The following is a 57671-nucleotide window of genomic DNA, read 5'->3' on the forward strand; positions in this document are numbered from 1 at the left end:
GCTGCGCCAGGTATTTCATCAGCGTGTACTCACCTGTTACTTTAAATCGCGGTGTGACTTTATACGCCAGATGAATATATGCATTGTGCTGATCGTAGTGACTGTTAGGCCGCCAGCTATCGCCTTTTTTATACTGGTAAAAAGTATAATAATTCAGTTTGTCGTTTGCAAGCGTACCACCGGCACTGTTAAAAGAATTGAAGAAGCCGAATGAACCAATGGTTTGCCGGGTAGTAAACCGCAGCTTTTCGTGCCTGGGTCCTTCCTTCATGACAAAATTCACGAGCCCGCCGAACTGCGGACCGTATTGCAGACTGGCAGCACCGCGCACGATCTCGATCCTGTCTACCGCTTCTGTGGATGGTGTATAATAACTTTCCGGATAACCGAGTGCATCTGCACTGATATCATAGCCATTCTGGCGAATATTGAAATTCGATGACCGGTTCGGACTAAGTCCGCGGCCACCGATGCCTAACTGCAATCCCCCATGATCGTATTCCCAGATATTCAATCCGGGTATGCGGGCGTAGATCTGCCGGGTATTATTGGTGGCCAGGTTGGCATTGATATTTTTCAGATTGATCAGTTCCGTTTTCTTGCCGGCATAGATGGCTGTTCCGGAAATATCCTGCAGTTTACCGGAGATCTGCTCTCCTTTTCTGCCGGCGACAATTACGTTCTCCAGGCTGGAAGCTTCTGCCGGAGATAAACGGATGTGCAGGGTTTCGTTAGCACCGGTAATATGAACACGGATCGTTTGTGTGGCATACCCCACATAGGAGATCTTCAATTCATATATCCCCGTATCTAATTTGGCGAACCGGAAAAAGCCATGCTCATTGGTCATTCGTTGTACACCCTGCGGCAACAACACAACCGTGGCCTGTTCTGCCGGCTCATGGCGAAAACTAACGGTTCCGCTTAGGCTGAATGAACGTTGCGCCATAGTAGTCAACATACAGACCATACCAATAAGGATACTTGACATTTTTTTCATTTCAGTTTGCTGCTTTATACGGTAATATCCAATGATAATGTTTCCAGCTGAAGGGCTCTGCTGCCAGGTTCACACTGGAATCTATGAACAGGCGCGAACCTGCGCCATTAAGGGTTACATATATTTCTCCATATACCCGCGGTTGGGTGACGCCTCTTTTCGCATAAGTGCTGGCGAGGAAGTGGGCGTACCGCAGGATCAGATCCGGCTGCGTGCTCATCATTTTCTCCTGCAAGGGGGTAAGAAATTCAGCATTGTTTACCTCGTAAAATTGTTTTCCGGCCCTATCCTTTATTTTAAAATAAGCGGCCCCTGCTTTTTCCATCAACATTACCCGCCAGGAAAAACGGTACCCCTCTTCATTCCAGAATAAACGGTCGGGATATAACAGAAAACGGCATGGGATGAAACATTGAAGGATTACATACCCCCCCATTATTGCATACAGCGCTTTTTTATAAGTAAACGCATAAGGGGTTGATAGCTCAGCTTCCACTTTTTTACCAGTGAGGAAAAACAATAACCGCTGATGGAATGAACCGGAAAAAAAGACCAGGCTGCTAACGATCATCACATAGGGAAACAAACCGATGCCGGGAAAGAAGATGGACGTAGCGAGATGAAAGATCAATACAAATCCATACCCCCACCACCTTGTTCTTTTGTTCAGTAAAAAAAATACGATCAATAAATCATACAATGCCCCGAACCACGAGAACAGGTAAGCCACCCATTCGTTGTACATGAATGCGCCTACAATGGGTAAATGGCTTTTTGCCGGCAACCAGGTTTTCATGGGTTGCGCATCGATCAGCCAGTCGGGGTTCAGCTTGGCCAGTCCGGCAAAAAAATAAACCACGCCCAACTGAAAGCGTATGAGGCCGATCGTCCACGCAGGCACCAACGACCGCCTGCGGCCTGGTTTTATCAAAACATCCAGCGAATACAGGCGGTTAGCCGGTAACCAGATCATGATGAAGGCAACCAGGCTTATAAAGTAATAATGGTTGAGGTAAGTGGTAACATCTATCAGTTCTACATAGGTGAAGCAAATGAAGAACAGCACCGAAGCCACGCGGTATAAAAATCCGGCTGCGATCATCAATGCAGTAAGGGCTATGATGGAAAATAGCAGGTACATGCCTGGCTTACCCAACGGTTGAACCCATTCGAATCCCCAGTAGGTAAAATGAAAGGTGGGCGAAACATATACCGTATCTACCCAGCCGCGCCACCAGAATCGGAGCGTACTGACAAACATGAGCAGTCCGAACGCTATCCTGAAGGTGATAAGCGGTGCTATAGAGACTGGTTTCTCCCAGGCCTGCCTGTTAATCGCCATCATTGTCCATAAATGTAATTTGAACACCTGTAGCCGATGCCAGATCTGTTTTTATCAATGTGAGCAGCTTCTGGATCTCTTTATATGCTTCCTCTACTTTCGCAGGCTGCGCCGTGATCGTCGTTGATAACGGATCCGGCAAAGCTTCGAGTTTGGTTATAACCAGGTCAAACTGGGCAGTTAGCTGATTGGCCAGGTCTTCCCTGTTAAGGCTTTTGAGATAATCAGCAAATCCTTTTCCGCTTCCGTTGGCAGTAAAGATCTTTTTCAGGTTGCGCATACTTTCCTGGGCAAGGGCCGCTGCATTACCGGCAAAAAAAGCTTCTACCTTAGCAGGAAAAGCAATTCCATTCGATTGTTTGCCGAATGGCCAGCCGATCCGCGGCCCTTTCAAAACATCCAGGTCGTAAGCCATCCCATTGATCATATTTCCAATAGGGCTTCCGACATTGGTTTTTGTATTACTTACGAATTCAGTACGGTAGGCTGTCCAGTCGATATTGATCTTATCAACCAGCGTTTTTATTCGGTTAACGACATCTTTCGCATATTTAACCCGGCTGACGGTATTACTGTTGAACTTTTGTATGGCGTTCGGACCAAAGAACAGGTAATTGATCGCAGCAAAGCCCTGCGCATAAAAAGAGTTGCGCACATACTGGGTAAGATCGTAATTGCCTGAACTGATATTGTTCTCGATTGTAGTGCTGTCAATGGAGAACCCAACCAATTCGCCATTGGTGGCAAAATTATAATCGATGCCTCCGTTATAATTCAGATATACCTCCAGTCCGGCCACTACTGCCGGACCCAGGTTATAGGCTTCTACCCGCGTGTATTGCAGGTGTAATTGTTTATAACCCTCCAGCAAACCCTGCTGGTTAGCCGTATTCCTGGTCTCGAGAAATGTATTGGCGAGCGCCTGGAAATTATTCACTTTTTCCTGCAGCAAGGCATAAGCAGGAATGATCAATTGATCGGCATAATTGGTAAGCATGCCGGTTTTATCGAAGCCCTTGTCGTTTCCGTCGCCTTCGCCATCTGCTGACTTATTGCAAAAAACACCGGTTGTTAACGCCAAAACAGCCAGGGATCTCAATATTGTTCTTTTCATCTGACATAGTTGTGGGGTGTAAAAAATGAGTAAACTCCCGGCAGGTACCGGGAGTTATAGTTATCAATCAATTAATAAATTATGGTTGCAGCTGGCCATAAGCAGAAGTCAGTATCTGTTGGGCCTGTTTCAATTTGGTGAAGCTGGCATCGTTGATGAGTGCATAAGCATTTTGCGTGGGGCCCAGCAGATCAACGAGGGCTTGATAATTGGAAGCGCTCAATTTACTGTTCGAAGCCCGGTAGTTTAAAGCGATGATAAAACCTCTGCCTTCAGACAGTTCATGCAACTGATCAGATTTAACGGTCTTGCCCTGTGGACTGGTTACATAATAATAACAGGCTGCAGCCAGTGCTTTTTCTAAAAAATCTTTAATGGTAGCGGCAGCTGCATCGCGGGCCTGGTAATCTTTTGCGGCAATCGCAGCACGGCCTTTGCGGAATGCTTCGAAAACGGTGTGGCCTGCTTTGATGTATTTACCTCTTTCAGCAAAATAGCCGCCTACAGCAAGCGGCCTGTTAACATCGGTGCTTGCATAAGATCTTGATGAATCGTAATCTGTGGGAATGCCTACATATCCGAATGCCATATCCCATTCATGCTGCATAGCGGTGCCTTTGCCGGGCGTTACCGTATTGTTATCTGCATTGGCAGCGGCATCTAGATGCTGGATCACTTTTGATAATACCAGCGCCCCCATCATACCCTTGGCAACAAGCTGATTGAATTCTACACCCGAATGATTAAAAACCCGGCTCCCTTGTTTACCCGGTTTACCTTCAGAACCAGGTGTATTATAGAACTGGCTGATTTTTACCATAGAGTCGGCCAATGCCTTTATAATGGGCGCATCGGTCGTTTTTGACGCCAGGTTGAATCCTGAAGTATTTAACTGTTGTGGGGTGTTAGGCAGGTTATTTATAAATTCAGCTGTAAACGCATTGTTCGTATTGTTCCATAAATAATTTACGGTATCCTGGCTAAGCTGCCTGGTAGCGCCCCGGCCGAGGTAAAATTGAAATCCCTGCCACATATTTATGGAGGCAGTAGCTTCGGCGAATTCAACATTGTCGAAACTGTATGTAGCCGGAATAGTATAAGAAGGGGCGCCATTGTCTTTATCGCAGGAAGTAATAAATAAGGAGCATGCAATTGCAGTTAGTGTTGGTATGCTTTTCTTCATATTGTTGAGAAATTTTATGCAAAGGAACAGGACTCCGGCGGCCCGCTTTTACGAGAAAAGGAAATCGGTTTACCGGATCGGGAAATATATTACCGAAAATCACTAATTGAAAAAATGGAGATGTGTTAGGCAGGATGCCAATCTTGGGTTGCCTGCTAAAGATCATTTGCCTAAAAAGCAACTACCGAACTGCGATTTGAAAACTAAACGTTTGCTATTTCAATTTAGCGTTAATGATCCGCAATTTTGCCTGGCTTATTTCTTGTATCAATTCTCATAAAAGAGTATGAATACCAGCTTGAAAGAAATGAGCACAAAAACCATTGTGATCACGGGCGCCAGCAGCGGTGTGGGCAAGGCAATGGCCCTGGAACTCGCACAACACGGAGCAAAACTGGTGTTGGCAGCCCGTAGAAAAGAGGCATTGGATGAACTGGCAGCCGAGTGTAATCAATTGGGCGGATTGGCGCTTGCTGTGCCTGGCGACATGCGTTCATTAGACGCTATTCACCAGTTAGCATCGCAGGCTTTTCAGTTCGGCGGCTCCATTGACGTGTGGATCAATAATGCGGGCGTACTGGCAGCCGGCGCTTTGGAGGAGATCCCCGCAGAAGTGAACGAAAGTGTAATAAGAACGAATTTATTGGGCTATATCCATAGCGCTCATACAGTGCTCCCCTATTTTAAAGAGCAAGGTTATGGTATTTTGATCAACAATATATCCGTGGGTGGTTGGTTCCCTACGCCGTATGGCGCTGCCTATACCGCCAGCAAATTTGGGCTGCGTGGATTTTCGGAATCACTGAAAGGAGAAATGCTTGCCTATCCTGATATTCATATCTGTGATCTCTATCCAGGTTTCCTGGACACACCTGGCATGCAACATGCCGCCAATTACACTGGCAAAATGCTTAAACCAGCACCACCGGTATACGATCCACGAAAAGTAGCGCGGGCCGTCGTAACGCTCATCAACAATCCCAAACCACAAACGACAGTAGGCGCATCGGCTTTATTGCTGCGCCTGGCTTTTCAGTTATTCCCTGCTCTGACCCGAACTATTACTGCCTCGGTCATCCGAACTTACCTGAAGCAGGCTTCACCGATGGAACATCAAAGCGGCAACATCCTGCAAACCGTTCCTTATGGCACCAGTGCTGATGGCGGCTGGCGCAAAGGCATGAGCCAATCCATGAATAAAAAAGCAGGTCTTGTAGCAGCCGGCGTCGCCGGCGTTATCATCGGCGCTTTATTGTTGGGAAGAAAATGACTATTTCTTTCCCCAGTTATCCTGCATCGCGTTATAGGATTTTTTTGAGACATTTGATTTGCTTTTTGGCCTCGATGTACCTTTTTTCTTGCGGGCATTGATATTATTGACAAGCGAATTTTTTACACCCAGCCTGTTCTTTTTGGCGGCTGACTTTTTAGCCCCTTTCTTTTTACCGGCCCGTTTTTTAGCAGCCACCTTTTTGGTGGCCCTTTTTGCCGGACGCCCCCTTTTCTTTGTCGCTTTCTTTGCTTTTGCCATAATATTTTATTTAAAAATGCAAAAAGGGAGCCTCAAGATGGGGCTCCCGCTTTTATAAATTCAACGATAGAATAACTACGTTATGACAAATGCTTTGCGATGACCGCAGGGTCAATGGCATGGTGTGACGACGTATAGATCACCTGCCTGTTCTTCACCAGTATGATCTGTGGCGACTGGTGCGTAACTTTCAGTTCCTCGGCAATAAGATTGGAGATGGGTCTGAAAGTGAGTAGATCGAGGTGATGAAAATCGGCTTTGTCTGCTATATGTTCAAAACCATTTTGCAACCGGTGTTTTGCATGCGCACTGATACCGCATGTAAAGCTGTCCTTAAAGATGATCTGCGGCTTTGATGCCGAATTTTCTAAAAGGGTATAGAAGTGCTCTTTCTCTGTAACGCTTTTCCAACTTTTCATGGTGTAAAATTACGAAAAAAGGCTTAAGGTACAAAGCTCAAGGCTGAAGGCTAAGCACCTAAGGATCAAGGCCTAAGGCTCAAAGCTGAAGGCTGAGGGCTTAAGGCTCAAAACCCTGACAAGTAGACGCCAGGCGGCCTTTGCAAAAACAAGCCTTCCGCCTTATGCTTTCAGCGTTTGGCATTCTTCCGCCTTTAGCGTTTAGCATTCAGCCTTACTCTATTTCCAGCTCAAAGCCGGCATTCAGCTTTAATTTACCTTCGGTTTCGCCGTCGGCACCTGCCAGTTTCCAGCCTTTCATCCTGCCTGTCTTCCCTTTAGTGAGCAGGTCGGCGATCTGTTTATCAGACAGTTTCCTGCCAAATACTTCAAACGGAACTTTGAATCCACAGACCCTGAAATTGGCGCACCCATAGGCCGTATTGCCTTTCTTCAGCAGATGCGCTTTGCATTTGGGACATAACTGCTCTTCTATCACAATGGCTTTTTTGGGCTCTTTGGTTTTAGTTTCCTTTTTAGGCTTTTCTTCTTTGTCTTTTTCTTTTTTCTCCGGCTCATCGGCAGCAACAGTGATCACTTTGTAGGTGGCCGTCTTTACCTCTACTGTAAGGTCGATCACCATCTGGATCAATTCCTGCTTGAAAGTCTCGATGGCATACTCCCCTTTTTCAATAAGGCGCAGTTTACGTTCCCAGATACCCGTTAGCTCGGGGCTTTTCAATAACTCGGTTTGAATGGTATCGATGAGGTCGATGCCGGTTTGGGTTGCATAAATATTCTTCTTACGTTTCTCTATATATTTCCGGCGGAAAAGCGTTTCAATAATATTGGCGCGGGTCGACGGCCTGCCAATACCGTTATCTTTTAGCAGTTCACGCATTTCTTCATCTTCCACCTGTTTGCCAGCCGTTTCCATAGCGCGCAACAGGGTGGCTTCTGTAAATGCTTTCGGCGGGGTTGTTTTTCCCTTGTGTATCCTTGGCGTGTGCGGACCGCTTTCACCCACCACAAATACCGGCAGGATCTTTTCTTCTTCCTCTTCTTTTTCGTCTTTTTTAGTATTCACCTCATGGGCGTATACTTCTTTCCAACCCGGTTCCAGTATTTGTTTACCGGTAACCTTAAAAGGCACCTGCCCTACTTTGCCCAACACGGTTGTATTGGCGATCTTACACTCGGGGTAGAACGCTGCAATGAACCGCCTGGCTACCAGGTCATAGATCCGTTTTTCTTCCGGCGCCAGATTCGATGGATATACACCCGTAGGAATGATGGCATGGTGATCGGTCACCTTTTTATCATCAAATACCGTCTTTAATTTGGGAATAGGGTTAGCCAGAATGGGCGCCGTCAAAGCCGCATAAGGCGTCAGATCCTGCATAATGCCTGCAATTTTGGGATACATATCTTCCGGGAGATAAGTAGTATCTACCCGCGGATAGGTAACCATTTTCTTCTCGTACAGGTTCTGGATATATTTCAATGTGTCATCTGCCGAGTAAGCATATTTTTTATTCGCTTCTACCTGTAAGGCTGTAAGGTCGAACAGGCGGGGATTGCCTTCTTTTCCTTCTTTTTTCTCGAAGGAAGTGATCTCGAAAGGATGTTCCTGCAGGTAAGCCAGTCCTTTTTCCGCTCTTTCGAGCACTTTGATGCGATCAATAGCAGCAGTGAATTCCGTTTCACGATAGATGGTCTTTAATTCCCAATATTCCTCCGCTTTAAATGCATTGATCTCTTTCTGCCGCGCCACGATCATGGCAAGCGTGGGCGTTTGCACGCGGCCAATGGAAAGTACTGTTTTCCCCTGCGCAAATTTTTTGGTGAACAGCCGGGTGGCGTTCATGCCCAGCAACCAGTCGCCAATGGCGCGGGCGCTGCCGGCTGCATACAGGTTATCATACTGACTCGATTCTTTCAGTTTTTGAAACCCTTCGCGGATGGCTTCTTCTGTAAGAGAAGAAATCCAGAGTCTTTTTACCGGGGCTGTGCATTGTGCTTTCAGCAATACCCAGCGCTGAATAAGCTCGCCTTCCTGGCCGGCGTCACCGCAGTTGATCACCTCTTCACATTGCGTCACCAGTTGCTCTATGATCCTGAATTGCTTTTGTACGCCTTCGTTCTCTATCAGTTTGATTCCAAAGCTGGGCGGGATCATGGGCAGGTCTTCAAGCCGCCAGTACTTCCATTGTTCGGTATAATCATGCGGTTCTTTCAGGGTACAGAAATGCCCGAAGGTCCAGGTAACCTGGTAGCCGTTGCCTTCCAGGTAGCCCTCCTTCCGTTCCTTGGCGCCGATAACGGCTGCAATGTCTCTGGCCACGCTGGGCTTTTCCGCAATGCAAACCTTCATAGTTGTTGAAAGAGCGCAAATGTCGGGAATTTTTGGCAGCAGTTCGCAGGCAGCTACCCGATACATTCCTTTGTTTTTTCAATGATCCGCCTCACCCAGTCATAGTTTTCTACCGCCGCTAATTTCCGCAACAGGCCCTTAGGTAAATGATCAATGCCCAGGAAAGCGCCGGCAATTTGTCCGGCCAGGGATGCATTCGTGTCAGTATCACCGCCAGATTCAATGATGCTTTTATACATTTCGCACATGCCAATGCGGGTAACCCGGGTAGCTGCGAAGATGGCAAAAGGAACGGAGTTCACGACATAGCCACTGTTTCCCAGCCGCGCTACACGTCTTATATCAGCATTGCTTTGAATGGCATTGATCTCCATTAACCGGTCACGTACGCCTGTATGGGGTAATGCAGGTATTATCAGCTCAAACAAATTGTTGTTGCCAGTCCACTCCCCTGCTATAATTGCTCTCAGGCAAAGGAATATGGCCAGCGCGCCTACATACGCTTCGTCATTGCGGTGGGTGATCCAACAGGCGGTTCTCACATGTTCTCTTGATATAATATTGAAGAATGCCAACGGTGCTATTCGCATGGCCGCGCCGTTACCGGCTGCAAATTCACCTGACCGCCCTACCTGGCTCCAATGACCACCGGCTTCGAGTTCTATAAGCGCTTTTAACGTGCTCCGGCCAGGTCCGTGTAATCGTTTTTCTTTATAATAACGCACAAATATATCTGCCAGCAGATCGGGTCGAAATTCGCGGGAAGCACAAAGCGCTTCACAGGTTGCCATGGTCAGTTGGGTATCATCGGTAAATGACCAGGCGGTGGGTGTTGGTTTGTGCTGGCCAGGATAGTAAGTAGTTGTTTCATCTGAAATCCTCAGATTCTCAAATGCACTGCCCCATGCATCGCCAATGGCCCCGCCTAACAGGCAGGCTTCAAACTGCCGGCGCAAGATGGCTGCTTTCTTCATTTCTGTTTTTGATTAATATCCTTTATAGAAGAGGCATACAAATTTAAATTAATATTATCACCGGTCAAAAGGATGCAGCAAGCGCATTTGTAAGTTTTTGTATATTCGTAACAATATGAAGCAAAATATGAAAGCATCTGTCTTATTTATTCTGACACTACTCACTATTACTGCTTACTCGCAAACCAACCTGAACAATTACAAATATGTAATTGTGCCTGAAAAGTTCGGTTTTTCGAAAGCAGACGATCAATATGGATTGAATACTTTAACGAAGCTGCTGCTGGAAGACAAAGGTTTTACCGCTGTTATAGCCAATGCCACATTGCCGCCGGAAGTTGCGGCCAACAAGTGTAATGCGCTGAATGCAGAAGTTGTAGAGAAAAAAGGCATCTTCGTTACCAACTTAACCTTGCAGCTGAAAGACTGCCAGGGCAATATCATCTTTAAAAGTAAAGAAGGAAAGAGCAGGGAGAAAGAATATCATACAGCCTATAACATGGCTTTGAGAGATGCTTTCAGTTCGCTTGACAACGTGCCTTACAAATATGATGGCACCACGTTTACGCAGCCCCAGCAACCAACGGCAGCACCGGCCGTTTCACAGACGTCGCCGGCCAATCCGGCTACTCCGACACCTGCACCGGCTACTGTCGCTGACATCACCGGCACCCTGTACGCACAGCCTACAGCCAATGGATACCAGTTAGTGGATACCACACCCAAAAAAGTATTGACCCTGCTCAAAACATCGCTGCCCGATTACTATATAGCTGAGGGCGGTCCAGCGGGTGGTCTTGTCTTTAAAAAGAATGAAGAGTGGGTCTATGAATATTATAAAGACAACCAGCTGGTTTCGCAAAAGCTGCAGATCAAATTCTGATCTTAGTTAAAACACGTTCTTACATAACAATGCCAGGCGCGCCGGTATACGGCTGCCTGGCATTGTTCTTCATAGATCAGTGCGTTATTCTACAGTTCTATATCCATGATCCTGTTCTTCTTTCTGCTTTCTTCGGCCATGAAACCCATGATATGGCTTTCGATAGACTCCTCGATGGTAGAGGTCAATAATTTGGGATTCTGTTGCGACACCGCCTGCACAAAATCACGCGCTAGCAGCCAGTCGCCCCCGCCATGACCGTTGTTCTTGTACCCTTCCACATCTTCGGCAATGGGTACAAGTTTGGTTTGTTTACCGGTCCTGAAATCGGTGACGATCAGCTCTGTCATATCACCCACCATATCGCCCATAGAACCCATTACACGGGTACGGCGCCGCTCGTAGGAGGTAAACGCTTCCATGGAAAAACTGGCAGTAACATTATCACCGAATTTTATATTCGAGATATAATGATCCGGCTGGTCGTTCTCCATGCGGTAAACGCAACGGCCATAATTAGTGGTACGCAATTTTTCCATGATGTGCTCAGCATGTTTCGCCTTGTCCTCCGGCATATCGAATACGCCTACGCGCTCTCTTTTATCGTGGTATGTTCTGATGGCAGAATACGGACAGTCACGCTCAACGGCGCATCCATCGGTGCAGCGGGCCGTGCTTCCGGCGGGCGCATTCTCCTTTCTGAACCATTTGAGATCGCCCATGGCCACTATTTGCTTAGCCGGTTTATTAATGATCCATTTTATAATGTCAAGGTCATGGCAGGATTTAGCAAGAATGATAGGCGTGGTTTGTTTTGAATTATGCCAGTTTCCTCTTACATAGGAATGAGCCATATGCCTGTGCTCAATAGGCTCCAGGTGCTGCACGCTCATCACTTCGCCAATGGCTCCCTGCGCTATAAGTTCCCTCATTTTTACAAAGTAAGGTGCGTACCGTAAAACATGGCATACGGCCACGATACGGCCTGTTTTTTTGGCCAGGGCCAGAATATTGCGGCATTCCTTTTCTGTTGGCGCAATCGGCTTTTCCAGCAGTACGTCGTAGCCCATTTCCAATGCTTTCATACAGGGCGCATAGTGCAGGTTATCGGGTGTGGTAATAATGATAGCGTCGGCAAATTTGGGCCGTTCAAAAACACGTTCCCAGGTATCGAACCGGTTGGTCTCGGCAATCTGGTGCTTTTTCGTATACCGTTCGTTGCGCACAACGTTGGGTTCTGCAACACCGACGATCTTTAACATATCAGGGAATTTAGCGGCGTAGTTACCATATACATTGCCACGGCCGCCTGCGCCGAGCGTAATCGCGGTAACGGGTTTGTCGATCCGTTTGTGTAAAGGATTTTTGGGTATTTCATAAACTACGGTGCCATCAGCCAGGCGGGCCATCGTTTCTGACCCTATTACCGTGGCGCCAATACTTAAGCCGAGCTGCTTAATGAGGTTTCTTCTGTTCATTGAATCTATTTTGATTTGTTATTGCTTCGGAACTAATAAAGATCATTCTGTTCCATCATGGGATTGGCCAGTATTTCGCGCTGCGGGATAGGCCAGCGGAAATCTCGTGCTTCATTACAGGATCTTGCTTCTACTTTCACCGGTTCATTGGTGGCAGGGTCAACAGCTCCGTATACCTGTCCATTCATCACGGTGCCCAATATACCCCAGCGGCGGATGTCATAAAAGCGTCCCCCTTCAAATGCCAGTTCCGATTGGCGTTCACGGCGCACCAGTTCGCGCAGCTTTTCCTGGGTATTATATACAGTCACATTCACTGGCGGCATGGTGGCGCGCTCGCGAATCTCGTTTAAATACTTCACTACATCGGGATGATGATGCTGCTCCAGTTCTATCAACGCTTCTACATAGTTGAGCAATATTTCCGCGTAGCGGATGATCATGTAGTCGAGTGTGCGGGTGCCCGTGCGGTCTTTGGGATCGAGGTATTTCTTCACCCAAAAACCTGTAGCCGTGGCATTTTGCGCCCCCAGCCGGTCGAGATTGGTTTGCGATGCATCAAAAGGCTTCAATACATAAGATGAAAAAGTTTGCCCCGGTAACATTACGGAAGCGAGCAGCCGCGGATCGCGGTTGTTCCTGTAATTGGGATCTCGCTGATAGATAGCAGCAGAATCCGGGCCCAGCTCCCAGATCGTTTTTCCCTGTTTGGTCTCATAGTTGTTCACTACTGCTGCTGTAGGTGAAAGAACCGTTTTTCCGCCTACACCCATCGGCGCAAAGGTGAGCCATTGCTGGCCGCTGGTGTTCTCTCTGAAGAAGATCCTTTCTTTATTCAATTCGCCGGTATACAGGAACAGATCGGCATAACTGTTCCTTGGGTTGGAAGCCGTTTTATATAATTCATACACGCCAAGGTCGATCACTTTTTTTGCAGCGTCCCTGGCCACCTCGTATTTTTTGTAGAACAAGGCAAGCCGGCTGATCAGCGACCAGCAGGCGCCGGCCGAAATTCTTTTCATGTCGGCATTCACATAAACGGCAGGCAGGTTATTAGCGCAGTCGGTCAGTTCGCTTACAATAAAATCGTACACCTCCGATTCTGTATTTCTTTCCAGGTAACTGTTTGCAGGTGTAACCGAGGTCGTTACGATGGGAATACCGCCAAAGAATAGCAGCAGCTCCATATGATAATAAGCCCGCAATGCCCTTGCTTCATACTTGTAACGGAACTTCAGCGAGTCATCCATAAAACAACGGTCCACATTTTCCAAAAAGCGGCAGGCCCGGCGGATATCTTTAAAATCATCTTCCCAGATACCGGCGCCTACGTTCCAGGTAGGGTTATGTAATCCTTTTACATAAGATTCATAATCGCCGCGGGTACTTTGCCGCGCTACAGCTTCATCGCTCAATGCAGATAAAAACATTAATTGTCTGCCTGAAGAACCGTCGGGAATGCCAACATACACTGAGTTCAATGCATTGGTAGCATCGGCGGAAGTGTTCCACCATTCTGCATCCGATATGCTGGTGGGATGATCGTGCTCCAGGTATTTTTTACAGCCGGAAAGCAGTATAGCACCGGCAACAATCGATATAATTAAAGTAAGGTGTTTCATGTTGTGGCGAATTAAAATTGAATGTTGCATCCTAAAGTGTAGGTTTTCATAATACCATATGTCCACTGGTTGCCCCGGCTTTCCGGATCGGTTAATTTAAGCCGCGTAAAAGTGAACGGATTCTGGGCATTGAAGTAAAGCCGCATAGAGTTAATGCCTGTACGCTTTATTAATGGTGATGTAAGGTCAAAGCCGAGCTGGATGAATTTTACGCGCAGGTAGGCGCCATTCTGGAACCAGAAATCTGACGATAATTTGTTATTGGCAGGCGCTGTCGACAACCGGGGAAAACGCGCATCGGTCCTTTCAGGCGTCCAGTAATTGGCTGCATAGTATGTTGTAGGTACGCCGCCATCTTTGCTAAGGTCCAATGGCAGGGCAAACATATCGAGCAATACTGCATCACTTTTGCCAGTGCCCTGTATCAGGAATTCCAGGTCTATCTTCCTGTAGGAAATCCTGAAATTGGAGAAGTAGTTTATTTGCGGAACCGGATTACCGATAACTGTTTGGTCCTTTGCATTGATCTCACCATCTTCACTCAGATCAAGGTATTTGATATCGCCGGGCGCAGCATTGGGTAAAACGGGCACCACCGCTTTGCCGGAATTATCAAAATCGGTTTCCTGTAACAAGCCATCTGTCTTATAACCATACAAACTACCTATAGGGCTGCCCAACTGATCGATGGTAGTGCCCGCTGCATTTATATACGGACCAGCCACGAGGTTCAGGATGGTATTGGTATTGTATGAAAATCCCGGGCGTACGGAGATGTTTATATTCCTTCCTGCCTTAGCATTATAATTCATTGATAGTTCCCACCCTTTGTTCTGCACCTTGCCGGCATTCACCGGCACTTCGCCTTCAAAACCACCCACGAGCGGCAACGAGGGATTCAAGATAATGTCGTTGGTTATCTTATCATAATAATCAAAAGTCATTTCCAGTTTACCATTAAACAAACCAATGTCTGCACCTGCATCCATCATATGCACTGTTTCCCAGGTGATATTTGGATTGCCATACGTAGACTCTACACCGTTTGTCGCGCTCACGAGGGTCTGGTATTTATACAAGCCAATATTCTCATTGCCTAAGTAACCGTAAGAAGCCCTTAATTTCAGGTTATTGATAAAACCAACGTCTTTAAGGAAGTTCTCATTGTGCATATTCCAGCCAACGGCCACTGAAGGGAAGTAACCGAACCTGTTATTGGGACTGAACCGGGAAGAGCCGTCTGCCCGTATGGTTCCTTCAATAAGGTATTTGTTCTGGTAAGAATAGTTCAGCTTGGCATAACCAGACATCAAAGACGAAACATCCCAATCGTTTGAATTGGTCTCTTCCTGTGAATAACCGGCCATGGCAAAGATCATGTGGTCGCCGAAACTGACGGTATAATCGGCATTAGCGCCCAGGTAATAGTAAGTACCCCGCTTGGATGACACGGCCCTTTGCATTGACCAGGTTTGCAGCAGCTGCCCGGTGTAATAATCAAAGAAGTTGTAAGTATTGCGGGTATCCCGGTTAATGTCGCTGTTTAACCGGAAACTGAATTGTCCCCGTACGTTTAAACCCGGCAGCACTCTCCATTTCGGCTGCAGGTTAATACTGGTTTGTCCACTCTCAAATTTGCGCTCCCCGCCTTTTTCGGCGTAAGCCACCGGGTTAACAATATCTACATAGCGGCCGTAAATCGTTCTTCCGTCTACTTCCGGATACTTCGGCAATATGGTTGGCGGCACCCGGTAAATATCTTCCAGCAAACGGTTACCATTTCCGCCTACTGACCGGTTAGGGGTAAGGGTGTTTCTTTTAATGGCCAGCATATCGAGATTGATGACAAAGTTCTTACTAAGCGTAACCGAAGTGTTGGCCCTGATATTGAACCGTGTAGAATTGTTTACCGGCAGCATCCCTTTCTGATACAGGTAGTTGCCTGTTAAAGCAAAGCGGGCCACGTTGTTTCCGCCACTTACTGAAAGCGTATGGCTTGTAATAGGCGCCCTTTTATCGATCACTTCATCGATCCAGTTGGTATTGGGATACCTGACGGGGTCGGTACCTGCGATCGTGTTTTCAATATCACTATCCGAAAAAGAAGGCTGTTTACCGGCATTCACCTGCGCTTCGTTGTACATGCGCATATATTCCGGGGCGTTGACCACATCGGGCAGGCTGGCGGGCGTTTGTATGCCCACATAACCATCATAGGTAACAGCCACTTTGCCGGGAATACCTCTTTTTGTGGTAACGACAATTACGCCATTGGCGGCCCTGGCGCCATAAATGGCGGCAGCGGCAGCATCTTTTAACACGGTAACGCTTTGTACGGTTACTGGATCGATGTGGTTCATGTCCATAGGAATGCCGTCTACCAGAACAAGCGGATCCGAATCACCCAAAGTACTGATCCCTCTGATCTTGATCGCGGCAGCATCCCCGCCCGGCAAACCGGAATTTTGGGTAACCTGCAGGCCGGTAACACCGCCCTGCAAACTTTGTGATAATGTAGTAATGGGTTTCCCGGTAATATTCGATGCAACATTCAATGTGGCCACCGAACTGGCTATATGTTTCTTTTTTTGTTCCGAAAGGCCTACCACCACGATCTGCTCCAGGTCGTTCACATCCTCTTTCATCGAAATGGTAAGGGCATTATCGCTTTTCGTAAGCGTGTACTCAACCGGTTTGAAACTAATTCTTGAAAAAACAAGCACATCGTATTTGTTAGCCCTGATACTAAAGTAGCCGTCTGCATCTGTGATAGTGCTTACAGTAGTTCCTTTGATAGTCACCGTAACGCCCGCCAAAGCAACGGGTGGTTCATGGGTATCGTACACCCGCCCCCGTACTGACAATAAGGTATCGCGTTGTTTGGTGGCGACAGCCTCTTCTCTGGGCGTAATAACGATCTGCCGGCCGCTGATGGTATAGGTTAAACCGGTGTCATGCAGCGCCATTTTCAATACATCTGCAACCGGTACGCTCTTTACATTAAGATCAACCGTCTTTTTCATTTGCCGGTTCAATAGCTTGTCGCGGTAAAAAATAAGATAATCCGTTTGCTTTTGTATCTCCTCAAATAATTCAGGTAATGAGGCATGCTTAAGATGGAGGTTTACCCGGGTGTTTTGAGAATAGGTTTTACCCGAAACACTCAGCATACCGATGAACAATAGAAAAACCGTAAACTTGATCTTTAAAAATAGCAGGTTGGTATGCCCCTGTTCGGGACATTTGCAGCAATTCATTTTCATACTTCAGCGGTTAGTTAATAATTGGTTGTGTCTTTTATTTTTTCAAAGCCAGTTTCTGTTCTTTTGGTAAATACATATATGGAGTGCCAAGGCACAGCAGGTTCATAATATCTTCGATGTTGCTTTGCAGGTCGAGCCTGCCGGAAAATGTTTCATCAGTATGAGCAAGCACGTTCGTATTTATGTTTGCATCGTAATACCTCGAAACGCGTTTTATAATTTGTTGCAATGACGTTTGCCTGAACAGCAGGTACCCTTTCCTCCACGAGACATATTCATCCGTATTGACACTGACAACAGTGATCCCTTCTGCACCCGGCCCAAAGCTAGCCATGTTACCAGGTATCAGCCGTTTTGTAAGCATTCCCGCATGGCCTTTAGCGCTTACACCAACACTCCCTTTCACCAGCACCACATTGCTTTGTTCGTCATCATCGTAAGCGCTTACATTAAAACTGGTGCCTAACACATTTACCGACATATTATTGGTACGCACCGTAAAAGGCCTGCCGGCATCGTGCTTTACATCGAAAAAGGCCTCACCGGTAAGCTGAACAGCCCTTTCATGGCTGCCAAAAGAAGTAGGATATTTTAAGGAAGAAGCGGTATTCAGCCACACCATGGAACCATCTGCAAGCATCACCTGCACCATTTTAATGCCCCGTGGAACTGTTAATGTGTGATAAGTAATTTCAGCGTTGCTGTGCGAAGATGTATCATAGTATGCAATGCGGCTATCGGCCAGCTTAATAACATTGATGTTATTGTTACTGATGACTGTATCTTTTCCTGCATTGCTGATCTCTATTTGTTCGCCATTGGCGAGTGTTATATATGCGCCTGTCTTTTTGGATATCGTTGTTTGTACAGGGGGTGCCGTATTCCTGACCACCTCTTTCACCGGCGCTTTTTTCTGCAGGAAAAACCAGCCGGCACCCAGTGAGAGTATAAGTATGGCAGCCGCTGCCACTCTAAAAAATAACCGCTGATAGAACCTGGTAACAGGCGGTTGAACGGATTGCATCAAACGATTGCGTAACCTGACGCTGATGGCTACAGGCAGTTCGTCCCTATTTTCCATTGCTGCAATGAATTCGGCCTGTAACAGCTGCAATACCACCCGGTTAGCGGCGTCCTGTTGAAGCAATCGCATCAGTTCTTCTACCTGCTGTGGCGTGCAGGCATTATTTAGGTAATCAGTTACAAGCTGTCTGAAGTGTTCGTTAGATCCCGGCATAAACAGTATTTGGCTGCGTTGTATATATAATATCCCCGGATGCGAATTAAGGGTGGGTGGTTGTAAAGAAAAATGAAATTATTTTTTTTGCGAGGTATGATAATCAGATCTGACTGACGAAAGCTGCAGGAATATCTGTAAGAAAAAATAACAAAAACATAAAATGGGTAGGCGTATCGCCACATTGATCAACGTGTTCTCTTATCAGTTTCATGGCTAATATCATATGTTCTTTTACCGTATTACGTGAAATGCCGAGCTCTTCAGCCACCTGTTCATAGGTCTTCCCATCTTCCCGGCAGAGCCTGAACACTTTCTGGCGCTGTGGAGGCAAACGGTTGATCGCAGCCTGTAAGATTTCCTCATATTGTTGCCATAAAACTTTCAGATCAGCGTCCGCAACCGATTGCGTAAACTGCTGCATAACCTGTAGCCGCAGGTGTTCGTCTACAGCAATCTTCTTTAACAGCTTGAAAACACTGTTGCGGCAGATCCGGTACAGATAGGCTTTGAAAGAAAGCGCAGGATCGATGCGGCTTCTGATCTCCCAGATCTTCAGAAATACGTCTTGCAGCACATCTTCGGCAATGGCAGGCGATTTAACAAAGCGAAGAACAAAATGATAAAGGGCAGGATGGTAATGATTGTACAATTCCAGGAAGGCATCACTATCCCCTTTTTGTAATCTTAGTAGTACACTTTGTTCGTAATATGTATCGGGTGTTGCAGCCACTTTCTTAAAGAGCCCAAAATAAGTAATTTGATCGAAATTCAAAGGGGCCGGCGTTTTCGTGAATATGGAGTAAATTGCACCCATATTAAGCAACTGGCTGCGATTTACATTTTGAGACAGGGTAATATTATTCAAACAAAAGATTGATTCAGAGGAGAGGAAATGAGTTTTGCAAATACTTTCAGATCGTTCAGCAGCCGCAACTACAGTCTATTTTTTTTCGGCCAGTTGATCTCACGCATCGGTACCTGGACACAACGCACCGCCGTTATCTGGGTGGTTTATACAATGACCGATTCCGTATTCATGATCGGGTTAACCACTTTTGCCGAACAGTTCCCGTCTTTTTTATTGTCGCCCGCAGGCGGTATTGCAGCCGATCGTTACAACAAACAAAAAGTAGTACTGATCTCGCAGATCGTTGCTGCCCTGCAGGCAACCGCACTGGCTATCGTTTATATCATCGGGTTTCGTGAGATATGGCTGATACTTTTGTTAAGTGTATTGCTGGGTATTGCCAATGCTTTTGAAGTGCCGGCCAGGCAATCGATGGTCAACGACCTTATTGACAACAAGGAAGACCTTCCCAATGCGATTGCCATCAATTCATCGCTCAATAACCTGTCGAGGCTGGTGGGGCCAGCCATCTCCGGTTTTTTACTGGCCGGTTATGGCGCAGGCGTTTGTTTCGCTTCCAATGCCATCAGTTTTATAGCCGTGATCGCTTCGCTGGCTATGATGAATGTTCCCAAAGAAATACGCACTACGAAGAAGAAAAAAGTTTCCGCCGACTTTACCGATGGCTTGAACTATGTAAAACAAAATCACGAAATAGGTCACACCCTGCTGGTACTAACCATGGTTTGTTTACTGGTAAATACTTATATTAACCTGATACCTGTGTACGCCAGGGAAATATTCAAAGGTGATGCAGCTACCTACGGCTATCTCAGCGCTTTTATCGGACTGGGCGCTGTGATCAGTACCTTAACCATAGCATCGCGCAAGCCAGGTCACAACCTCAAGCGCACCTTGCGCAACAACATAGTCATTCTGGGGGCAGCACTCATTTTGTTTTCCTACTCCCGGTATTTGGTCTTGAACCTGTTGCTGGGCACTTTATGCGGATTTGGCGCTATGTCGGTCATACCTATTTGCAACACCATCATTCAACTTGCTTCTACCCCTGCGATGCGTGGCCGCGCTGTCAGTTTCTTTACCATGGCCGCGTTTGGCACCATACCCATTGGAAGTCTGGTGTTAGGCTGGTTATCGAAATATGTAGACACGGAGAACCTCATACTGGCACAGGGCATTATTGCATTGCTGATCGCTGCCGGCTTTTCAAAATTCCTGTCATCAGACATGAAGCCTTACAATGCACCAACACCCGATAACCCTGTTAACGAGCACAATGAAAAATATTTACATAAGAGCAAAGACCCTGTTGCAGGGTAACCAGGAAATTATACCATCCGCTGGTTGAATTAGCTATATGGGTTAACAGCCTACGCAACCTGGATTGCTCGAAGACCTGGTGTCAGGTGTGTATTTCTAATGCTGCGGCAGGCAGCTGCATCGGGGCAAACTTTTCCCTTTCTGCCTTAAGAGGCTGGCTAATAGATTCCACGAATTGATGATCAACAGGCTCTTCACAGGCTGGCATAATTACTGTGCTTTTTGCTGTATAAAATTCAATAGTTATGTCAGGACGTGGAGACAAAAACAAACAGGGAACATCCGGAAGAGGCGCCAGCCATCAAAGCCAACAGGCATTTCCTGAAGATGTTCAGTCACCAAGAAAACCGGGGAACCGGAAAACGTACGATCTGCTGGTCGATGATGTTCCTTATTCAGTTATTACAGAACCGTTTACCTTTAATGGTGAGCAACGATATTACATAAGTGTAAATGGCGGACCCGACCATGTATTTACGTGGGACTCTGAGATCGGGAGACTGACCGCTATAAACGATGAAGGCGCGGTACTGCCAGATGCACTGGAACAGGAAATTAGCAGAAGGCTGGAAGCAGATTTATAGCCAATGAGCTACCCGGAAATTAAAAAAGAGGCTGTATCCAATACAGCCTCAACTTTTATGTAGCCATTTTTGTTTCAATAATTTCTTCTGCAATAAGCGGCCATTGCCGGTCCACAACTAATTACCATGGCCATCATTCCAAAGGCGGTTCAACATATTTTTCGTTGGCAGGCTCCAGCTTATGACGCATGATCAACCGGGCACAGGTGTTCCACCGCAGGATAGCATCGTCATTGCCCACCGGACGCTGTGCTTCCGCTTTTTCAAAATACGTCATGGCTTCATTCAGCCATTCATATACTGCATAATGACTACCGGGTATTCCCTGGTTCAACAACGCCAATCCCTCTCGTTCACTGATAATACCGGCATAGTAATTCTTTTCATAGTCGCTTTGAAGCCGGGGCAGCAGTTGACGCGCCCGGTTCACATCGCCGGAAGAAGTGCTGAACTGATCAGTAATGGCAAGCAGTAAAATAATAGTGGCCTTGTTATTCTGAGGATCTGCATCCAAAATATCCAGACAGATACTTTCTGCAAGCGCCGGTTCACAAATTAGCCGGTATCGTTCCGCTTTTTCAATAGCGCCGGGAAGGCTATCGCGGGAAATGGGCTTAAGTTGAAGCATGGCTGATCTTTTAATGTTTTGCAAATAAAAACCGCAGAAGTCTTTTCACAGGATCATAGAACCTGTCTGCCACCCTTTCCTTTAACGGAATGATGGCGTTATCGGTGATCGTTATGCCCTCGGGACAAACCGCTGTGCAGCATTTGGTAATATTACAATACCCGATGCCGCCCGTTTTCTTTACCGCTGCAAGCCGGTCTTCTACATCGAGCGGATGCATTTCCAGGGCAGCAACATGCACGAGCAACCGCGGACCAATGAATTCATCATGGAGCTGATGCTCCCGAAGCACATGACATACATCCTGGCATAAAAAGCACTCAATACATTTGTGAAACTCCTGTACCCGGTCAATATCCTGCTGGGCCATTCGCCAGGTACCGTCTTTTGCATCGGGTGTACGGGGTTTGAACTTTTTAATTTTTTTCTTTACCCGGAAATTCCAGGAAACGTCTGTTACCAGGTCCCTGATCAGAGGAAATGCTTTCATGGGCTGCAGCAACACCGGTTTATTCAGCGAAAGTTCACTGAGGCGGGTCATACACATAAGTTTGGGTACGCCATTGATCTCGGCCGAGCAGGAGCCGCACTTGCCGGCCTTACAATTCCAGCGAACCGCCAGATCATTGGCCGATTCAGCCTGGATCTGGTGCACCGCGTCGAGCACTACCATGCCTTCTGACACTTCGGTGGAATAATTTTCAAATTTTCCGCCTGAGGCATCGCCGCGCCATATTTGAAAGATTGCTGTTGCCATCGTTATTTCATTTCATCGATGATACTCTTAAGATCGGGGCGGATAACCCGCAGCGGCGCACGTTTTACCTGCATTTGTCCATCTGCTGCTTTTACTATGATCAAATTACAATTACCGGTTTGCTCATCTTTACCTGGATAGTCCTCGCGAAAATGTGCACCCCGGCTTTCTTTCCGTTCTATAGCCGCCCGGGTAATGGCCTCTGATACAGTTAGTAGATTTGGCAGGTCCAGCGCCGTATGCCAGCCTGTGTTATATTCCCTGTTCCCAGCTACCCGCACGCTGCCGGCCCGGTGCTGTAATTCCTGTAGTGCTGCCACTGCGTGCTGTAATTCTTCTTCCTTGCGAACAATACCAACCAGGCTTTGCATGGTTTCCTGCAGGTCGTATTGTACCTGGAAGGGATTATCACCATCCGTTCGTTCAAACGGTTCCAATGCTTTTTTCGCCACCATCCCGATCTCACGTTGATCAATAGCGGCCTGGGTATTCTCCCTGGCAAATTTGGCGGCAAATTCGCCGGCGCGTTTTCCAAAGACCAGCAGGTCCGACAGCGAGTTACCTCCCAGCCTGTTGGCGCCGTGCAGCCCGGCAGCTGCTTCGCCCGCAGCAAACAGGCCGGGCACGGTTGACATTTGTGTTTCCGCATCTACCCGAATGCCGCCCATCATGTAATGGGTAGTAGGTCCTACTTCCATGGCCTCTTTGGTAATATCGATGTCGGCCAGTTTTTTAAACTGATGATACATGCTGGGCAGTTTCTTTTTGATGTGTTCGGCCGCATTTGGAATTTTATTTTTGATCCAGGAAATGTCCAGGTACACTCCGCCGTGTGGACTCCCCCGCCCTTCTTTGATCTCGCGAACGATACATCGGGCCACATGGTCACGGGTGAGCAATTCCGGTGGCCGTTTGGCCAGTTTGTCGCCCTGCGTATACCTCCATCCTTCTTCTTCATTGTCGGCCGTTTGCTGTCGATACAATGCAGGAATTTCGTCGAACATGAACCGTTTATTCTCTCTATTGAGCAAAATGCCTCCTTCGCCGCGAACACCTTCCGTAACCAGGATGCCGCGAACGCTCGGCGGCCATACCATGCCGGTAGGATGAAACTGTACAAATTCCATATCCATCAATTCGGCGCCTGCATGATATGCCAGGGCATGTCCATCACCGGTATACTCCCAGCTGTTACTGGTAATTTTGTAAGCCCTGCCAATACCGCCGGTTGCGATCACTATCGCTTTGGCGGCAAATAATTTGAAATGTCCTTTTTCCCGTTCGTAGCCAAATGCGCCAGCGATGCGCTCACTATTCCTCAACAGACTTATAATGGTGCATTCCATAAACACGTCAATGCCCTGGTGAATGCCATAGTCCTGCAGCGTGCGGATCATTTCGAGTCCGGTACGGTCGCCAACATGCGCCAGGCGCGGGTATTTATGGCCGCCAAAATTCCGTTGTAAAATGCGGCCATCCCTGGTTCTGTCGAACAACGCCCCCCAGGCTTCCAGTTCGCGCACACGGTCGGGCGCTTCTTTGGCGTGCAATTCGGCCATACGCCAGTCGTTGAGGTATTGACCGCCCCGCATCGTATCTGCAAAATGCACCATCCAGTTGTCCCGGTCATCAACGTTTGCCAGGGCAGCGGCAATGCCTCCCTCCGCCATTACCGTGTGCGCCTTGCCCAATAATGACTTGCAGATCAAACCCACAGAAGCCCCATTGGCAGCAGCTTCTATGGCAACGCGAAGCCCTGCGCCACCGGCGCCTATAACCAGTACATCGTAATTGTATGTATCAAAAGCAGCCATCAACAGATCAGATTATTTGCCAGTCATGCCATATACCCATAGAACATAAACGGATATAGATATCGGAGAACATAACCCAGAACAAGCTCATCCATGCCCACAACATATGTTTCCGGTTGAAACAGCTTACACACCGGTACGTGCTGCGGCGGATGGGTGCGCCGGAAAACCGGTCGAGAAATCCACCGGCCAGGTGACGCAACGAATGACAACCGAGTGTATATCCACCCAGCAATACCACATTGGTAGCTAACACCAATGTACCCACGCCTATGCCAAATGATCTTTCACCAGTATCAGGCCGGGTGAACCATAAAGCCTTCCAAACATCATAAAGCAGAAAGATCAAAAAGAACAGGGCGATATAAAGGAAGTAGCGATGTATATTTTGAATGATCAACGGAAAGGAATTTTCACCCCGGTACTTTTTACGCGGTTCGGTAACCGTACAGGACGGAGGATCAGCCCAGAATGACCGGTAATAGGTTCCCCGGTAATAATAACAGGTCAAGCGAAATAAACCCGGCGCCCATAATACCAGCAGCGCTGGCGACCAGGGTAGTACAGCCGGCCACCAGCCCGGTTTTGCGCCAAACCAGCTATGGGGAGAATCACCAAAGACCTCCGGCGAATACAGCGGCGACAGATAAGGACCGAATGTATAATGATTGCCCTGGAAGGCAGCCCAGGTTACATAAACAAGGAAAACGCTGAGACAAATAAAGATGATCAGGGGACGGGCCCACCAAATATCCCTGCGGTAGGTATGGCCAAATTTATGATGGGGATCAGTTAAGTGTATTTCAGCCATAAAAACTGATTTAGTTAATAAGGATAAAATTGTAAACTGAATATTTGCCCAGAACATGAGATCCAATAGGGAGATAAAATCCAGGTATTTACGGGGAGGCCTGGAATAAGGACGGAAATCACTTATAAATTTAATTCAAATTTTAATAGGGTGGGAATAGTTTCCGGGGTGCACAAAATGCCAGGTTACGAAACCGGTCACAGGCAGCTGGAAGATCACTGTGCTCAGCCCTCCTTACTCTGCTCAGTTCAAAAACAGCCTAATCGCTTTTTTTGATTGTGATCAAGACAACAGTTCATCGTAATAGCATAAATTAGAACTAGAGTGCCAGGTAAATCAATCCCCATGCAGGACAGAAAAAAAGACTATCAAACCAACCTCACCCCGCTCATAAAAACGTTACTCGTACTGGCCGGGTTACTCTTTCTGTTTGCCCCGCTTTCGCCCCTGCTGTTTACCAATGCCGCCACCCGCTTTGCCGAATCCGGCCAAATTGGCGATACCATCGGCGGATTGATGAGCCCTTTCATTAATCTTTCCGCGGTTATCGTAACCGGACTGGCTTTTTATATGCAGTACAGGGCAAATAAATTACAGGTAGAGATCTTTACCGACCAGATAAAACAAACCGAAAGGCAGTATAAGAAAGAGAAAATTTACCAGGAAACGCAAAACAAGATCCAGCAATTTGAAAGCCAGTTCTTCGAAATGCTTCGCCTACATAAGGAGAATGTCGATGAGCTCTGTATAATAAGTGTCATCAACGGCAAACCGGTCGCTAAACGACAGGCATTTGTTACAATGGCCGATGAATTCAAGACATTTTTAGGGTACATTAATTACGATCACCTGCCCTTTATCCAGGAGTATAAACACGCCTATGATGTATTTTTCTGGGGTTGGAATAGCGATTACATCGATATCGATTCCTTATCGCACTCCTGGTTCAGGATCGTGGATGGACCGAACGAATCTGACCCCTCGTATTCAATTGACTTCAGGGCATATAAAGGCTACTCAAGTTCATTAGGTCACTATTTCAGGCACCTGTTCCTCATGGTGAAATTCGTTGCTTACAGTGATGCCATCACTGACTATAACAGCAAGATGAAATATTTAAAGATATTAAGGGCGCAATTGAGCAATCACGAACAGATCCTGCTTTTCTATAACTGGTTAAGTGAAGGGTACGGTGGCGCCTGGGAAAACGAGGAACATAAGTTTTTTACCGAATATAAAATGATCCATAACCTGTGGGTGGGCGAACTATATCATCACCAGTATATAGTTGATGCGGTAAACAGCCTTATCGATAAGTACAATCGCAATCCCAAAGACACCCCCCTGTTCGAATTCCAGGGAAATGATTTTGCGCTCAAAATGAAAAGCATGGAGAACAGATCGCTTTCTGACCTTTTTTAGGTTTGCTCCCTTTTTCATTCTATCGGTTCCAATAACAGGTTAATATACCCCCACTCCGTTTTCGTCTATAATACTGCCGCGTTTGTCCTATTCTGCGCATTAATTCGCAAAATGCTTTATTTTTATCCCGACACCCAGGAAAAAATCCCGACCAGTTATAAATGCCTTTTAAACCAGGCAAAGCATGAAGTGCGCTATAACAATTATTCGTAGAAAGACAGTATTGCTGCTGTTGGTCCTGTTTCACCAGGCAGCCGTTTCCCAGGTAGTGATCAAAGGGACTGTATATGATAAACAGGCCCGCTATGGTGTGCCCCATGTGAGCGTGATGAGCAGCTCCGGCCTGGGCACTATAACCGATTCCTTAGGCCGTTACTCCATAAAAGTGCCCGGCGATGACTCCGTTTATTTTTCTTACCTGGGTAAAATGACCGCGAAGTTCCCTGTCAAACACCTGCCACCCGATCAACCGCTCGATATCAGCCTGCCGGTGCTGGTCGACAGCCTGCCTTCCGTAACCGTGCGTCAACCCAGCTACCGGATGGATTCACTCGCCAACCGTGCGGAATACAAAAAAGTGTTCGACTATGATCCCGTATTGGCCGGTTCGCCGGGAAGCGGCTTTGGGATCGGTATTGGGTTCGACCTTATTTTTAACGCGCGAAAAATAAGGAGTATGGAAAAACTGAAGGCCCGCCTGGAAAGAGAAGAACGGGATAAATATGTGGATCACCGTTTTACCAAAGCGCTGGTGAAACGTATTACCGGCCTCACATCGCCGGCGCTGGATACTTTTATGATCCAGTACCGCCCCAGCTATGAGCAGTTGAAAAGTTTTGAAACGGAATACGAGTATTACAAATACATCAAAACCTTTGGCCAGTTCTTTACTGACAACTGGAAGATCAATCATCCTGGTATAATCCCCGACAGCACGCGCATAACTCATCCTTAATATAAAGAAGGCAAAGCTGCCCGAGCCTTGCCTTCTTTTTATTTACAGTTAATCAGAAATATTACAGAATGATCTTTTCCTGGTAAACATTGCCAAACCGGTCGGTAACCTTAACCATTATTTCTTTCGCCGCCGGTGAAGGTTTGGCAAAGAAAATATGATCTGCCGTTGTTGGTTCAACGAATTTGTGCTTCTTAGGCAATTGGGGACCGGCATACAGTTCAATGGCCCACGGATCCAGCGATACGCGCCTTTCCATGTCGCCTTTGGCAACACCGTCTTCAATCCATTCCACTTTCCATTTACTATCCCAATTCCAGACATTGGCGCATATTTCTTCGGGCGCATCTTTCAATCGGCCTTTTGCATACACTCTTAGCTGGTGCTCTTTCGGTTTGCCCGTACTTTTATAATACCATTTGATCTCACTGCCGTCTACTTCATACACACCATAACCGGAGGGCGTACCATCGCCGCAGATGGGGCCCGTCCACCAGGCGCCGCATACCGTACCGTGATTATGCTCCATCATATTGTCCTTCTCCCAGGTATCATTGAAGTGCGTATGACCGCTCATAATATGCACTTTATAGGGCGCAAGTAATTTATACAGTTGTTCCCGGTTGGCTACCACACCACCCAGTTCTTCTGCTTTTTTATCCCTTTTTGCCTGACCGGTAAAAGTGGGGATATGCAGCGAAACCACTACGGTGCTGCCCGGCTTTACCGTGGCCAGGTCCTGCACCAGCCACTGCAACTGGTTCTCGGTAATGTAACCTATGTACTTTTTGTGGGCGCCCAGAAAAAATACATCATCCAGCACCACATAATGGATCTCGCCCCGGTTGAATGAATAATACGTTGGGCCAAACTGCTGTTTAAAAGTTTTGGCCGAACCATCATCTGTGCGGGCATCGTTGTCCATATCATGGTTACCGATCACATTGTAGAACGGAATGCCGCACATGCCGACGGCCTGTTTATAATCTTCGAACAACTCGAAATGATCCCATACCAGGTCACCGCAGCCGATACCATGGAACAGGGTGTTCTTTGGGTACGATGCCACCAGCGCCTGCAGGTCAGGCACCGATTGGCTCTTTAACAGCTCTACATCTTTTTTTGAGATCATCTGCGTATCAGCCCACACCACGAAATTATGTTTGCGGTCATCCACTTCGAGTTTTTCCAGGGCGAAGTCGTTCTTAACGGTATCATTCCCTTTTGCCAGCGGCACATAAAAAGCGGCTATTCCCTTATCAGCCGGAATAGCATAACCGGCCGGAACGCTTATATAAACAAATTCCGCAGTGATATTGCTTGTCAGTTCATATCGTCCGTTCTTATCTGTAAGAGTAACATTTATTCCATCCGTTACGGCAACATTCGCTATTCCCTTTCCCCTGCTATGCACCATTCCTTTCAGCGTACGTATGGAAAGATCGATATGCTCCCGTTTGGCAACGGGTTTGGCGTTCACGAATACAGATGGCATCGCGAGCAGCGATCCGGTAAAACCTACATTCTTTAAAAATGCTCTCCTGTTGGTCATGAGGTACTATTTCTGATTAATAATTCTGGTAAATGGCAATATCGTCTACGCCCAGGCGGCCGTTCTCAATGGTGGGAATACTGGTAGTTCCCAACGGCAGTTTTCGGATCCTGAAACGAACGTTCCCTTCAATATCCATTATGAAAGTGGCCTGTTTGGGTTTTATAGCTACACTTGTTTTCTCCGGGTCTGAAATTACATCACCGATCTGCTTCCAGGTAACACCCTGGTCGGTAGAAGCTTCCAGTACAAATGAGCTGGCTGCATCGGTGTAATAACAGCCATACCAGAAAGTCACTTTTGTTGCTCCGTTGGGGAGGTCATAATTCATCTGCAGGTAACAGGGCGCCGAAGGGCCGAGGTTCTGCTGAAAGCGAATGGCCTGTTCGCCGGATACAATCCTGTCGCGGCCGGTGGTAACGCCCAGTAAACACTGTTCCAAACGCCAGTTACCGGTACGCAGATCGATATTTTTTCCGGCATAACCATTTTTCTGGGAATCATCAGGGCTTTCAAAATCCTCGGGGTAACCGGGGTATTTGGGGCCACTGGCATAAAGCATATCATTGAGCGATCTTAACCGAAGCTCCAGGCCTTGTGCGCCGGCCATGGGAATACCAACAAATGTAGCGCTTGGCTTAATGATCTCATTGGCAAAAACGGCGCCGCCTTCCGTCAAAAGCGTCAGGGTGCTGTCCCCGCCATCTGAAAGTATCTTTGATCCGGCGAATTTTTCGTCAACCGGCAATGGGGTTACATCAGCTGTAACACTTACCAGCGTGTTCTCAAAATGCTGAGGAGCCTTTTTCAGTTCGTTTATGGTTACCGGCCGTACCGTTACGGGGTGTCCTGATGAAATCTTTGTAATAGCAGCAGCATTCAATCCTGTTATGGTCAAAGGTCCGTTGCCGGAACGGCTTAATACACTGCCTTCCAGGTCCACTAGGATTGAATCGCCTACTGCATAACTCGTTGCAGCAGCCTTATCCAGCACGAGCGCCACGCCCCGTATCAATCCACGCCAGTTGTCCTGGATAATGAGATATCCTTCAGGAAAATTGCCTGACGCGCCGGTGGCAATAACTTTTCCTGTGGTACGATATGCTCCTGACAGTGTATTTCTTCCCAGCCGGATATCGGCTTCCTTATAAGCAGATCTGATAACATAGATAGAAGCCAGTGGATTCAGCTCGCCTGTTGCTTCGTTTATATTTTCTTTCACACAGGAAGGAAACAGGCCACCCAGGAGCACGCCTAGATATAAAAGATATTTTTTTATACTCATTTTTGATTGATTGTTTGATGATTACTCTGGTTGGTTCCACCACACTTTCACGTTAATATCATCGCCGCCCATGGCATCTACGGCCTCCTGGTAGTGAACAGGATTGGTAGCCATTGTATTGATTGGATAAACAAATCGTGACGGCATTTTACCGTTGTTCTGAACACCGGGTCCTACCGGCAGCACCGGGTGGCCGGTCCTCCTGTATTCAGACCAGGATTGAAAATCTGTAAAGAACAGGGTGTAATACTTTTGCAGTAAGATCTGTTCCATCTTATTGTCGAAAGAGGCTGCTTCATTCCATTTCACATCTTCTTTGTCCAGGTGACCGGCAGGAACAGCCAATCCCCACCAGGTGATGGCATTTTGTACACCCGCATCATAATACGTTTTCGGCGAACCGCTGATATATCCTTTCAATGCCGCCTCTGCCAAGATGAACTGCAGCTCGGCATAATTCATGATATTGCCCAGGTGCGCATCTGTTTTAAGTGAATTGAGGTAGGTGCTCATGATCTCGGGCGCATCGCCGGTTCCATAACCACTGGTCATACCCAGGTAACCGCCTCCCAATCCCAGGGCAGTGGCTATTTTCGTAAGCCGTGGATCTATCCAGGCATTCAGGTTGTTGATGAAAAATTCCGCATATCCTTTACCTCCGCTAAAATCAAGATCACGGTATTGTGCAAATTCCGACATCAGCGGAATAGCGCCGCCTATTGGCAGTACAGCGGAATAATCATTACTGGTCATGATCGGGTACGCGGCGGCATTCACATTGATCATCTCTTTTATTTTGGCTACCGCCCCTGAGGAAGCTTTACCGGAAGCACGCATCAACAGTCGTAAATAAAGCGAATTTCCGAACCGGCGCCATTTATTGGCCGAGCCTTTGAATAAAGGATCGGCCGTTGATGAGGTATCGGGCAGATTGATATTTAAAGCCAGCCTTACATTCGCTGTATCGAGCTTTTTGAACAGGTCGGCATAAATGTCTTTCTGCGCATCAAATTTGGGTTGAATATTGCCTTCTTTACCCAGGTTTGATTCAAAGTAAGGTACATCGCCATACATATCCGTGATCATGGAAGATACCCAGGCATCGAGGATGAGGCTAATGGCCTGATATGTTTGATATCCTGCCTGCTGCGTTATTGTCGCGCTGCTATAAATATCCCTGATATTGGTCAACTGAAGATACCAGTTCCGCCACATGTAATCCGATTCCGTTGGCCTGATCACATAGCGATGGAACTCTCTCGATTCAGAAGTAGTTACGGTTACCTGCATCAGGTCATGATTGATACGCATGGCCCTGTTCAGATTAGCGTTTACCAACGACAGTAAGGTAGGCCCTAAAAGTGTTTGGGGAGTAGCGGCGGCAGTCGCATTCGGGTTGGTGTTCATCTCCGCGAAATCCTTGGTACAGGAGATGCCCATCAGGCTTATTGCCACTAAAGCTATCCACGTATGTTTAAATATGATTCTCATTTCACTATAATTAGAATGATACGTTTAAGTTAATACCCATGGAGCGTGTCGACGGGAATTGCGCCACTTCCGCCCCGGCCCTGATATCGCCATCGTCCAGTGCGCCGAATTCAGGGTCAAAAGCCGGCCAGTCGGTTATCACCAACAGATCACGACCGTAAACGCCTATGGTGAGTTTTTGCAGCTTTAATCTTTTCACCAGTGCAGGTGCAATGGAATAATCGAGTCGCAGCTCTCTGAGTTTAATAAAGTCGGTGCTGAACATATTGGCTTCTGCATTATCGCGGTTAAAATGCTCGGCGTAAAAGTCGCCCACATTGGTAGCCACTACCGTGTTCTTTACATATTTACCGTCGGCGGTTTCCATTACTCCGTCGCCAGTGATGCCGTTATATCTTCCCGGAAGGGTCTTCTTCAGTTTTCCTTCTTCCGCCAGCACTGCATGCGTTAATGAGTAAGCTTTGCCACCTGCCTGGCCATCGAACAGGAAGCTAAAGGAGAATTGTCCATAACGCAGCTGGTTGCCCCAACCGAATTTGTATTTGGCCATTGAATTACCCAGGTACATGAGTGAATCACTTCTCACGGGCAATCCATTCCTGTAAACGATCTCACCTTCGGGTGAGCGCAGGTAACCCAATCCATACATATCACCCAGTGATCCGCCTTTAAATGCCTCTACCACTACCCTGCTGGCCACCATATTCATCAATACTTTGCGATCGCCGGGAATGCTGATTATCTTATTCCGGTTGGTTGAAAAATTACCGTAGGTGCTCCAGGTGAATTTCTTTAATTTCAGCACGTCAGCACGGGCCATCACTTCCAAACCTCTATTCCTTACTTCCCCGGCATTCATGATCATCAGCGCATAACCGCTGGCTACATCCACAGGGGCGTCAATGATCTGGTCTTTGGTATTATTCTGGTAAACTGCTACATCCAATTGTATCCTGTTCTTCAGGAAGCGGATATCTGTTCCCAGCTCGATACTCCTGGTGCGAAGCGGTTTCAATTCCTCATTGGGAATAACGGTTGGGTTATACAAACCGCCGGGATAACTGGCGTTTGTATTGTACGTATAAGCGGTGAGGTAAGGACGGGTGCCGCCGCTACCTACTTCTGCCCAGGATGCTCTCAGTTTCAGGAAGGAGATCGCCTGCGGTAATTTCACCGCATCAGACAGCACTGCGCTAAGGTTTACCGAGGGGTAGAAGATGTCGGGCACTTTTTTAAATACCGGGTTTACAAGTGTGCTCGTCCAATCCTGCCTGGCAGTTAGATCGAGGTATAAAAAATCCTTGTACGATACCGTTGCCATCCCATACAATCCATTCACGGCATATTCTGCGCGGTAAGGACGCGATTCAATGGGTAAGGCGCTATTCGCCAGGGTAAAGATATTAGGGAAGATCAGTTTTTCAGCCCGGTATTCATTCCTGCGGTAGCGGTTCTTCATCAAACTTCCGCCCACAGCTACATTGTAATTGAACAGGCTCTTCCTGCGCTGCGCATCATACCGCAACAGAAAGTCACTGTTTATTTCGCTGGTTACGATATCCTGCTCGCGGTACATCCCATCAGCATATTTCTGCGTGCTTTTGGGTTTCCGCTGCGAGCGGTCTTCCATCATCATGTCAACAGAAGTTCTGAGCATCAGGCTCAATTTCCTGGTGAAATTATAATTCGCTGTAACGTTGCCGATCACGCCATTCCTGTTCGACGTATTCAGCATTTCATAGGCCTGCAGAAACGGATTATCCAATTGCAGGGAGAAAGGTCTTCTTTGCTCCATACCTTCTTTACCGGGAATCCAGTAGTCTTTAAACCAGTTAAGGTCCATGCTGGGTGTAATACCACGGATAAAGTACATGATGGTCTGGTTGTTATAGCCGGTAGATGGAAGATTATCGCTGGTACGATTGTTATAATTGATCTTCGCGGAAATGGACAGCCTGTCGTTGACCTTATGGTTCAGCTGCAGCGCAACCGTATTTCTCTTATAGCCGGTGTTAGGTACGATCCAGCTGTTGTATACATTGGTATAGGAAAGCCTTGCTGAAGTACGGTCGTTACCGCCTGCCAGTGAAATTGTATTGGTTATTGTTTTTGCCGTTTCAAAGAAATCCTTCCTGTTGTTCCTGTAAGGCACCCAGGGCGTTTTTGTCGCCACGCCGGCAGGAATAGCGGTAAGCCGGTATCTTTCGGGTTCATACTGATAGTACAACTGGCCGTCGAACTTAGGTCCCCACGCTGAGCTTGAACTATACGTTCTCAATCCGTCTTCACTATCGCCATAAGAATAATAGAGATCGCCATCTGCAGCCCTGTCGCCCTGGCCATATTCATATTGATAGTCGGGCCATCTGTTGATCGTAGCGATAGCTGCGTTTGAATTCAAATTGAGGCCCCAGCCTTTTTGTTTCGAGGCTCCCTGTTTGGTAGTTATGATGATGGCGCCATTGCCACCCCGCGAACCATACAAGGCGGTGGCATTGGGCCCTTTCAATACAGAAACACTTTCAATATCTTCCGGGTTAAGATCGGCGAGGCTCGAGCCAAAATCAACGGGCGAATCAGCATCGAGGTAGTTGCCGCTTCCAGTGCCCGTGAGCTTGCCGCTGCTTCCACTGATCACTACACCATCCACTACGATGAGGGCGGCATTGTCCGGATCGTAAAACGAATTTCCGCCGCGAAGGATTATTTTACTGGAGCCTGCAGGGCCACCGCCTGATTTAATGATATTGAGACCCGCTACTTTTCCGGTAAGCGCATCTGACCAGTTATTCGACATGGCGTTGGTCAGCTCTTCTCCATCGATCCTGGTAACCGCATACCCCAGCGTTCTTTCTTCCCGTTTTATACCAAGCGATGTTACCACCACTTCATCCAGGTCATCTGTTTTACTTTTTAACCGGATGAGCAGGGTATTGGCTCTGCCGGCCTGCTTAACAGTAAACCCTTTGTAATTGGAAGTTGCATATCCTACCGAAGAAAAAGTTAGGTCATACACCTCGCCAATTGTCAGTTGCGGAAAAGTAAAGACACCTTTGTCATTGGTAAAGGCGCTTACTTTCTGGCGCGGATTGCCGGTTCTGCTCATAGCCATAACAGAAACGGCCGGCAGCACTTCGCCTTTCTCCGTAAGCACGGTACCGCTCACTTCAGCCATCTCCTGAGCGAAGGCTGTTGCCTGTAAGAATAAAAGGACTACAACCGGCAATAAGAATATGCCACTTCGCCTTTTTTTGATTGTTGATCTCATAAAATTTAGTTGTTTGATATATGCATAGGTTGGCCCGGCCGCTGTTGTACAGCGTGCTAACCATGTGAAACTGCCCGTATGTTTATTTAGATTTCGTGATTATATAGCCATTATCCTTTTCTGCAACCTGCAAACCATTCATGTTTGCGATCACTTTTAATATCACGGACAAGGAATCGCCCGGCAGCACTTCGCCTGAAAAGTATTTTCCGGTCAGCAGATCGTCGTTGTAAGTTATTGGTGTATGGTATTTCCTGATCAGTACTTTCATTACCTCGGGCAACTGTGTGTTGTCGAATACGATCTTACCGGCATCCTTGCTGGCAGCAACATCATTTTTTGAAAAGGGATCCGGTTTAGTTATCGTGTTGAACTGTTCAACCGATACAGTGCCTTTTGCCAGGTTATATGTCAGCTGGTTACCTGGTAATAATACAAGATCCTGCTTCCAGCCCCTGAGGGAATCTACCAGCGACTTTATCAGCACCTTACCCGTAAACAATTTGATACTGCAGCCTGCCGCATTTTCCGACACCCTAAAACTGGTTCCCAGCACGGTAGTCGAAAATAACCTGGCATACACGGTGAAGGGCCTTGTTTTATCATGCGTCACCGCAAAATCCGCCTTGCCTTCGATGTATACGGTTCGTTTGTTGGCCTCAAAAGGTTCCTGGTATTTTATAACCGTTTCCGGAGCCAGTGTAACAACAGATCCATCAGGCAGCCGTAAACGCTGCGCTTTTGCTGAAGTATTGGTATGCTGCTTCCAGCTGCCGGAGTCTACTGCCGGTGGTATGACGGTTGTCGCCAATGTCTGTTTCACCGGTCTTGTTTCGCTCTTCAATAACCACACTGCCACTACAAGTACAAGCAATGAAGCCGCTGCTGTCATCCAACGGAAACGCACCATCCGGTTCTTTTTTGCGATCTGCTGATGTATCACTTTCAGCATCTCTGCTGCATAACCAGGCGGCAGGCCGGTTTCCTGCCCGGCAGCCTCCCACGATGAACTTACATGCATAGCCATTATTGCCGGATGCTTTTGCAGGTACCGGGCCACAGCCTTAGCCTCCGCAGCCGTGCACCGGTTCCCCAGGAATTTTTGTATAAGTGAGGGCGTGATCTTCATGTGCTGATAACAGTGTTCCAGGGTAAATACGCACTGCAGGATATTTTACCCCTGCTGGTAACATTATGTTAACAATCAGCAGTAAGGTGCGCCACACCTGTTGCCGCGGCCAGGAAGTGTGGCACACCTCAGATTAAAATTTTAAACAGGAGCATAAGCACTGTAACCAATGACCGTACATGCTTTAAGGCTTTGGAATAATGATCTTCTACCGTCTTAATGGAAACAGAGAGCTGTTCGGCTATTTCCTTGTTGGAATAACCTTTGGCTACCTTCAACATGAATACATTTTTCCGCACGGGCGGAAGGTCTTCTGCAACCGCATCGAGATAATCGGCGGATTCGTAGTCGGTATGGGCGTGATAAACAAGTGTTGTGAGATCGTCGAGACCGTCTACCAGTGGAGCCTGGTATTTTCGTTCAATGGCCTGCCTGCGCAGGTGATCTATAAAAACGGAGTTAGCGATCGTAAAGAACTGAGCGTCCAGGTTATGATCTTCCGACAGCGTATGTTTCGACTGCCAGAGTTTGATAAAGGATTGTTGCGTGAGGTCTTTGGCAATTTCCTTCGACCGCGTACGCTTCAGAAAATAATGAAACAATTTAGTATGGAACTGGTGGTACACCTTCAGAAAGGTCACTTCATCGCCTTTCTTTATTTCAGCTATCGGGTTCAATACGTAAAATGTTTAATAAGTCGATTTTCAGGTGCAAAAATCAAGAATAGTGTAATAGGAGGATATTATTTAAATGTTAAGTGATGGGGGTTTTGACCAGTAAATACCGGAACAAAGGCTGAAGAGAAAGTATAATTAAGGTATGAGATGTCTGTTAACAGGAGAAAAAGATAAACCGGTAACCGCAGCAGGCGACTACCGGTTTTATTTTATATATGTATTAAATTGTCTGCCGGCGCCAACTGCAATTTTATTTTCTTCCCGGTCTTTGCAGATTCATATATGGCTGTCATGATCTGTACATCGCGCAACCCCATTTCGCCGGGAATGCGGCTTTCTTCTTTATTTTTTAAACAGATCGCAAAATCATCCATTTGAACAGCCTGCTGGTTCACTGCGGGGAAATCCATATCACCCTGCGAGGTTTTGCCTTTCAATCCTTCGTATTCATACGCAGGTTCCAGCTCAAACCAACCGTTCTCCGCTTCTACCCTGAGCAGGTTTCCATTGCGGCTGTAACTGCTTACACAGGATGCTATCAACCCATTTTCGAATTCCATTTCCCATTCAATACCTTCTTCCACTTCTTTGAATTTATCAGGGTCTGTTTTGGGGAGGAACCGGGCACTTACCGCCACCGGCCATTCGCCGGTTACGTATTGCGCGGCACGCACGCAGTAAACACCGTTATTTACGAGTGGGCCTCCGCCCGATAATTGGTATTTCAGTCGCCACTGGTTCTTTTCACCCACATCCATACTATCGTCTGCAATAATTCTTTTTATATTACCCATCACCTTCTCCTGCCCCAGCCGCATCATTTCCTGGTTAAAATGATCAAAGTACAACCGGTAGCCCATCGATAGTTTTACGCCTGCTTCCTGGCAGGCCCTGATCATTCGCTGGCAATCGGCCACCGTTGTAGCCAACGGCTTTTCACATATCACATGTTTACCTGCTTTTGCGGCCCTGATCACGTATTCGGCGTGCATACTATTAGGCAATACGATATAAACAATATCGATCCCCGGGTTATTTTTGATATCATCGAAATTGTCGTAACTATATAGATCTTCCTCTTTCAGGTTATATTCCTGTTGCCATTTCTTACGTTTGGCGGGATCGCCGCTTGCCACGGCTTTCAAACAACAATGTTTTGTTTCCTTCAATGCAGGACCCAGCTGGCCGCTGGAATATTCGCCCAAACCAACGAGCATAACACCCAGCATTTGATTTTCAGTATAGTTGCCTGGTGCTGCAGGCATGTTCGCTTGATTTTCCATACAGCATTTGATTGTTAAACATTATTGCATAAAAAACCATACCCTGAAGCAGTTTACAGTTCAAAGTTCTCAGTTCAAAGTTCTCAGTTCAAAGTTCTTAGTTCAAAGTTCTTAGTTCGAAGTGTATAGTTATTGAGTTTTACCGATGCACGATTTCGATTGGTTAACCGTTTCACCTCTGCCGTTTGCCGTTTCACGCTTGTAGATTGTCGATTTACAAATGCGGCAAAACATGTTCGCCGAAATCCTTTATGAAGAATTCCTGCTGCCTGTTTACATTATGTAAGATGATATGTTCAAAACCGAGTTCTATGTATTGTTTGATCCATGCTACATGTTTTGCGGGATCGTCAGACACGAGCACCATTTGTTCAATCTCCTTTGCGGTTATCTCCCGGGCGGCTGCATCAAAATGTTGCGGCAGGTACAGATCCTGCAGCTTTTCAGATGGCAGTACATTTGTTCGCCATTGATCCAACGCGCCTGCCAATGCTTCATCGTACGATCTTGCATACGATAGCTGCATTTTCAGATAAAGCGGTTTGCCTTTACCTCCACCTTTATGAAAGGCGTCTACAGTGGCTTTCATTTTATCCAACGGTTTGTGTATCGTGATCAACCCTTCGGCCCAGCTTCCCAGCCATTCTGCAGTGTGGTCGGTCACCGCCGCTGCGATGATCGGCGGCACCTTAGGCGGTCGTGTATATAGTTTGGCGTCTTTAATGGTAACTGCGCCTTCGTGGGTCACTGTTTCGCCGTTCAACAGGCGTTTAATGATGTGTGCACTTTCATATAGCCTTTTATTTCTTACCGACTTCTCCGGCCAGGGCTCACCGGTTATATGTTCATTCAATGCTTCCCCACTGCCCAGCTCGAGCCAGAACCTGTCAGGAAACATCTCTGCGAGCGTGGCTGCAGCCTGTGCAATCACCGCCGGATGATACCGGCCGCCGGGTGCGCAGATAACGCCAAAGGGCAAACGGATGGCCTGCATGGCGGCGCCAAGCCAGGCAAAGGAAAATCCGCTTTGTCCCTGCCTTTCTCCCCAGGGATAAAAATGATCGGAGCTGTGCACGGCATCAAAACCGGCCGCTTCAACGAGCTTCATCCAGCCCAACAGTTCGCCCGGACTGAATTGCTCATGAGAAGCGTGATAACAAATGATTGCCATAAGGGATTGTTATTTATTGATGGTTCTCCACCAGTGAAAACCGTATCCGTCCATTTTTACAACAGGTCCATCGCCTGCATCTTTACTACCGAATATGTGCACCCATTTTTTGGTGTTGCCCATCAGCTCTTTATAATTGAATGTCACCGGCTCACTGCTGAAATTATGCGCGAACCATAATTCGCCGTGCTCCGATTGAAGATGATGCACGAGCAGGCATTCATTTTCCTGTTCGATGATCTCAAAGCGGCCGGCGCCTATTTCCGGGCACTGCTTGCGGATACTGAACAATCGCTCGATCCAGTTCAGGATCGAATCGCCTTCGCTTTGTAAAGACAGCACATTTATTTTTGGGAAACCAAACTTTCCTTTCTCAATGACCTTCTTCTTCAGTTTTTTACTTGTAGAAAAGCCGGCATTTTCTTCGCTGGTCCATTGCATCGGCGTTCTTACACTTTCACGGCCTTCCAAAGAAAGGTCATCCCCCATGCCGATCTCGTCGCCATACCTGATAAGCGGAACGCCGGGCAGGCTTAATAGCACACTATATGAGAATTTAAGCAGCACGCTGTCACCATTCAACATGGGCGCCAGCCTTCGCCTGATGCCTCTGCCATAGATCTGCATTTCCTCCTCCGGCGCAAACTGCCGGAACGCGTGTTCCCTTTCCTTATCTGTAAGCAAATTGAGATTGAGCTCATCATGCTGCCGCAGAAAATTCAACCACTGCCCGGCAGGTTGAATGGCGGGCAGTTGCTGCAATGCCTTTATCAAAGGCTTGACCTTTCCCTTCGCCAATGCCAGGAACAGGTACTGGTTTACAAAAAAATTAAAGATCATATGCATGCGGGACTCACCCTTAATATAGGTGGACACTTCATTTGGCTTTATATTGGCTTCCGCAAGCAGGATAGCATCTGTTTTTCTGGCCGCCAGAAAATGCCTCATTTCCTCGAAGAATTTTTCCAGTTCTTCTTTCTCTGCGCCTTTAATACCATGAGGTTCTATGATGATCGCAGCAGCATCGATGCGGAAGCCGCTTACGCCCATCCCAAGCCAGAAGCCCATGATCTTGAGAATTTCATCGCGCACATCGCCATTCATGATATTCAGATCAGGCTGTTCTTTATAGAACCGGTGCAGGTAGTACTGGCCCGCTTGTTTATCGAAGGTCCACATCGTATTTTCTTCGCCCTGAAAGCTCAGTTCCACCGATTCGAACTCAACCGGCTCGTCGCTCCATACGTAATAGTCGCGGTATTTGCTGTTCCTGTCTTTTCTTGCCTCCTGAAACCAGGGATGTTCTATGGACGTATGATTCACCACGAGGTCTATAATGATCTTGATGCCATAGACCTGTGCTTTATCTATCAACTGGGCAAAATCGCCGAGGTTGCCCAGCCGTTCATCTACATTGTAATAATCCTTTACATCGTAGCCGTTATCCCGGTTCGGCGAAGGAAAAAATGGCAGCAGCCAGATGCAGGTAATGCCCAGCGCAGCCAGATAATCGAGTTTGTCTATAAGTCCCTGAAAATCGCCAATGCCGTCGCCATTGGAATCGAAGAACGTTTCTACATCCAGCGAGTAAAAGATCGAATTGTGATACCAGTGATACTTCATAATTTATTATTCAGATGCAGGATAGGCAATGGTTGATAACAATGCGTTTTCCGCCTGGCGGGAGTCGAGGCGCGTATGCTGTACAATGACCGGAATATCAGACACCAGTAAACTGGCATACTCGGTATCAAAAGGGATCGGTTGCGGATCTTTCAGATCGTTGAACCGGATATGCCGGGTGCGTTCGGCCGGCACCGTGATCTTATACGGACCTACAGGCGCTTTATCGGAAAAATAAATGGTGATCTCAACATTCGCAGGCTGGTCACCTACATTCAAAATGCAGGCAGATTCATGGCTGGTCATTTGCGGCGCCGGCCCGTTGCTTTTCGATGGGATATATCCATCAGGGATCGCCCAGATCCTTTTACCGAGTGGTTTCATTGGCAGCTACATTTTACAAACTGTTAAACAATAAAAACTATACCATCTGTAAGGCTCTTGATACTACAACCTAGGGTTTGCTGATGCTGGGGAATTTTGTATGCACAAAACGAATGGCGCTATCCATTTCCTGGTCTACTGCCGAAATGGCTATCTTGGATTCCTTGATAAGTAAAATACTCGCATAAAAAAGCAGCAGGGCGCCTATTATGCCTAATGCCACGGGTATCCAGGTGTATTTTGCTTTTGAAATATCCACTACGCCTATGGAAATGCTGGTTGCCACAAAAATGCTTAAGGTAATATATAAACAGGCCATTGCCCGCTGTAAGAGTTTTGCCCGCCGGGCATTTTTACTGAGCTGCTGAAAGAGAATGAGCACTTCATCGTTGACCGAATCCTGTCCCGCATTGGCATTCGCCAGTTCTTTTATCCAGTCGGTCAGTTTCCGGGTGCGTTCAATAACGCGGCTTAACCGCTGTGAAGTGGTAAGGATCAGAGAACCGCTGGCCAGGATCAGCACCACGGGGGTGATCATGGCCGATAGTATTGTTATGGTTGTCGACTCATTCATGCAAGCGGCTTTTTATGCATCAACGGGAAAGGCGATGCTGGTTACACCTGCGAGCGCCGCCTGGCGCGTATCCATCCGGGTAAACTGAACAACAACCGGAAGATCTGATTGCACGAAAACGGCATACTCTGTATCAAGGAAGATGGGTTCGGGATTTACCAGGTCGTTAAAGCGCAGGTTGCGCACACTATTTCCTTTAACAGTAACGTCATAAGGACCTGCCGGCGCTCTGTTGGTGTAATAAATGGTGATGTTTACATTCGCCTCCTGCGAATTTGTGTTTAGCAGGTATAATACATCACGGCTTGTAAATTCAGGTTCTTTACCTGTACTTTCCAAAGGGATCTGGCCTCCCGGGATCATCCAAATAGTATTGCCTACGTTCATAACTATTAGTTTATCAGCCGATGAATACATTCTTTAGATAGTCATTCAGGAAAATGCCATTTGGGTCGAACCGTTTCCTGATCTGCTGGAACCTGTTCCACTCCGGATATAATTGCTGCAGCTGCGGCGCTTTCAATGAATGCTTTTTTCCCCAGTGCGGCCGACCGCCGTAGGACTGAAAGATCTTTTCAATATCGTTGAAATAATCTTCATAAGGCAATGATGCGTGCTGGTGAATTGTAATGGCTACAATATTTCTATTATAGGCATTACTTAAAAAAACAGTATCAGCAGCAACCGGTCTGTACAACACGCGCCATGCAAGGTGCTTCCGGTGTTTGGCTTTAATGCGTTGCCTGATCTCCTGGAAGCAGTGGGGCGCTGTTTCGTGGTCAAATGAATATTCCAGTTCATTGAACTTCAGCCGTTGCGTGGTTGGCAACACATCCTTGCTCCACCCGCTGTATTCCTTATACAATGTTGCGTATGGCAGTTCGGCCGTTCCTTCACCAGGCGCATTCCATAGTTTAATGCTTACATCGTCGCGACGCGGATACCAATAAAAACAAAAATTGCGGTTCTCTTCCATCAACTGCTTCAGATTGGCCAAACAATCATCGGTATGAGCACAATACTGTCGCCGGTGTAAGGTAAAACGCGGCAACACGCGCAGCTTTAGCCGGGTGAATATGCCCAGGCTGCCAAGCGATACTTTCAGCGCCTGCATCAGCTCACCGTTATGTTCTTCATCGAACTCCTTTATATCGCCGCTGCCATTTATTAACCGTATGCCGGTTACCTGACCGCTGAGGTTTTTCAATTCCTTACCTGCACCATGTGTACCGGTACTAATAGCGCCTGCAAGCGCCTGCTTATTAATATGGCCGGTATTCTCCAGGGCAAGCCCTACCCTGAAAAGTTCTTCACCCGCTTCTTCTACTGTTGTACCGGCACCGATCACAGCGGTTCTTTGCTCCGCATCATATTCATACAGGCCTTTAAAGTTTTCCATACTCACGAGTATTTGATCGGTTTCAAATATCGGTGAGCAGGAATGCCGTGCACCAATGGTTCTTATTGTTAATTTATTTGCTATAGCTTCCTGTACTACCTGCCTGAGCTGTTCTTCATTTTCCGGGACCACTATTTTGGCCGGACTGAAACGGATATCACCCGACCAGTTGGTACAGATCTTCTTTTCGGTCAATACCATAACGAATAGTTTATGCGCTACAACAACCGCTTAAAATCTGATGCCACTTATGCACCAAAAAGCAGAAAGCCTGCAAAATCAATTATTTGCTGGCTTTCTCAAAAAGGAACCACTGAAACATGGTATCATTTTTTTACAAATATCCCTGACAATATTATACAACATGTTACACCAAATCATTGATGGAAGAAGCGGGAAATGGTTAAAATGGACGGCAGGGGTTTCTTTGTTCTCCCTGATCGCCTGTTTTGTGCTGGATAAACTGGTACAACACCGAAAAAGCGACAAAGCCCTGCGGCGACTATTCCGTAAAAAACACATTCAGGCTACGATCCATTATACCAATGCCGGCGGTCGCCAACTCCGGTATTTAGCTGTTGGCGATGATAATTTGCCTACCCTCTTTTTTTTACATGGTTCACCCGGTTCATTAAGCTTTTACCAAAGGTTGCTGACCGACCCTGTTTTGTTACAAACCTTTAAGATGATCTCTATTGACCGGCCGGGTTATGGATATTCAGGCTTTGGTGTTGCCGAACCGTCTATCGAACAGCAGACCAATATGATACAATCGGTGATCGAAGAACTGAACACCATTCGCCGTCCCCTCATTATTATTGGTTATTCTTATGGCGCCGCTATAGCCTGTCGTTTATTAATGAACCATCCTGGTATTGCAGACGGGTTGTTGTTGCTGGCGCCGCCGATTATGCCTGGTAAAGAAAAGTATTTCTGGTTCACCCCGGTTGTTGAAAGATCGTTTATCCGCAGGATCATTCCCCGCTTGTTTAAATCGATCAATACCGAGAAATTCTATCACGCCGGCGAGTTAACCAAAATGCTTCCTTACTGGAACCGGATACGGGTGCCGGTATTGTATGTGCAGGGCGAAAAAGACAGCTGGGCATATATTGCCAATGCCGGCTTTGCACAAGTGCAATTGACAAATGTCCCGTGGCTTCGCATTGAATTGTTGAAGGACCGCGGTCACTTTTTTACCTATACCAACCAGGAGATCATCCGGCAAAGAATATTCGAATTGTACAGTTCTTTAACCAACGCATCCGTTACTGCTATTCATCCCGGTTCTGCCTGATGCCTTCGGTCGCTTTATTTTTGGCGTGTTCTGCTTCTTTACCTGTCATGCGGTCGCCGTCCTTAACATTCTGGGCTTCCTGGTCCTGAATAGGATTATCCTGTTCTTCGGCAGGTTTGGGATCACCATACCTGTCAGTATTCGTACCTGCAAAATCTGATTGTTTATCGCCTGTTATGTTCTTGTTATTTTGCTTATCCTTTTGATTATCTCTGGTATTCATAAAATATCATTTAATGTTCACTAATCAAATGAATTCCAGAAAATCTAATGCCACTGGTGTGGTTGAATGTCTACAGGCGACCGCAGCCGCGGGCCGGAATGGATTTTTCATAGGTTAATACGGCTACCTGCCTTAAATATCAGCGATATGAAGCGAATATATACCTATATGGCCGGATTGATCTTCCTGTGCATGGCTTACTGCAAAAATCCCATGCCCATAACTGCCAATCCCGACGATCATACGAACGCCGGCGGCACTGCGGGCTCTGCCAAAATGACCAACGAATTGCCCGGCAAAAACAATAACGTACCTATTAAGCCAGATACCATAAAACTACCGAATGATACGCTGAGAATGAGACAGTAAATTTAACCAGGCGCCCGAACGTCATTTACAGGATCTCTATATAACCTTCGGTTCCATGCACACGGATTCGTTGGCCGTCTTTAATCAACCTGGTAGCATTTTCTACACCTACAACAGCAGGCAGCCCGTATTCACGGGCAATAACAGCACCATGGGTCATTATTCCGCCCACCTCGGTGACCAGGCCCTTTATAGAAACAAACAAGGGTGTCCAACTGGGATCAGTGAAAGAAGTGACCAATATATCTCCCGGTTCCAGGTCAGCATCCTCCATATTCAGGATAACCCGTGCGCGGCCTTCTATAAAACCGGAAGAAACGGGCAGCCCGACAATAGCACCGGCCGGACAATCTTCCCGTTTATACTCACCCGTAATGATCTCGCCATCCGAAGTGATGACACGGGGCGGTGTAAGTTTTTCATATAATTTATACGCATCTTTTCGTTCGCTGACGAGCTGGTGATCTAATTGATTGGTACGAATAACTTCCCGCAACTCTTCAAAGCTGAGATAGTAGAGATCTTCCTTTTCATGAATAACATTGGCTTGCAGCAGCCGTTCCGCTTCTTTTAATAAAGCCTGCTTATAAACGAAGTAGCGGCTTACCAGGCTGTATTTCGGGTATTCCCTGTAACCGATTAAATTCCTCACAAGAAAGATCATTCGTTTTGTTTCCGCCACCTTCTGCGCACCATCTGGCAATAACGCCAGGCGGTTCAACAACTCCTGTTCTTTTTTCAACGCTTCCTGCCGCCCCTGCTCAAACTTCCGCTGGCTGGCATTGGGTTCCATGTTTTTGATATTAGTGAGGATCACGGGTACAAGCGCAGCCGGCTTTTCACTCCAGCGCGGTCTGGTAATGTCGATCTCGCCGGCGCAGCGCATTCCGTATTTATCAAGAAAAGCCCGGATAGCGTCCCTGGCCTGCATTCCACCGTTTACATTTAGCAGGCCATCCAAAAAGTCGTCCCCCTTTACCTGCTGTAAATAAGCAACTACTTCAGGGTAGGGACGGATCACATCTGCCACGTCCAACAGCGCCAGCCCCATTTCTGAAGTGATATTATTCGGCACTGACAAAGTAAGTGTGTCGGCAACGTTTTTCTCCCCTAACCACTCCATTATCTTTTCATTGATCCAGGACGAGGCATTCATACCCGTCATGATCACCCCAAAACTCTCTGGTTCAGCCAGGCCCATCCTTGATTTGCCCAGATCGTCCACGATAAAATCAATCAGTTCCAACCCTGATCTCGTTTGGATGTTCTGTTTTAATGCTGCTATAGATGTTTCACCGCGCCTGATGAGATCCGTAACGATTGCAGGATCGTAATCTTTCAATGTTTGGAAATCGGCCAGCGCATGCCCCTGTTTGTTTTTACCGGATGGTGGTTGCTGTTGTCCATTTTCCGGGCTATCGGCCGGTACCGGTTTTATAAAATCGCCCCGGGCTATCAGCGTCACCAATGCATCTCTTAACAACAGATCCGATTTCCCCAGAACATTCACTATAATATCCCTGGTGGCAGGTGCAGCCAGCTCCTGCGTGATATCTACAAACAGCCTTCCACCGGCTATATGCATTGGCCGCGCAGATGTTAATTGCCATAAAGACAACCCCAGTGGTTTCATGGCATCGGTCATCATTTGCTGATGACCAACAGAAATATAAACGTGGTTCTCGCCGTCATTGGCTTTAGGAATGGGAAATAAGGTAGTGATTGGCCGGCTCTGCACAATATAAAAACGATCATTCACGAAACACCATTCGATGTCCTGGGGATGGCCGAAATGTTTTTCGATCGTTTGGCCTATGACTGCCAGCTGCAGGATCTGCTCGTCCGTCAGCGCCTGCTGGTTCTGCTGCCCGTGCTCAATTTCCTGTTCTGTAGTGCCGCCCTCTTTTACCGGATAGACCGCCAGCTTCTTTACGGCTATCTTCTTATCAACAAGTACGCCCGCACGTACTTTATAAACATCGGCATTTACGAGTCCGGCCACCAGGGCCTCCCCAAGCCCAAAGCTCGCATCGATGGATGACATTTTCCTGTTACCGGTAACGGGATCCGCAGTAAACAAAATGCCTGACACCTGCGGGAAGGCCATTTTCTGAACAACCACCGCCAGCTGAATTGTACGGTGATCGAAACCGTTTTGAATGCGATAGGTTATGGCGCGTTCGGTGAACAGCGATGCCCAACACTTGCTGATATGTTGCAGGATGGCCTCCTTTCCAATTATGTTCAAATAGGAATCCTGCTGCCCTGCAAAGGACGCTGTTGGCAGGTCTTCCGCCGTTGCACTGGACCGTACCGCATACGCTTCTTTTTCTCCCAATTTGGTAAGGTAACCCGCAATCTCCTTCGCCATTGCATCAGGAACCGGTATGCTTTCGATGGCCATCCGAATGCGGGCACTCAATTTGTTTATCCGTTCCCGGTCCTGTGCCTTACAACTGGTTAATTCATCAAGAAGGCTGTCGAGTTCCTTATTATTGTCAGTTATTTTTTTATACGCCTGCGTGGAAATACAAAAGCCTTCCGGCACCTGTATGCCCTGGATCCGCGACAGTTCGCCCAGATTAGCGCCTTTACCGCCTGCAATTGCCAATGTTGACTGGTTGATCTCCTGAAAACCGAATACCCATGAACTGATGCTGACCATAACCGTTATTAATTATTTGTTATTGATTTTGGTGGTTGTTTCATTCATGATTTCAATTGCCTTGATAAAATAGGTCTCAATGGTCTTGAGCTCCTCTTTTGAAAAGGAAGCGATCAATTTCTCCGACCTGTTCCTGAATTCTTTATAAAGCGGTTCCAGGAGCGCCATTATATTTTTCGTGTTCGGCTCAATGATAACTTTCCGGCGGTCGTCCTCGGCAAATTTTCTTTTCACCAGTTTTTTCTTCTCAAACCTGTCTATCAAACCGGTCACGGCGCCTGTTGTTAACCCGGTTAAAGCCGACAACTCGCCGGCTGTCATCGCTCCTTTCTGTAAAAAGAATCCCAGGTACTTATGGTCAGTTCCTGAAAAGCCTGCTTTACGGGCAACGGCTTCGTGCATTTGTATCGATGTATAGGCATAATGCTGGCTCAATTTTCTCATCTGTTTAAGCAGGTCTTTATCCATCTTGATATCTTATTCAGTAATTATCTTAGCCGCTAAGATAATCAAATAAGGCAGAACATAGAATTAAAAATGGTGTCTGTGCCCATGTGTGGCAATTATTTCACTGGGCCGTTCACAAAAAACGTAGAGCAAATTCTGCAATGAACCGCGCTCCCAGCCTGCATTTGCGGTATAATTTTTATGCATTTACAGGATCAGAACCTGAATTATTCACATTAAAAAAATTATATATCATGGCTACACAAAAGTTAACAGGAAAGAGAGTAGCAATAATTACAGAAAATGGATTTGAAGAAGTGGAGCTAACCAGTCCGTTACAGGTTTTAAAAGAAGCAGGCGTCCAGGCAGAGATCGTTTCGCCGCAGCCCGAAAAAGTGAAAGCATGGGACCACGATCATTGGTCAATCGAATTGCCGGTGGATGTTCAAATTGACGCTGCCAATCCAAACGACTATGATGCCCTGGTTATTCCCGGAGGGGTGTTGAATCCCGATAAAGCGCGGCTCAATGAGAAATGCGTGGCATTTGTGAAACATTTTCTGGACAGCGGTAAACCAGTGGCAGCTATATGCCACGGTCCGCAGTTGCTGATTGAAACAGGAGCCTTGAAAGGTCGCACCATGACATCTTATCCTGCCATTAAAACAGATCTTATCAATGCAGGTGTAAAATGGGTGGATAAGGAAGTAGTGGTAGATAAGGGACTTGTCACCAGCCGGAGTCCCAAAGACCTGGAAGCGTTTAACAGAAAAATGCTGGAAGAGATCGCAGAAGGGGTGCATGAACATGCATAATTATTAAAATATCATAAAGTAAAGCGCCAGGAGTATTATATATGCCAGGTAGTGCTTTATACGCTGCCTGGCATAATCTTTTGTGCTTTTACTAAAAAAGCATATATGATTTCCAGTAAACGAGAAGAAGACCTGAAAAGAGAAGAGCAGAAAAATGCCTTCGAGAATGGCCAGTCGCCGGAAGTTGCTAATAAGAACCCGAATCCCAGGGCTAATGAAAATCTCCCGGAAAAAGATAAAAAGCAGGAACCTAAAGAACAAGACAGCAGTGGTGTAGGAAGCGAGATCACTGATGGCGAAGATGGTTAAAACCGCCCCAACAGGCCCGGCTGTTATACCAGGCTGTTGAAGCGGTCTTGAGAACGCTGTATTGAAGGTTTACAGTACCTTATATTTTATTACCAGCAGCACGTCGTCGATCTTTGCAGGATCCAGGGAATTGCTGGTTGATTCCATATTCCAGGAGCGCACGAACGCTCCGGTCTGCGCAGTTATTCCCTGCTTGAGCTCACCCAGTACCACCGGTGTTGTAAAATCAACCGGAACACCGTTGATCTGCATATTCAGCGCATTGAGGTTCACCGTTTGACCGGCTTTCAATTTCAACAACACAGTCACCGGAACCAGATCGTCGATCTCCAGGTTCTTACCGCTTAACCAATATGGCACATGGTTACTGGTGATCTTGAAATTAGCCTGTTGCACAGGCGCATTTAACAACTGGTGGAACTCGGTGGAGAAATCGGCCTTCATGCTGATCAGTTTGAAAAATCCGGTTCCGTTCTCCTGCGTTTTAATGATGTCATCGAAATGACTGTTCAACTCCGTTTTGGCTTTTGTGCCGAGTACTGCCCCACCCTGCCGCGCAGTGTAACGTACATGCATGACCACATCACTGATGCTGTTGAAATCGAAATTCATGAAGTCTTTATTCAGTTCCAGTTTCCATTCGCTGATGGCGCCATGTCCTTCAAAAGGCAGATAACGTTCATCGTGCAGGTTTGTATCAAATAAACCACTATCATTCTGAGCAGTGCTGGTGACAATTTGCTGAATAGAAGAATAATTGAACGTAAAACGGCTGTCACTTTCTACCGGATCGGTTGGCAGATAGTTGCCGGAAGCGTCTGCATTTACCCTGGTGCGGCTCTTAAGCAATGTAAGCGTGCAGTTCACATTGTTATAGGGGCCAACAATACAAGGAATACTTACTGCTACCGACTTGATCCGGCGGAAATAATGACCCGGGTAATCGATATCAAAGATCTCTTCGGGCAGGGTAATGAAACAAACGCCATTTTGCTTCAGCTTCAATAATGCCAAGGGATCGATCTGGTTCAGTGAAACATTCTTTGTTATCTCAAACTCACGTTTATTTTTGTCATAGTAGGAAGCGTCGAGCCGTTTCAGATCAAGCGCGAGCTTTTCACCGGCCAGCAGCCCTTTCTTCAAACTATCCCAGTAAGTAGACTGGATAAATGCGGAATCGGGAATACCGAGCTCATAACGATAACATCTTTCTGCGCGTTTCGACATGTCAAATGCCAGTTGATAGCTTTGGAAATATATGCCCGAGATCTGTGTGATCATCCATTCGTACAATTGCTGATTGCTGAACTTGCTGCGCATGTACTGGTTCATCTCTTTTGACTGATCGATCTGCAACTGCTGGTTATCCAGCTCTTTTTGTGCAATATCACGCCGTATCTGCGCCACCGTGATCTGCTGATCTATTTGCGCGAGCTCTTTGCTGGCCGACCGCACCTGGAAATCCCAGTCTTCCTGGCGTCTTTGATAAGAACCCTGTGTGGAAGCCAGGTTTGCGCCTTTATCCAATGCCGCGGCAATGGCCGACATGGTCTGCGTTGCGAGCTCTGCTACCTCGCCAAACTGTACACCGCCAACGTCTACGGTCACGTGGGGCGAACCTCCAAAGCCCGAGGCGCCGGCCACAAATTGCGGGATGGCTTTTAAGCCGCCTGCCAGGATATAACCTGCTGCTATCGCTGCATCCAGTACCGTGCTGGCGGTTGACAGCGAAAATGCTACTATTTCTGCCGGGTTCATGTATTCCAGGGAAGAGTAGTAATCCAGCTTCTCCTGGGTGATCGCCTTTGTTTTGTTCAGCTGCTCGATGTTGGCAACCGCCTCTGTCACCTGCGTTTGGCGAACGGATTTTACAGCTTCCTGCATCCGGATCTCCTGTGCAGAGCGTAACAGCGCCATTTCCTCGGCATCCCGTTTTTCAAGTGCACTCAATAACGCGCCGCCGAGTGATTTCACTTCGTTGCAGAACTCGTTGGCTTTTTGTAAACAGACATTAAAACGATAATGTGGCAACGGTGCATTCAATCCTGATATGGCTGCACCCAGGTTTACGCCTGACGCCACGGCTTTCACCAGCAGTCCCGGATCGATCGGCGGGTCGAACAAGGCCAGTGATCTTTCTATACCGTCTATGTTCATCGAGTGCCTGATCTTGAACAGGCGGTCGGCGATGGTATTGCGATAACCCGACAGCTTTTCGTTGGAAGGCAAACAGAAATAGAATACATCTATATCGGGCAACGGTCCGCCGCCGTTATTGAACTCCTGCACATCGTCGGTGAAGTAAGGAATAAAATTCTCCACTTCTACCAATGCATTGGAGAAGGCATCCAGCTTCGACTCCAGCTGATTATAGTTCATGACCGGCGCTTCGAAGAAAGCGGGGATCGTTTTTGGTTTCGGTCCCAATATGACCGCAGCCAGCATATACAACTGCGAGGCAGCCGTAATGTTCTCACGCGTATCTGTTCTGAACAAATTGTCGCCCCACGCGATCAGGTTATCCAGGTATTTCATGACAGTGTTCTTCTGGTAGGCCACCGTTCTGAACTGGGCAATGCGGTGCGGCTGGAAGGGATTCCTGCGCCAGTCGTCCACATCCTTGATCAGGTCGGCATCGCCGCCATTGATCATGTTCAGGATCTGGTCAATGCGCTGGTTGATATAATCCTGGTTCGACCGCACAAAGAATGGTTTGGTATTCCAGAACCGCTGTGGTGAAGAATAGGATGATGCATCTGTAGGATTGAAGATATAATGATACCACTGCATAGCCTCCTCGAACTGCTGGTTGTTGCTCAGCTTTTGCGCGATCATCATGGGCGCGTGGTAAAACAGTTCCCAGTTGTATTGGCCATAACTACCCCAGGCATTGAAATCCATTGTTTCTTTAGGATAACCAGGGTTGGTAAGTGTGTCTGGGTCCAGCGGGTTGGGCACTACCCTGGTATCGTCCGGATTTACCAAAGCAGTTGGTGAATAGGTTGTGGCGAAGTCAAAGGACGGCAACTCAGGGAATTTCGATTTATCCAGTAATTGCACTTCGCGTTTCAGTATGCCATCGATCCCTTTCATGTACAACTGCTTTATCAGAAAGCAAACATAGGGATGATAGAAATTATTGAATTTTAACTTGTACTCAATGGCAGGCCATTGGCCGTCTTCAAAGAAGGGCTTTAAGATATCAGGCAATTTACCGGTACGTAAAATTTCCTGGAAGATCTTTAACAGATCTGAATAGAACAATTCAGCCTTTAATGGTTCTCCTTCGCCATTGGGCTTGCGTTTGGTAAGGATGATCTCCTGTGGTACGAAGAATGTACGTCCTTTATCTTCGTAGAAGAATGGCAGAAAAGTACCCACGGGATATGGCCACCTGAAGTCGGAGGAGAAGCGGCCGTGTGTGGTGTTCACAGCATTCATGTACAGTGAAAATATTTTCAGTATCAGCTTGTCAAAGAAAGAAAGCTGCGATGGCTGCGGTGTTCTGAACTTACCCGGTGTCTTTTGCAGAATGGGCAGGTGATTAATGAACAGGTTGCCCTGCTGATATGCAAGCACATCATTTGTTTTGAGATTCGCTTCCTGGCTTTCCAGGTACTTGAGCTCACTTCTTTCGAATTGGGGAAGGATGGGATTACTGATGAGCAGCCTTACAGCGGGATCATCCAGTACCTCAGGCGTACCATGACAGCTTCCAAGATCAAAATAATCCACGGGTGCAGTATAATAGTAGTCTGCTGCATCGGGCGAAGTATTCAGGTAACAACCGATCAGGTATCTGCCGGCCATGTCCATCAGGTCGAGCGGAACAAAGGAGAAGTTCTCTTTTGCATATTCCGTGTACAGGTATTGTGATCCCCAGATCTTATCAGGACTGGCAATAGCGGTTTTCGAGATCTTCTTGGGCGTCCATTTATTATTCCGCAGTTCCGAAACCGACAGGTGAATTTCCCAGTATTTGCGCGGCAGATCGAGCGGTACCGTTGAACTGGTATTGCCTGGCAGGGCTGGCATGGTGGTATTCGCTACCTCGATCGTTTTCTCCCTGAATTCTGGCCAATATAAGTATAAGCGGCGGTTGATCACCACTGGTACTACATGTGTAGCATTGATCTCAAGGTCAACTTTTTCCCAGGGCGTCCAGTAGCGGTCTTCGACCCATTTCCGATAGTAATAAATATGCGGATCGTCGTAGGTGCGTGCAAATACGTGCAGCGTATACGCCTCTTCTTCGTAATAAAATCCGCTTACATCCAGCCTTGCAACATTATCCAGCTTTTCCAGATACGACAAATACGCATTCTCCACATTCTGCTTGTTAACCTCATTCTGCATCAGGTCATTCTCCAGTTCCTGGAAGAAGGACGACTTGTCGAGCCGCAGTTCCGGCTCTATCCAGTTTTCCGGCGTGATAAATACTTTCCGGTTGGCCGCCCATACCTGGTAGTATTTCATCCACTCCCACTGTTCCCAGCCATCATCTTCTGCTGCATCCGCTATAATTTCAGCTTCGAGGTTCATCAGGCACCGTTGTACAAATATTTGTATCGACAAATTAGCCTGTAGTATGCGGGTGGTCACTTCTTTTGAGCCCATCTCCGTATCGAGTAAATAATAGCTGAAGAGCGCCTCGGCATCGGCAAACGTATTCCCGTTAATAGTGTGGTGGGTGAAATAGGTGACCAGCGCATCGCGTTTTCTTTCGCGGATCACTCCCTGGATATTGGCTGATGTATTCAGCCATTGCTCGTTCTCGTATTTCGATTTCACCAGCTGTTTCACGTTGATGGCATCGGCGGCAACAGGGGCCGGATTGATAACGAGCGGGATTTGCGCCGCCTGTATACCCGGTGTGATCAATACATTCATACAGCTGTCGAGACGCACATAAGTACCTGTCTTCAGGTAATCGGCAGGATAAGCAAGTCCGATGCGCGTCTTCAGCTCAGTAAGTTCGTTAAGATCCCATAACGTAAGGTTGGCCAAAGCCTGCAGGAAATTGGCTTCCGTGTCTGCTACGGGCAGCAGTTTTTGTAATGCGGCTGCCAGGGTGCCCGATTCCGAATCCGGGTAGGCAATGGCAAACTGATTCAACTGCACATAATTTTTCCAGTTATCAAAATGACTGTTCAGCACACCAGGCGCCAATGGCAATTCATCAAAACGCAGCACCCCGAAATCACCGGCATGGGTGATGAGCAGTCGCAGCAGATCTGCATTGAATGGCAGCTTGGTCTGCAGCAAAGCGATCTTCTTCAGCAGCTGGTAACTCTGGAACAATTCGGGGAAATTAGTGGCATCGATGGTTTTGATATAATTATCATTACTGTCTTTTGCCAGCAGGTCTTCATCGAACCAGTAGGAAAGTAACGGTTCGGTTACCCCCTGCAGGTGTGCCGCATCGAGCATCAGCTGATTGATATCGGCAGCCAGCTTGAACTGATCTTCATGCAACTGGTACACAGCCTGCTTCGACAGGTCGGTAGCGAGGAACCGCAGCAACTGTTCAACAAACAGTTCATACGCCTCAAGGGTACGCTGGTCTCTATCCGTTGCGGGTGCTGCATCCCGGGTATTCAGGGCAGTTTTAAGGGTTGCCGTATTGATCATGGGCAGGTATACCGTATCTAAAAAGGTATCCCGGTCGGCCAGGCTGCCGGTATAGGTTCCATTGAAGATCTGGATGGTATCATTGGCGGCTGCTTCATCGATAGAAGCGATCTTTCCGATCAGTGCTTTTGCCTTTTCATCGGGCAGACCGCTGAGGCTGTGTAGTTCATCTTTTAGTTTTTGTAACACTTCCCTGCCCCTGGTAATAAAGGCAGCAATGGTCTCTGGTGCCGGAATGAACGGCCGCGGGCCCTGGTCTACATGCAGCAACAGGTAAGCCAGCTCGTAAATACTGAATTTTGAAGCGCGGATCATTGAAACAAGCTCAATAAACAGATTGGTAGTGGCGGGGTCGGCAAATACATCGAAGGCTGCGCCAGTGTTAAGGATCTCCAATAACAGGTAATACTCGCCGGTGCTTATCCGTAGCTTGCGCGTGAGCGACGCTATGCGATAGAAGGTGCTGATGTTCGGTAATGACAAAACATCTGCAGGCACTGACTTGGTTTGTATTTGTATCGCTTCTTCCTCTTTCAGTTTTAAAACAGCGGCCAGCGACTTCAATTGTGCCGTGATCGTTCTTATGCTGCCATCCGGTGCAGCCGGAGCAGGATTGGGAAATGGGTTCTCTGTTACCAGCGCTACTTTGAAAGCATCGGGCAACGGGTTCAGTATAACCTTATTCTGGAACAAGGCATTGTACTGGGGTTTCTTGCCGGTAATAGTGAGATCACCATACCAGGCTACCAGGTCCTGTACCGGTTTGTTCATGGCCGTTTTCAGCTTCATGAAATGCTGCAGGCTGATGAGGAAGGCTTCGTTCAACAGTGTGTTACCGATTTTGGCATTCATCAATACCAGGTCCAGTTCCCACATCTGCCAGCCGGTTTTTCTCCACAAACGGAGGAAGCGATGGATGCGGTCGAGTTTGTTATTATCGAGGTTTGAAATGTTCTTATTGCTCAGGTTGGCGGTAGCATCGTTGTGTACGACTTTGGAGTCGAAGGTGGGATTAATGAAACGCTGCTCCAGTAGGGTGAGCAGTTCTGTGTATTCAAGGCCTGACTTCTCAAGGAACACGGCCACCACATCAATACCGGCCAGTCCGTTCCAGTAGGTTGCCTGGCCGGCCGCATCTGCCGTAGTGATCAATGTGCGCTCTGTTGGCGAGATGCCCAAGAATTCACCTGCTACCTGGATATTGGCGGGCGCCGGCACGGTCTTGTTTTGAAAAATCTCCATCCATTGCGCTTTGTTAATCCCTAATTTATCGAGATAACTCCGGCTTTCTTCCCAGCTCAGATCAAAGGGCAGCGTATGCGGATATTTTTGTGTTTTGAGTATGGTATCGTACACCGTATAATTGATGTACTCGGGGATGGCATTTCTTTCGGCCACTGTACCATGCGTTTGTTTTACCAGGGTAAGCTCCAGCTGGCCGGCCTTCTTTTCAATTTTATAGGTATGCAGGCTGTCGCGAATGAACCAGGTAGTGGCGTTGCCCTGGGTAACGGCCGCTTTTGCATCTACTTCCAGGTTTTTAGCAGTAAGTTCGGCAACTACAGCTGGGCTTATAACGCCTTCGGTCAGCTGCGCTTCTATTGAAGAAGCAACAATAATGGGAGTTTTTAACAGCGTATCTTCCAGCACTTCGTTTACCAGGTCTATATAGGGTATGGCGGTATTGCTGTTCTCGCAATTAAGGTCTATTTCACCAATATCGGGCCTGCGTTTGAACAAAACCTTTTTGGCCGACTGTAACGGCGTGGTAGAACCGCGCTTATCGAGGTATTTGATAAGGTCGGTAAGATAGGCGGCGGGACTGTAGATATTTTTACAATCCTTGCACTCAAAACTATCGGTTGAAAAGAACAATGTTTTCAGGTCGGGCATTTCTTTCATCTCCAGGGCTTCGTATGCTTCGTAGATATTTGGCAGCACAGCCAGTTCCGAACCCGTTTGCAACGATTTCAACTCACCAATGATGGCCAGCGAGGCCGCGTACGACCGTTCGGCTTTTTTATAGATCTCTTTCGCTTTGTCTTTCGTAATTTTTGCGGCTACTTTCTGGGTGAATTGTTTTTTACCCAGTTTATATACCGATTGTGACGAGGTGATATTTTCTTCCAGCAGTGCTTTTGACGTTTCGTAATCAGGCGCCAGTTTAAATACCCGTTGTAATTTTTTCAGGTCTGCTTTCAGGGCCGCCTTGTTGTTGAACCTGCTGTTGATGGCCTCTTTATTATCTTTAAAGAAGGTTTCGATATTCGTCTTATGCAATTCCAGGTTCGGCCAGGTGTCAAAGAAATTCAATACCGGTTCTTTTTCAACAACAGGACTTTTATCATCTGCTTTTAATTTACCGGCAAAGGCAGCTGTTGGAAACTGCTTCTCCAGCACATCCTGTATCTGCCTGATCTTTTCTGTGGTGAGGTTAGAGGAAGGACTGCCATTGAACGATTTCCAGTCTTTTTCTGAAAGCATCGCTAACCGGGGCAGGTCTTCGGGCCGGGTGATA

General features: G+C 47.2%; 44 protein-coding genes (2 of these 44 cut by a window edge). 10 read left to right on the top strand and 34 right to left on the bottom strand.

Annotated elements, in window-relative coordinates; translation table 11 throughout:
• From JUB15_RS19685 to JUB15_RS19700, 4 genes are all read right to left on the bottom strand, one after another.
• Positions 1 to 991, bottom strand: partial view of a TonB-dependent receptor gene (locus JUB15_RS19685; RefSeq protein WP_207514311.1) — the start only. It extends 1400 nt beyond the left edge of the window; 991 of the gene's 2391 nt are visible here — the first part of the coding sequence; it begins with the start codon at positions 989 to 991; its stop codon lies beyond the left edge, outside the window.
• 10 nt (positions 992 to 1001) lie between these two features.
• Entirely contained in the window at positions 1002 to 2345 is a 1344-nt protein-coding gene (locus JUB15_RS19690) for an HTTM domain-containing protein (protein ID WP_207514312.1), read from the bottom strand.
• On the bottom strand, positions 2332 to 3456 hold the full coding sequence (locus JUB15_RS19695; RefSeq protein WP_207514313.1) for an imelysin family protein: 1125 nt from the start codon (positions 3454 to 3456) through the stop codon (positions 2332 to 2334). The genes JUB15_RS19690 and JUB15_RS19695 overlap by 14 nt, the downstream gene beginning before the upstream one ends.
• A gap of 79 nt (positions 3457 to 3535) precedes the next feature.
• Entirely contained in the window at positions 3536 to 4639 is a 1104-nt protein-coding gene (locus tag JUB15_RS19700) for a DUF4856 domain-containing protein (protein WP_207514314.1), read from the bottom strand.
• A 286-nt stretch (positions 4640 to 4925) separates the two neighbouring features.
• On the opposite strand from JUB15_RS19700, the gene JUB15_RS19705 reads away from it, so the two are divergent.
• Positions 4926 to 5909, top strand: coding sequence for an SDR family oxidoreductase (locus JUB15_RS19705; protein WP_207514315.1), 984 nt, complete (start codon positions 4926 to 4928; stop codon positions 5907 to 5909).
• On the opposite strand, the gene JUB15_RS19710 is transcribed toward JUB15_RS19705, so the two are convergent.
• The 4 genes from JUB15_RS19710 to JUB15_RS19725 form a co-directional block, all read right to left on the bottom strand.
• Positions 5910 to 6170, bottom strand: coding sequence for a hypothetical protein (locus JUB15_RS19710; RefSeq protein WP_207514317.1), 261 nt, complete (start codon positions 6168 to 6170; stop codon positions 5910 to 5912).
• An 80-nt stretch (positions 6171 to 6250) separates the two neighbouring features.
• The gene (gene ytxJ / locus JUB15_RS19715; protein ID WP_207514319.1) at positions 6251 to 6589 is read right to left on the bottom strand and encodes a bacillithiol system redox-active protein YtxJ; all 339 of its coding nucleotides are present in this window, start codon (positions 6587 to 6589) and stop codon (positions 6251 to 6253) included.
• A 214-nt stretch (positions 6590 to 6803) separates the two neighbouring features.
• Complete coding sequence (locus JUB15_RS19720) at positions 6804 to 9008, bottom strand: DNA topoisomerase 3 (protein WP_242696436.1); 2205 nt, start codon at positions 9006 to 9008, stop codon at positions 6804 to 6806.
• Entirely contained in the window at positions 8996 to 9916 is a 921-nt protein-coding gene (locus JUB15_RS19725) for an ADP-ribosylglycohydrolase family protein (RefSeq protein WP_207514321.1), read from the bottom strand. The genes JUB15_RS19720 and JUB15_RS19725 overlap by 13 nt, the downstream gene beginning before the upstream one ends.
• 127 nt (positions 9917 to 10043) lie before the next feature.
• On the opposite strand from JUB15_RS19725, the gene JUB15_RS19730 reads away from it, so the two are divergent.
• Entirely contained in the window at positions 10044 to 10799 is a 756-nt protein-coding gene (locus JUB15_RS19730) for a hypothetical protein (protein WP_207514323.1), read from the top strand.
• 89 nt (positions 10800 to 10888) lie between these two features.
• On the opposite strand, the gene JUB15_RS19735 is transcribed toward JUB15_RS19730, so the two are convergent.
• From JUB15_RS19735 to JUB15_RS19755, 5 genes are all read right to left on the bottom strand, one after another.
• Entirely contained in the window at positions 10889 to 12277 is a 1389-nt protein-coding gene (locus JUB15_RS19735) for a Gfo/Idh/MocA family protein (protein ID WP_207514325.1), read from the bottom strand.
• Positions 12278 to 12309: 32 nt separating this feature from the next.
• Positions 12310 to 13899, bottom strand: coding sequence for a RagB/SusD family nutrient uptake outer membrane protein (locus JUB15_RS19740; RefSeq protein ID WP_207514327.1), 1590 nt, complete (start codon positions 13897 to 13899; stop codon positions 12310 to 12312).
• 11 nt (positions 13900 to 13910) lie between these two features.
• A complete protein-coding gene (locus JUB15_RS19745) occupies positions 13911 to 17162 on the bottom strand; it encodes a TonB-dependent receptor (RefSeq protein WP_207514329.1) in 3252 nt (1083 codons plus the stop codon).
• Positions 17163 to 17196: 34 nt separating this feature from the next.
• The gene (locus JUB15_RS19750) at positions 17197 to 18399 is read right to left on the bottom strand and encodes a FecR family protein (protein WP_207514331.1); all 1203 of its coding nucleotides are present in this window, start codon (positions 18397 to 18399) and stop codon (positions 17197 to 17199) included.
• Positions 18400 to 18502: 103 nt separating this feature from the next.
• On the bottom strand, positions 18503 to 19174 hold the full coding sequence (locus JUB15_RS19755) for an RNA polymerase sigma factor (RefSeq protein WP_207514333.1): 672 nt from the start codon (positions 19172 to 19174) through the stop codon (positions 18503 to 18505).
• Positions 19175 to 19294: 120 nt separating this feature from the next.
• Here JUB15_RS19755 and JUB15_RS19760 point away from each other — a divergent pair, with 120 nt between their 5' ends.
• Both JUB15_RS19760 and JUB15_RS19765 read left to right on the top strand, forming a co-directional pair.
• A complete protein-coding gene (locus JUB15_RS19760) occupies positions 19295 to 20590 on the top strand; it encodes an MFS transporter (protein WP_207514335.1) in 1296 nt (431 codons plus the stop codon).
• A gap of 245 nt (positions 20591 to 20835) precedes the next feature.
• Positions 20836 to 21174, top strand: coding sequence for a hypothetical protein (locus tag JUB15_RS19765; protein WP_207514336.1), 339 nt, complete (start codon positions 20836 to 20838; stop codon positions 21172 to 21174).
• A 133-nt stretch (positions 21175 to 21307) separates the two neighbouring features.
• Here JUB15_RS19765 and JUB15_RS19770 read toward each other — a convergent pair whose 3' ends face one another.
• The 4 genes from JUB15_RS19770 to sdhC are packed head-to-tail and all read right to left on the bottom strand — an operon-like array spanning position 21308 to position 25184.
• A complete protein-coding gene (locus JUB15_RS19770) occupies positions 21308 to 21802 on the bottom strand; it encodes a hypothetical protein (protein ID WP_207514338.1) in 495 nt (164 codons plus the stop codon).
• A gap of 10 nt (positions 21803 to 21812) precedes the next feature.
• Positions 21813 to 22559, bottom strand: a complete 747-nt coding sequence (locus JUB15_RS19775) for a succinate dehydrogenase/fumarate reductase iron-sulfur subunit (RefSeq protein ID WP_207514340.1) — start codon at positions 22557 to 22559, stop codon at positions 21813 to 21815.
• Between the two features lie 2 nt (positions 22560 to 22561).
• A complete protein-coding gene (locus tag JUB15_RS19780) occupies positions 22562 to 24373 on the bottom strand; it encodes a fumarate reductase/succinate dehydrogenase flavoprotein subunit (RefSeq protein WP_207514342.1) in 1812 nt (603 codons plus the stop codon).
• Positions 24374 to 24380: 7 nt separating this feature from the next.
• Complete coding sequence (sdhC, locus tag JUB15_RS19785) at positions 24381 to 25184, bottom strand: succinate dehydrogenase subunit SdhC (protein ID WP_207514343.1); 804 nt, start codon at positions 25182 to 25184, stop codon at positions 24381 to 24383.
• A gap of 345 nt (positions 25185 to 25529) precedes the next feature.
• On the opposite strand from sdhC, the gene JUB15_RS19790 reads away from it, so the two are divergent.
• Positions 25530 to 26606 carry a putative phage abortive infection protein gene (locus tag JUB15_RS19790; RefSeq protein ID WP_207514344.1) on the top strand — a complete coding sequence of 359 codons (1077 nt, stop codon included), beginning with the start codon at positions 25530 to 25532 and terminating at the stop codon, positions 26604 to 26606.
• 184 nt (positions 26607 to 26790) lie between these two features.
• Positions 26791 to 27561, top strand: a complete 771-nt coding sequence (locus tag JUB15_RS19795; protein ID WP_207514345.1) for a peptidase associated/transthyretin-like domain-containing protein — start codon at positions 26791 to 26793, stop codon at positions 27559 to 27561.
• A gap of 61 nt (positions 27562 to 27622) precedes the next feature.
• Here JUB15_RS19795 and JUB15_RS19800 read toward each other — a convergent pair whose 3' ends face one another.
• The 13 genes from JUB15_RS19800 to JUB15_RS19860 form a co-directional block, all read right to left on the bottom strand.
• Positions 27623 to 29113, bottom strand: coding sequence for a calcineurin-like phosphoesterase C-terminal domain-containing protein (locus tag JUB15_RS19800; protein ID WP_207514346.1), 1491 nt, complete (start codon positions 29111 to 29113; stop codon positions 27623 to 27625).
• A gap of 16 nt (positions 29114 to 29129) precedes the next feature.
• On the bottom strand, positions 29130 to 30398 hold the full coding sequence (locus JUB15_RS19805) for a DUF5689 domain-containing protein (protein WP_207514347.1): 1269 nt from the start codon (positions 30396 to 30398) through the stop codon (positions 29130 to 29132).
• A 21-nt stretch (positions 30399 to 30419) separates the two neighbouring features.
• Positions 30420 to 31889 carry a SusD/RagB family nutrient-binding outer membrane lipoprotein gene (locus JUB15_RS19810; protein WP_207514348.1) on the bottom strand — a complete coding sequence of 490 codons (1470 nt, stop codon included), beginning with the start codon at positions 31887 to 31889 and terminating at the stop codon, positions 30420 to 30422.
• 10 nt (positions 31890 to 31899) lie between these two features.
• Positions 31900 to 35157, bottom strand: coding sequence for a SusC/RagA family TonB-linked outer membrane protein (locus JUB15_RS19815; RefSeq protein ID WP_207514350.1), 3258 nt, complete (start codon positions 35155 to 35157; stop codon positions 31900 to 31902).
• Between the two features lie 82 nt (positions 35158 to 35239).
• A complete protein-coding gene (locus tag JUB15_RS19820; protein ID WP_207514362.1) occupies positions 35240 to 36286 on the bottom strand; it encodes a FecR family protein in 1047 nt (348 codons plus the stop codon).
• Between the two features lie 128 nt (positions 36287 to 36414).
• Positions 36415 to 36963, bottom strand: coding sequence for an RNA polymerase sigma factor (locus tag JUB15_RS19825; RefSeq protein ID WP_207514364.1), 549 nt, complete (start codon positions 36961 to 36963; stop codon positions 36415 to 36417).
• 209 nt (positions 36964 to 37172) lie between these two features.
• Positions 37173 to 38246 (bottom strand): Gfo/Idh/MocA family protein, encoded by a 1074-nt coding sequence (locus JUB15_RS19830; RefSeq protein ID WP_207514366.1) that lies wholly within the window; start codon positions 38244 to 38246, stop codon positions 37173 to 37175.
• Between the two features lie 214 nt (positions 38247 to 38460).
• Entirely contained in the window at positions 38461 to 39417 is a 957-nt protein-coding gene (locus tag JUB15_RS19835; protein ID WP_207514368.1) for a TIGR03885 family FMN-dependent LLM class oxidoreductase, read from the bottom strand.
• 9 nt (positions 39418 to 39426) lie between these two features.
• Entirely contained in the window at positions 39427 to 41040 is a 1614-nt protein-coding gene (locus JUB15_RS19840; RefSeq protein ID WP_207514370.1) for an alpha-amylase family protein, read from the bottom strand.
• Positions 41041 to 41046: 6 nt separating this feature from the next.
• Positions 41047 to 41424, bottom strand: coding sequence for a sensory rhodopsin transducer (locus JUB15_RS19845; protein WP_207514371.1), 378 nt, complete (start codon positions 41422 to 41424; stop codon positions 41047 to 41049).
• Positions 41425 to 41494: 70 nt separating this feature from the next.
• Positions 41495 to 41998 carry a DUF2721 domain-containing protein gene (locus JUB15_RS19850; RefSeq protein ID WP_207514373.1) on the bottom strand — a complete coding sequence of 168 codons (504 nt, stop codon included), beginning with the start codon at positions 41996 to 41998 and terminating at the stop codon, positions 41495 to 41497.
• A gap of 12 nt (positions 41999 to 42010) precedes the next feature.
• Positions 42011 to 42385 (bottom strand): sensory rhodopsin transducer, encoded by a 375-nt coding sequence (locus tag JUB15_RS19855; protein ID WP_207514375.1) that lies wholly within the window; start codon positions 42383 to 42385, stop codon positions 42011 to 42013.
• A 13-nt stretch (positions 42386 to 42398) separates the two neighbouring features.
• The gene (locus JUB15_RS19860; RefSeq protein ID WP_207514377.1) at positions 42399 to 43598 is read right to left on the bottom strand and encodes a D-arabinono-1,4-lactone oxidase; all 1200 of its coding nucleotides are present in this window, start codon (positions 43596 to 43598) and stop codon (positions 42399 to 42401) included.
• A 163-nt stretch (positions 43599 to 43761) separates the two neighbouring features.
• Between JUB15_RS19860 and JUB15_RS19865 the strand changes: the two genes are divergently transcribed.
• On the top strand, positions 43762 to 44694 hold the full coding sequence (locus JUB15_RS19865) for an alpha/beta fold hydrolase (RefSeq protein ID WP_207514379.1): 933 nt from the start codon (positions 43762 to 43764) through the stop codon (positions 44692 to 44694).
• Here the strand turns inward: JUB15_RS19865 and JUB15_RS19870 are convergent.
• Positions 44672 to 44917, bottom strand: a complete 246-nt coding sequence (locus JUB15_RS19870) for a hypothetical protein (RefSeq protein WP_207514381.1) — start codon at positions 44915 to 44917, stop codon at positions 44672 to 44674. The genes JUB15_RS19865 and JUB15_RS19870 overlap by 23 nt on opposite strands.
• 147 nt (positions 44918 to 45064) lie before the next feature.
• Between JUB15_RS19870 and JUB15_RS19875 the strand changes: the two genes are divergently transcribed.
• Positions 45065 to 45286, top strand: a complete 222-nt coding sequence (locus tag JUB15_RS19875; protein WP_207514383.1) for a hypothetical protein — start codon at positions 45065 to 45067, stop codon at positions 45284 to 45286.
• Positions 45287 to 45311: 25 nt separating this feature from the next.
• On the opposite strand, the gene ppsA is transcribed toward JUB15_RS19875, so the two are convergent.
• Positions 45312 to 47951 carry a phosphoenolpyruvate synthase gene (ppsA, locus tag JUB15_RS19880; RefSeq protein WP_242696437.1) on the bottom strand — a complete coding sequence of 880 codons (2640 nt, stop codon included), beginning with the start codon at positions 47949 to 47951 and terminating at the stop codon, positions 45312 to 45314.
• Between the two features lie 12 nt (positions 47952 to 47963).
• Positions 47964 to 48395 (bottom strand): MarR family winged helix-turn-helix transcriptional regulator, encoded by a 432-nt coding sequence (locus JUB15_RS19885; RefSeq protein WP_242696438.1) that lies wholly within the window; start codon positions 48393 to 48395, stop codon positions 47964 to 47966.
• A 257-nt stretch (positions 48396 to 48652) separates the two neighbouring features.
• On the opposite strand from JUB15_RS19885, the gene JUB15_RS19890 reads away from it, so the two are divergent.
• Positions 48653 to 49213 carry a type 1 glutamine amidotransferase domain-containing protein gene (locus JUB15_RS19890; RefSeq protein WP_207514387.1) on the top strand — a complete coding sequence of 187 codons (561 nt, stop codon included), beginning with the start codon at positions 48653 to 48655 and terminating at the stop codon, positions 49211 to 49213.
• 105 nt (positions 49214 to 49318) lie between these two features.
• Entirely contained in the window at positions 49319 to 49522 is a 204-nt protein-coding gene (locus JUB15_RS19895) for a hypothetical protein (protein ID WP_207514388.1), read from the top strand.
• A gap of 69 nt (positions 49523 to 49591) precedes the next feature.
• On the opposite strand, the gene JUB15_RS19900 is transcribed toward JUB15_RS19895, so the two are convergent.
• Positions 49592 to 57671, bottom strand: the 3' portion of a protein-coding gene (locus JUB15_RS19900) for a Tc toxin subunit A-related protein (protein ID WP_207514390.1). The gene runs 1379 nt beyond the window's last position; 8080 of the gene's 9459 nt are visible here — the last part of the coding sequence; the start codon falls outside the window, past its right edge; it ends in the stop codon at positions 49592 to 49594.

The organism is Longitalea luteola, from assembly GCF_017356035.1.
GTDB lineage: Bacteria > Bacteroidota > Bacteroidia > Chitinophagales > Chitinophagaceae > Niastella > Niastella luteola.

What these genes read in the sequence shown, in the direction of transcription:
- JUB15_RS19690 (WP_207514312.1), bottom strand. Translation starts at nt 2,345, where the DNA reads ATGATGGCGATTAACAGGCAGGCCTGGGAGAAACCAGTCTCTATAGCA.
- JUB15_RS19695 (WP_207514313.1), bottom strand. Translation starts at nt 3,456, where the DNA reads ATGAAAAGAACAATATTGAGATCCCTGGCTGTTTTGGCGTTAACAACC.
- JUB15_RS19700 (WP_207514314.1), bottom strand. Translation starts at nt 4,639, where the DNA reads ATGAAGAAAAGCATACCAACACTAACTGCAATTGCATGCTCCTTATTT.
- JUB15_RS19705 (WP_207514315.1), top strand. Translation starts at nt 4,926, where the DNA reads ATGAATACCAGCTTGAAAGAAATGAGCACAAAAACCATTGTGATCACG.
- JUB15_RS19710 (WP_207514317.1), bottom strand. Translation starts at nt 6,170, where the DNA reads ATGGCAAAAGCAAAGAAAGCGACAAAGAAAAGGGGGCGTCCGGCAAAA.
- ytxJ (WP_207514319.1), bottom strand. Translation starts at nt 6,589, where the DNA reads ATGAAAAGTTGGAAAAGCGTTACAGAGAAAGAGCACTTCTATACCCTT.
- JUB15_RS19720 (WP_242696436.1), bottom strand. Translation starts at nt 9,008, where the DNA reads ATGTATCGGGTAGCTGCCTGCGAACTGCTGCCAAAAATTCCCGACATT.
- JUB15_RS19725 (WP_207514321.1), bottom strand. Translation starts at nt 9,916, where the DNA reads ATGAAGAAAGCAGCCATCTTGCGCCGGCAGTTTGAAGCCTGCCTGTTA.
- JUB15_RS19730 (WP_207514323.1), top strand. Translation starts at nt 10,044, where the DNA reads ATGAAAGCATCTGTCTTATTTATTCTGACACTACTCACTATTACTGCT.
- JUB15_RS19735 (WP_207514325.1), bottom strand. Translation starts at nt 12,277, where the DNA reads ATGAACAGAAGAAACCTCATTAAGCAGCTCGGCTTAAGTATTGGCGCC.
- JUB15_RS19740 (WP_207514327.1), bottom strand. Translation starts at nt 13,899, where the DNA reads ATGAAACACCTTACTTTAATTATATCGATTGTTGCCGGTGCTATACTG.
- JUB15_RS19745 (WP_207514329.1), bottom strand. Translation starts at nt 17,162, where the DNA reads ATGAAAATGAATTGCTGCAAATGTCCCGAACAGGGGCATACCAACCTG.
- JUB15_RS19750 (WP_207514331.1), bottom strand. Translation starts at nt 18,399, where the DNA reads ATGCCGGGATCTAACGAACACTTCAGACAGCTTGTAACTGATTACCTA.
- JUB15_RS19760 (WP_207514335.1), top strand. Translation starts at nt 19,295, where the DNA reads ATGAGTTTTGCAAATACTTTCAGATCGTTCAGCAGCCGCAACTACAGT.
- JUB15_RS19765 (WP_207514336.1), top strand. Translation starts at nt 20,836, where the DNA reads ATGTCAGGACGTGGAGACAAAAACAAACAGGGAACATCCGGAAGAGGC.
- JUB15_RS19770 (WP_207514338.1), bottom strand. Translation starts at nt 21,802, where the DNA reads ATGCTTCAACTTAAGCCCATTTCCCGCGATAGCCTTCCCGGCGCTATT.
- JUB15_RS19775 (WP_207514340.1), bottom strand. Translation starts at nt 22,559, where the DNA reads ATGGCAACAGCAATCTTTCAAATATGGCGCGGCGATGCCTCAGGCGGA.
- JUB15_RS19780 (WP_207514342.1), bottom strand. Translation starts at nt 24,373, where the DNA reads ATGGCTGCTTTTGATACATACAATTACGATGTACTGGTTATAGGCGCC.
- sdhC (WP_207514343.1), bottom strand. Translation starts at nt 25,184, where the DNA reads ATGGCTGAAATACACTTAACTGATCCCCATCATAAATTTGGCCATACC.
- JUB15_RS19790 (WP_207514344.1), top strand. Translation starts at nt 25,530, where the DNA reads ATGCAGGACAGAAAAAAAGACTATCAAACCAACCTCACCCCGCTCATA.
- JUB15_RS19795 (WP_207514345.1), top strand. Translation starts at nt 26,791, where the DNA reads ATGAAGTGCGCTATAACAATTATTCGTAGAAAGACAGTATTGCTGCTG.
- JUB15_RS19800 (WP_207514346.1), bottom strand. Translation starts at nt 29,113, where the DNA reads ATGACCAACAGGAGAGCATTTTTAAAGAATGTAGGTTTTACCGGATCG.
- JUB15_RS19805 (WP_207514347.1), bottom strand. Translation starts at nt 30,398, where the DNA reads ATGAGTATAAAAAAATATCTTTTATATCTAGGCGTGCTCCTGGGTGGC.
- JUB15_RS19810 (WP_207514348.1), bottom strand. Translation starts at nt 31,889, where the DNA reads ATGAGAATCATATTTAAACATACGTGGATAGCTTTAGTGGCAATAAGC.
- JUB15_RS19815 (WP_207514350.1), bottom strand. Translation starts at nt 35,157, where the DNA reads ATGAGATCAACAATCAAAAAAAGGCGAAGTGGCATATTCTTATTGCCG.
- JUB15_RS19820 (WP_207514362.1), bottom strand. Translation starts at nt 36,286, where the DNA reads ATGAAGATCACGCCCTCACTTATACAAAAATTCCTGGGGAACCGGTGC.
- JUB15_RS19830 (WP_207514366.1), bottom strand. Translation starts at nt 38,246, where the DNA reads ATGGAAAATCAAGCGAACATGCCTGCAGCACCAGGCAACTATACTGAA.
- JUB15_RS19835 (WP_207514368.1), bottom strand. Translation starts at nt 39,417, where the DNA reads ATGGCAATCATTTGTTATCACGCTTCTCATGAGCAATTCAGTCCGGGC.
- JUB15_RS19840 (WP_207514370.1), bottom strand. Translation starts at nt 41,040, where the DNA reads ATGAAGTATCACTGGTATCACAATTCGATCTTTTACTCGCTGGATGTA.
- JUB15_RS19845 (WP_207514371.1), bottom strand. Translation starts at nt 41,424, where the DNA reads ATGAAACCACTCGGTAAAAGGATCTGGGCGATCCCTGATGGATATATC.
- JUB15_RS19850 (WP_207514373.1), bottom strand. Translation starts at nt 41,998, where the DNA reads ATGAATGAGTCGACAACCATAACAATACTATCGGCCATGATCACCCCC.
- JUB15_RS19855 (WP_207514375.1), bottom strand. Translation starts at nt 42,385, where the DNA reads ATGAACGTAGGCAATACTATTTGGATGATCCCGGGAGGCCAGATCCCT.
- JUB15_RS19860 (WP_207514377.1), bottom strand. Translation starts at nt 43,598, where the DNA reads ATGGTATTGACCGAAAAGAAGATCTGTACCAACTGGTCGGGTGATATC.
- JUB15_RS19865 (WP_207514379.1), top strand. Translation starts at nt 43,762, where the DNA reads ATGTTACACCAAATCATTGATGGAAGAAGCGGGAAATGGTTAAAATGG.
- JUB15_RS19870 (WP_207514381.1), bottom strand. Translation starts at nt 44,917, where the DNA reads ATGAATACCAGAGATAATCAAAAGGATAAGCAAAATAACAAGAACATA.
- JUB15_RS19875 (WP_207514383.1), top strand. Translation starts at nt 45,065, where the DNA reads ATGAAGCGAATATATACCTATATGGCCGGATTGATCTTCCTGTGCATG.
- ppsA (WP_242696437.1), bottom strand. Translation starts at nt 47,951, where the DNA reads ATGGTCAGCATCAGTTCATGGGTATTCGGTTTTCAGGAGATCAACCAG.
- JUB15_RS19885 (WP_242696438.1), bottom strand. Translation starts at nt 48,395, where the DNA reads ATGAGAAAATTGAGCCAGCATTATGCCTATACATCGATACAAATGCAC.
- JUB15_RS19890 (WP_207514387.1), top strand. Translation starts at nt 48,653, where the DNA reads ATGGCTACACAAAAGTTAACAGGAAAGAGAGTAGCAATAATTACAGAA.
- JUB15_RS19895 (WP_207514388.1), top strand. Translation starts at nt 49,319, where the DNA reads ATGATTTCCAGTAAACGAGAAGAAGACCTGAAAAGAGAAGAGCAGAAA.